Origin of the sequence: Streptomyces sp. NPDC059743 (assembly GCF_042732975.1) — a bacterium.
Taxonomy (GTDB): Bacteria; Actinomycetota; Actinomycetes; order Streptomycetales; family Streptomycetaceae; genus Streptomyces.
Genome location: NZ_JBHWGS010000007.1, coordinates 1 through 57,671, shown reverse-complemented (window position 1 = coordinate 57,671; position 57,671 = coordinate 1). Strand labels below are relative to the sequence as shown.

The 57,671-nt window shown below is 69.6% G+C and carries 43 protein-coding genes, 1 tRNA gene and 3 pseudogenes; 16 read left to right on the top strand and 31 right to left on the bottom strand.

What is annotated here, in order from left to right; translation table 11 throughout:
- Positions 1-20: 20 nt before the first annotated feature.
- Together ACFV6H_RS14840 and ACFV6H_RS14835 are read right to left on the bottom strand one after the other, a co-directional pair.
- Positions 21-1,949, bottom strand: a complete 1,929-nt coding sequence (locus ACFV6H_RS14840) for an IucA/IucC family protein (RefSeq protein WP_385541693.1) — start codon at positions 1,947-1,949, stop codon at positions 21-23.
- Positions 1,950-1,975: 26 nt separating this feature from the next.
- Positions 1,976-3,526 (bottom strand): aminotransferase class III-fold pyridoxal phosphate-dependent enzyme, encoded by a 1,551-nt coding sequence (locus ACFV6H_RS14835; RefSeq protein WP_385541691.1) that lies wholly within the window; start codon positions 3,524-3,526, stop codon positions 1,976-1,978.
- A 303-nt stretch (positions 3,527-3,829) separates the two neighbouring features.
- Between ACFV6H_RS14835 and ACFV6H_RS14830 the strand changes: the two genes are divergently transcribed.
- Positions 3,830-5,056: a trypsin-like serine peptidase gene (locus ACFV6H_RS14830; protein WP_385541689.1), complete on the top strand. Its 1,227-nt coding sequence runs from the start codon at positions 3,830-3,832 to the stop codon at positions 5,054-5,056.
- 131 nt (positions 5,057-5,187) lie between these two features.
- Here ACFV6H_RS14830 and hflX read toward each other — a convergent pair whose 3' ends face one another.
- The 6 genes from hflX to miaA form a co-directional block, all read right to left on the bottom strand.
- Positions 5,188-6,678: a GTPase HflX gene (gene hflX, locus ACFV6H_RS14825; RefSeq protein ID WP_385541687.1), complete on the bottom strand. Its 1,491-nt coding sequence runs from the start codon at positions 6,676-6,678 to the stop codon at positions 5,188-5,190.
- 124 nt (positions 6,679-6,802) lie between these two features.
- Positions 6,803-8,401 carry a M1 family metallopeptidase gene (locus ACFV6H_RS14820; RefSeq protein WP_385541685.1) on the bottom strand — a complete coding sequence of 533 codons (1,599 nt, stop codon included), beginning with the start codon at positions 8,399-8,401 and terminating at the stop codon, positions 6,803-6,805.
- A gap of 210 nt (positions 8,402-8,611) precedes the next feature.
- A complete protein-coding gene (locus ACFV6H_RS14815; protein WP_385541683.1) occupies positions 8,612-10,723 on the bottom strand; it encodes a RelA/SpoT family protein in 2,112 nt (703 codons plus the stop codon).
- 195 nt (positions 10,724-10,918) lie between these two features.
- Positions 10,919-11,863 (bottom strand): diaminopimelate epimerase, encoded by a 945-nt coding sequence (gene dapF, locus ACFV6H_RS14810; protein WP_385541681.1) that lies wholly within the window; start codon positions 11,861-11,863, stop codon positions 10,919-10,921.
- 74 nt (positions 11,864-11,937) lie between these two features.
- Positions 11,938-12,375 carry a hypothetical protein gene (locus ACFV6H_RS14805; protein ID WP_066953317.1) on the bottom strand — a complete coding sequence of 146 codons (438 nt, stop codon included), beginning with the start codon at positions 12,373-12,375 and terminating at the stop codon, positions 11,938-11,940.
- A 125-nt stretch (positions 12,376-12,500) separates the two neighbouring features.
- A complete protein-coding gene (gene miaA, locus ACFV6H_RS14800) occupies positions 12,501-13,439 on the bottom strand; it encodes a tRNA (adenosine(37)-N6)-dimethylallyltransferase MiaA (RefSeq protein ID WP_384790308.1) in 939 nt (312 codons plus the stop codon).
- A 249-nt stretch (positions 13,440-13,688) separates the two neighbouring features.
- Between miaA and ACFV6H_RS14795 the strand changes: the two genes are divergently transcribed.
- Positions 13,689-13,934, top strand: coding sequence for an antitoxin (locus ACFV6H_RS14795; RefSeq protein ID WP_384790305.1), 246 nt, complete (start codon positions 13,689-13,691; stop codon positions 13,932-13,934).
- 112 nt (positions 13,935-14,046) lie between these two features.
- On the opposite strand, the gene ACFV6H_RS14790 is transcribed toward ACFV6H_RS14795, so the two are convergent.
- Entirely contained in the window at positions 14,047-14,799 is a 753-nt protein-coding gene (locus ACFV6H_RS14790) for a class III extradiol dioxygenase subunit B-like domain-containing protein (RefSeq protein WP_385541678.1), read from the bottom strand.
- A gap of 124 nt (positions 14,800-14,923) precedes the next feature.
- The gene (miaB, locus tag ACFV6H_RS14785; RefSeq protein ID WP_385541676.1) at positions 14,924-16,441 is read right to left on the bottom strand and encodes a tRNA (N6-isopentenyl adenosine(37)-C2)-methylthiotransferase MiaB; all 1,518 of its coding nucleotides are present in this window, start codon (positions 16,439-16,441) and stop codon (positions 14,924-14,926) included.
- Positions 16,442-16,604: 163 nt separating this feature from the next.
- Between miaB and ACFV6H_RS14780 the strand changes: the two genes are divergently transcribed.
- Entirely contained in the window at positions 16,605-17,615 is a 1,011-nt protein-coding gene (locus ACFV6H_RS14780) for a TAXI family TRAP transporter solute-binding subunit (protein WP_385541674.1), read from the top strand.
- Positions 17,616-17,655: 40 nt separating this feature from the next.
- Here the strand turns inward: ACFV6H_RS14780 and ACFV6H_RS14775 are convergent, their stop codons facing one another.
- Together ACFV6H_RS14775 and ACFV6H_RS14770 are read right to left on the bottom strand one after the other, a co-directional pair.
- Positions 17,656-19,047: a sensor histidine kinase gene (locus ACFV6H_RS14775; protein WP_385541672.1), complete on the bottom strand. Its 1,392-nt coding sequence runs from the start codon at positions 19,045-19,047 to the stop codon at positions 17,656-17,658.
- Positions 19,048-19,053: 6 nt separating this feature from the next.
- On the bottom strand, positions 19,054-19,767 hold the full coding sequence (locus ACFV6H_RS14770; RefSeq protein ID WP_093591932.1) for a response regulator transcription factor: 714 nt from the start codon (positions 19,765-19,767) through the stop codon (positions 19,054-19,056).
- A gap of 249 nt (positions 19,768-20,016) precedes the next feature.
- On the opposite strand from ACFV6H_RS14770, the gene ACFV6H_RS14765 reads away from it, so the two are divergent.
- The 8 genes from ACFV6H_RS14765 (at position 20,017) to ACFV6H_RS14730 (ending at position 26,434) form a co-directional block, all read left to right on the top strand.
- A complete protein-coding gene (locus ACFV6H_RS14765) occupies positions 20,017-20,802 on the top strand; it encodes an amino acid ABC transporter ATP-binding protein (protein WP_385541669.1) in 786 nt (261 codons plus the stop codon).
- Between the two features lie 121 nt (positions 20,803-20,923).
- Complete coding sequence (locus ACFV6H_RS14760) at positions 20,924-21,757, top strand: glutamate ABC transporter substrate-binding protein (RefSeq protein WP_385541667.1); 834 nt, start codon at positions 20,924-20,926, stop codon at positions 21,755-21,757.
- 83 nt (positions 21,758-21,840) lie between these two features.
- Positions 21,841-22,515, top strand: a complete 675-nt coding sequence (locus tag ACFV6H_RS14755; protein ID WP_384985266.1) for an amino acid ABC transporter permease — start codon at positions 21,841-21,843, stop codon at positions 22,513-22,515.
- The gene (locus tag ACFV6H_RS14750) at positions 22,512-23,417 is read left to right on the top strand and encodes an amino acid ABC transporter permease (protein WP_384985263.1); all 906 of its coding nucleotides are present in this window, start codon (positions 22,512-22,514) and stop codon (positions 23,415-23,417) included. The genes ACFV6H_RS14755 and ACFV6H_RS14750 overlap by 4 nt, the downstream gene beginning before the upstream one ends.
- Before the next feature lie 143 nt (positions 23,418-23,560).
- A complete protein-coding gene (locus tag ACFV6H_RS14745; RefSeq protein ID WP_385541664.1) occupies positions 23,561-25,189 on the top strand; it encodes an FAD-dependent monooxygenase in 1,629 nt (542 codons plus the stop codon).
- 71 nt (positions 25,190-25,260) lie between these two features.
- Positions 25,261-25,308 carry a hypothetical protein gene (locus ACFV6H_RS14740; protein ID WP_309506048.1) on the top strand — a complete coding sequence of 16 codons (48 nt, stop codon included), beginning with the start codon at positions 25,261-25,263 and terminating at the stop codon, positions 25,306-25,308.
- A 74-nt stretch (positions 25,309-25,382) separates the two neighbouring features.
- The gene (locus ACFV6H_RS14735; RefSeq protein WP_384985257.1) at positions 25,383-25,985 is read left to right on the top strand and encodes a cysteine dioxygenase; all 603 of its coding nucleotides are present in this window, start codon (positions 25,383-25,385) and stop codon (positions 25,983-25,985) included.
- 29 nt (positions 25,986-26,014) lie between these two features.
- On the top strand, positions 26,015-26,434 hold the full coding sequence (locus ACFV6H_RS14730; protein WP_385542095.1) for a rhodanese-like domain-containing protein: 420 nt from the start codon (positions 26,015-26,017) through the stop codon (positions 26,432-26,434).
- A gap of 278 nt (positions 26,435-26,712) precedes the next feature.
- On the opposite strand, the pseudogene recX reads toward ACFV6H_RS14730, so the two are convergent.
- The 4 genes and pseudogenes from recX to ACFV6H_RS14710 all read right to left on the bottom strand — a co-directional run.
- Positions 26,713-27,357: pseudogene (gene recX, locus ACFV6H_RS14725) on the bottom strand (recombination regulator RecX); the annotation flags it as partial.
- Positions 27,303-28,448: a recombinase RecA gene (gene recA, locus ACFV6H_RS14720; RefSeq protein ID WP_385541661.1), complete on the bottom strand. Its 1,146-nt coding sequence runs from the start codon at positions 28,446-28,448 to the stop codon at positions 27,303-27,305. The gene recA and the pseudogene recX, both read right to left, overlap by 55 nt.
- A 258-nt stretch (positions 28,449-28,706) precedes the next feature.
- Positions 28,707-29,900 carry an AI-2E family transporter gene (locus tag ACFV6H_RS14715; protein WP_385542093.1) on the bottom strand — a complete coding sequence of 398 codons (1,194 nt, stop codon included), beginning with the start codon at positions 29,898-29,900 and terminating at the stop codon, positions 28,707-28,709.
- Positions 29,901-30,217: 317 nt separating this feature from the next.
- Complete coding sequence (locus tag ACFV6H_RS14710) at positions 30,218-30,412, bottom strand: DUF3046 domain-containing protein (protein ID WP_384790274.1); 195 nt, start codon at positions 30,410-30,412, stop codon at positions 30,218-30,220.
- Positions 30,413-30,491: 79 nt separating this feature from the next.
- Here ACFV6H_RS14710 and ACFV6H_RS14705 point away from each other — a divergent pair, with 79 nt between their 5' ends.
- Positions 30,492-31,463: a hypothetical protein gene (locus tag ACFV6H_RS14705; protein WP_384985248.1), complete on the top strand. Its 972-nt coding sequence runs from the start codon at positions 30,492-30,494 to the stop codon at positions 31,461-31,463.
- A 40-nt stretch (positions 31,464-31,503) separates the two neighbouring features.
- Here the strand turns inward: ACFV6H_RS14705 and ACFV6H_RS14700 are convergent, their stop codons facing one another.
- From ACFV6H_RS14700 to ACFV6H_RS14690, 3 genes are all read right to left on the bottom strand, one after another.
- Positions 31,504-31,812, bottom strand: coding sequence for an AzlD domain-containing protein (locus tag ACFV6H_RS14700; protein ID WP_384790269.1), 309 nt, complete (start codon positions 31,810-31,812; stop codon positions 31,504-31,506).
- Complete coding sequence (locus tag ACFV6H_RS14695) at positions 31,809-32,567, bottom strand: AzlC family ABC transporter permease (RefSeq protein ID WP_385542091.1); 759 nt, start codon at positions 32,565-32,567, stop codon at positions 31,809-31,811. The genes ACFV6H_RS14700 and ACFV6H_RS14695 overlap by 4 nt, the downstream gene beginning before the upstream one ends.
- A gap of 173 nt (positions 32,568-32,740) precedes the next feature.
- Complete coding sequence (locus ACFV6H_RS14690; RefSeq protein WP_385541659.1) at positions 32,741-33,640, bottom strand: AraC family transcriptional regulator; 900 nt, start codon at positions 33,638-33,640, stop codon at positions 32,741-32,743.
- A 79-nt stretch (positions 33,641-33,719) separates the two neighbouring features.
- Here ACFV6H_RS14690 and ACFV6H_RS14685 point away from each other — a divergent pair, with 79 nt between their 5' ends.
- Both ACFV6H_RS14685 and ACFV6H_RS14680 read left to right on the top strand, forming a co-directional pair.
- On the top strand, positions 33,720-38,366 hold the full coding sequence (locus ACFV6H_RS14685; protein WP_385541657.1) for an ATP-dependent helicase: 4,647 nt from the start codon (positions 33,720-33,722) through the stop codon (positions 38,364-38,366).
- A gap of 89 nt (positions 38,367-38,455) precedes the next feature.
- Positions 38,456-39,214, top strand: a complete 759-nt coding sequence (locus ACFV6H_RS14680; RefSeq protein ID WP_385541655.1) for an Fpg/Nei family DNA glycosylase — start codon at positions 38,456-38,458, stop codon at positions 39,212-39,214.
- An 89-nt stretch (positions 39,215-39,303) separates the two neighbouring features.
- On the opposite strand, the gene ACFV6H_RS14675 is transcribed toward ACFV6H_RS14680, so the two are convergent.
- From ACFV6H_RS14675 to ACFV6H_RS14630, 10 genes and pseudogenes are all read right to left on the bottom strand, one after another.
- Positions 39,304-39,552, bottom strand: a complete 249-nt coding sequence (locus ACFV6H_RS14675; protein WP_385541653.1) for a hypothetical protein — start codon at positions 39,550-39,552, stop codon at positions 39,304-39,306.
- 99 nt (positions 39,553-39,651) lie between these two features.
- Entirely contained in the window at positions 39,652-40,122 is a 471-nt protein-coding gene (locus ACFV6H_RS14670) for a Dps family protein (RefSeq protein ID WP_384790255.1), read from the bottom strand.
- 256 nt (positions 40,123-40,378) lie between these two features.
- Entirely contained in the window at positions 40,379-40,762 is a 384-nt protein-coding gene (locus tag ACFV6H_RS14665) for a helix-turn-helix domain-containing protein (protein WP_046497329.1), read from the bottom strand.
- Positions 40,763-40,871: 109 nt separating this feature from the next.
- Positions 40,872-41,384 carry a CinA family protein gene (locus ACFV6H_RS14660; RefSeq protein ID WP_385542089.1) on the bottom strand — a complete coding sequence of 171 codons (513 nt, stop codon included), beginning with the start codon at positions 41,382-41,384 and terminating at the stop codon, positions 40,872-40,874.
- Positions 41,385-41,470: 86 nt separating this feature from the next.
- Positions 41,471-42,163, bottom strand: a complete 693-nt coding sequence (pgsA, locus tag ACFV6H_RS14655) for a CDP-diacylglycerol--glycerol-3-phosphate 3-phosphatidyltransferase (RefSeq protein WP_385541650.1) — start codon at positions 42,161-42,163, stop codon at positions 41,471-41,473.
- The gene (gene rimO / locus ACFV6H_RS14650; RefSeq protein WP_385541648.1) at positions 42,160-43,710 is read right to left on the bottom strand and encodes a 30S ribosomal protein S12 methylthiotransferase RimO; all 1,551 of its coding nucleotides are present in this window, start codon (positions 43,708-43,710) and stop codon (positions 42,160-42,162) included. The genes pgsA and rimO overlap by 4 nt, the downstream gene beginning before the upstream one ends.
- Before the next feature lie 49 nt (positions 43,711-43,759).
- Positions 43,760-44,542, bottom strand: coding sequence for a RodZ domain-containing protein (locus ACFV6H_RS14645; RefSeq protein WP_370747539.1), 783 nt, complete (start codon positions 44,540-44,542; stop codon positions 43,760-43,762).
- A gap of 444 nt (positions 44,543-44,986) precedes the next feature.
- Entirely contained in the window at positions 44,987-47,812 is a 2,826-nt protein-coding gene (locus ACFV6H_RS14640) for a DNA translocase FtsK (protein WP_385541645.1), read from the bottom strand.
- 152 nt (positions 47,813-47,964) lie between these two features.
- On the bottom strand, positions 47,965-48,633 hold the full coding sequence (locus ACFV6H_RS14635; RefSeq protein ID WP_384790244.1) for a two-component system response regulator: 669 nt from the start codon (positions 48,631-48,633) through the stop codon (positions 47,965-47,967).
- A 286-nt stretch (positions 48,634-48,919) separates the two neighbouring features.
- Positions 48,920-50,326, bottom strand: a pseudogene (locus ACFV6H_RS14630) (ATP-binding protein); the annotation flags it as partial.
- Positions 50,327-50,343: 17 nt separating this feature from the next.
- On the opposite strand from ACFV6H_RS14630, the gene ACFV6H_RS14625 reads away from it, so the two are divergent.
- Positions 50,344-50,628 (top strand): CxxxxCH/CxxCH domain-containing protein, encoded by a 285-nt coding sequence (locus ACFV6H_RS14625; RefSeq protein ID WP_384985468.1) that lies wholly within the window; start codon positions 50,344-50,346, stop codon positions 50,626-50,628.
- A 76-nt stretch (positions 50,629-50,704) separates the two neighbouring features.
- Here the strand turns inward: ACFV6H_RS14625 and ACFV6H_RS14620 are convergent.
- Positions 50,705-54,196: pseudogene (locus ACFV6H_RS14620) on the bottom strand (HAMP domain-containing protein); the annotation flags it as partial.
- 524 nt (positions 54,197-54,720) lie between these two features.
- On the opposite strand from ACFV6H_RS14620, the gene ACFV6H_RS14615 reads away from it, so the two are divergent.
- Complete coding sequence (locus tag ACFV6H_RS14615) at positions 54,721-57,372, top strand: SpoIIE family protein phosphatase (RefSeq protein WP_385541643.1); 2,652 nt, start codon at positions 54,721-54,723, stop codon at positions 57,370-57,372.
- Positions 57,373-57,414: 42 nt separating this feature from the next.
- On the opposite strand, the gene ACFV6H_RS14610 is transcribed toward ACFV6H_RS14615, so the two are convergent.
- A tRNA-Thr gene (locus ACFV6H_RS14610) sits at positions 57,415-57,487 on the bottom strand.
- Positions 57,488-57,671: the final 184 nt, after the last annotated feature.

The following is a 57,671-nucleotide window of genomic DNA, read 5'->3' as shown; positions in this document are numbered from 1 at the left end:
TTCGGACGGGTCGTGTTCCTTCACTGGCGAAGGGGATTGGCGATGGTGACATAGACGGACTGGGTGTCCACAGGCCCGACCAGCTCGTCAAGACCGTGCAGCCGGGTGAGCAGATTGGCCTTGCAGCGCAGCGTGGCGGGTTCCAGAAGCCGACCGGGCAGGGACGAGCCGAGCCCTTCGGCTCCGGCGAGGAACTGGCGGAGGGCGGCGATCAGGACGCGCTCGTCGGCGAGCCCCTGTGCGCCGAACGCGCCGATCAGACCGAGGACATTGTTGATGCCGAGGTAGTAGACGAAGCGCTCGTCGGTGACCTCGTCGGAGACGAAGGTGTCGCTGACCGAGCCGATGCCGGGAAGGCGTCGTTCCAGGGAGCGGCGGTGGGATTCACGGAAGTAGTAGCCCTGGTTGTCGCGGTAACGGCCGCCGATGGGCCAGCCGTCGGAGTCGAGGAGCACCAGGGTGTTCTGCTGGTGGGCCTCCAGGGCAATGCCCGCCGTGCCGTCGAGCCAGAGCACCGGGCGTACGACCTGGTCGAGATAGCGCAGAAACCACTCGGCGGACACGGCGGCGCGGGAACGGCCGGTGCGGGCGGCGAGGGCGAGGACGATCTCGGCCAGACGCGAATGGGTGCCGGTGCGGCCGGGATAGGGCCGAGGAGCGGTCAGTCCGGCGATACAGACGGCGTCGTCGCCCGGCGCGAACGGGTTGTGACGCACCATGACATCGAGTCCGCCGACCGCTTCACCGTCCGGAGTGTCGACGGCGAGCCAGGCCGGGTCACGGACGATGTCGAAGCCGGGATGCGCGGCCTGCCACTCCTTGGCGAGTCCGCTGCGGAGCAGCCGGTGCACCTCGACACCGCGGTGGAGCTCCTTGCGGAGGTTCTCACGGCGGGAGTTGGTGATACGCAGGCCCAGCGAGAGCTTGAGCATGGCGGGGACGCCGGACCGGTGGACCGTACGGATCGAGGAGGTGGGATGCCACGGAGCGCCCTGAGGCCCCAGATCGTGCAGAAGGCCCGCGTCGAGCAGTGCGGCGACGGCCGGGCGGTGCCTCAACTCGCGTGCCTGCCAGGGATGGAGAGGCAGCGGGACGGTGTGACCTGGCAGAGGAACGTCGCCGAGGAGTCGGGTGGTGAGCAGCTCGGCGGGCACGATACGGCCCTGCTCGGTCCAGGCCGAGTCGGTGGCCAGTACGGACCGGTCGACGGCCATCCAGTGGAGCGGGAAGGAGCCGCGCAACTCGGGTGAGTAGAGCCGGGCTTCGGCCTCGGAGAGTCCGTCCCGGCTCTTGGGCGTGGGGTGCAGAGGATGGCCGAGGATCAGTGACTGCTCGCCGGTGAGGAAGAGGTCGGCGCCGGCTCCCGCGCCCGGGCGGCGGCGCCGGTCGGCGAGGAATTCAGCCGTGTGGCCGAGGGAGTTGGCGACGCGGCCGACCAGATCGGCTCCCTGGTAGCGGCCCGACTCACGGCCGAGGAGCGCGGCGACGGTGACGGCTTCGGCGGCAGGCGCGTCCTGAGGAGCGTTCTCCAGGAAGGGCATGCCGAAGCGGTGCCAGCCGGTGGCCGACCAGTACCGGACGGGCACGAGAAGGGCGGTGCCGCTGGCTTCGAGCGGGATCCGCAGCACGGAGCCCTCAGGGCGCGGCAGATCGGTCTCCCGGACCCAGCAGCGCAGCAGATTCTCGGTGGCCGCCGCGTCGGCCGCCTTCTGCGGGTCGGGATGGTCGAGCTGGTCGGTCGCCGCCGTGGGACCGGCGAACGGTCGGGCCGCGGTGAGGAGTTGCTCGTCGAAGCCGCCCTCCTGCTGCCGTGGCACGGTCGGGGATCCGACGGTGCCGGCGGCCCGGGCCGGATCGTGTCCTCGTTCGTGCCCTCGGTCATGGCTCACGGAGTGGGCGGTGGAACGGCCGTCGGCCTCGGGCACATCGGGTGAGGGAGTGGGGTTCACGCGGGCTTCCTTGAGGGTGTCCGGGGTCAGTGGGACAGACCGGCTTCGCTCCGGCGGAGCGCGGCTCGCTCCGCGGCGGCCAGGGCATCGGCGAAGCGGTCGACAACCGCACCGGCCTGTTCATCGGTGAGCGTGAGAGGAGGCAGGAGACGTACGACGGCGGACCGGCGTCCGCCGAGTCCGACGATGAGACCGCGGCTCAGGCACTCCCGCTGGACGGCGGCGGCCAGGTCCTGTCCGGTCGGTCTTCGTGGATCAGCCCGGGGCGTCCGGTGCGGTGCATCGCAAGGCGGAGGATTGCCCGTGTACTGGATGTACTCGGGCAACTCCGACAACGCGGCGAGGTGCCGTGCCGGGCGTTCCGGGCCCACGAAGACCGGCCGGACAGGGCCTGGTTCGGGGGCAGGTGGCGCGGGGTCACCGGCCGCCGGGGCGACGAGTTCCACACCGATCATGAGACCACGGCCGCGTACGTCTCCGACACAGTGGTGGCTCGCGGCGAGCCCCTGGAGCCGGCCCAGCATGCGCGCGCCAAGGAGGGCGGCACGATCGGCGAGCTTGTTGCGCCGTACGTACGCGAGGGTGGCCGCGCCCGCCGCCATCGCGAGCTGATTGCCGCGGAAGGTGTCCGTACGGTCTCCGGGCGGCCTGCTTTCGAGGTCCGAGTCGTACACGATCGCGGCCAGTGGAAGGGAGCCGCCGATCGCTTTGGAGAGCACCATCACATCGGGGACGATCCCACTGTGCTCCACCGCCCAGAAGGTGCCGGTCCGCCCTACTCCGGTCTCTATCTCGTCGGCGATGAGCGGAATGGACCGGTCCGCGGTCAGCGCGCGCATCCTGCGCAGCCAGGTGTCGGGCGCGGGAATCACTCCGCCCTCACCCTGGACCGGTTCGAGGATCATTCCGGCGAAGGGCGGCACTCCGCCGTCGAGGTCGTCGGGATCGGCGTCGGCGTCGGCGAGGAGGTTCTCGGTCCAGCGGGCGGCGAGTTCGGCGCCGCGTTCGCCGCCGACACCGAAGGGACAGCGGTAGTCGTACGGATAGGGCAGCCGCGTCACCCGTACGTCCTGGGCAGCGCCGGAGGCGGCGAGGGCGCCGGCCGTCGTCCCGTGGTGCGCGCCGGTGAAGGCGAGCAGACCGTCACGGCCGGTGGCGGTACGGACGAGCTCGACGGCAGCCTCCACGGCGTCGGTGGCCGCGGGACCGCAGAACCGCACCCGTGCGTTCTCGGCGAACCGCCGTGGCAGCGTGGCGAACAGCTCGGTGGTGAAGGCGTCCTGCACGGGCGTGGCGAGATCGGGGACATGCAGCGGCGCGCCGGAGTCGAGAACCTTTCTGATCGCCTCCAGGACGACCGGATGGTTGTGTCCGAGAGCCAGCGCGCCCGCGCCGGAGAGACAGTCCAGATACCGCCGCCCGTCCGCCGCTTCGATCGTCAGCCCTCGCGCGCGCACCGGTACGACGGGCAGCGATCTCGCATAGGTGCGGGCCGCCGATTCACGAAGGGACTGGCGCCGGAGAATACCCTCGTGCACGACGGTGGGCGCCGCCGGAGCGGGTTCGGTCACGGCCACGGCGTTCGGTCCTCCCGCTGTCACGGTCCGGTCGCATGTCAGTACGGCGCCCGCCCGCCGAATGTTCGACGGTGAACGCCTGCCGGGTCCCCCGTACCTACCAACGACGCGGGAAGCCGCGGATCACGGGCTGCCGAAAGATCCTTACGACCTCATGGAACCGGAGCCCTGCCGTGCGCCGTCACCATCGGCACCGGCATAGTGGAGGGTCTTGCCCCGGCCTCAACACCGCGCCCGGGGTTCGTCGTTCGCTTTCCGTACGAACTGTTCCGAACTGTTCCGAAGTCCCAGGGGGATCACGCCATGCGACCCATTCGCCCGACGCTCGCCGCACGCCGTGGAAGGAGCACACGGCGCGGATTCTCCCCCGCCCTGGCCGCGGCCTCGATCGCGGTGGCGCTCGCGCTGACGGCCACCGCCTGCGGCACGGGCGAGGAGAATGCCGCCGCCCAGCCGGGTGACTCCGGCGGTCTGTCGTCCGACGGCAAGATCACGATTCCCGACGATCTCAAGGACCGGCTCAAGGAGCACGGGATCGATCTGGACAAGTGGCGCGGCGGCGAGTGGAAGAACTGGGACAAGGACAAGTGGCTCCGTGAGGCCAGGGACTTCGTCAATCCGATCATCGAGGACCTCTGGGATCCGGACCGTATGCGGGACGCGGAGCAGCCGCCCGAGCGGCCCGTCGAGGAGCAGGACATCTCCGGCGACGAGGGAGTCACCGACCCGACTCCGCAGCCGGTCACCGCGCAGCCGGTGAGCACGCCGTACGGGGACAACGTGCCCGAGGCGGGCAAGCTGTTCTTCGACGGGCCCGAAGGTTCGATGGTCTGCTCGGCGACCGTGGTCCAGGACCCGGCCCACCCCGGCCAGTCCAATATGGTCTGGACGGCGGGCCACTGTGTGCACGCGGGCAAGTCCGGCGGCTGGTACCGCAACCTCGCCTTCGTCCCGTCGTACAACAACGACGGCCTGTCGACGGCCGAACTGGAGAGCGCCGGCGAGGAGAAGGTGGCACCGCACGGAGTGTGGTGGGCCGACTGGGCGCAGACCTCCGAGCAGTGGATAGCCCAGGGCGCCTCGACCGGCGGTCAGGGCGCTCCGTACGACTTCGCGGTGATCCATGTCACGCCGGAGAAGGGCAGTGACGGCAAGTCGCTGGAGGAGACGGTCGGTTCGGCGCTGCCGGTGGACTTCAACGCTCCGGCCACGCCGAACATCGCGAGCATGACGGCGACCGGTTATCCGGCGGCGCCGCCGTTCGACGGCCAGAAGCTCTTCCAGTGCGAGGACAAGCCGGGCCGGCTGTCGCTGAACGCGGAGGATCCGACGATGTACCGCGTCGGCTGCACCATGACGGGCGGCTCGTCCGGCGGCGGCTGGGTCGCGGCCGGCCAGGACGGCAAGCCCGCGCTGGTCTCCAACACCTCCATAGGCCCGGTCACTGCGGGCTGGCTGGCAGGACCGCGCCTCGGCGATGTCGCCAAGGGCATCTACGACGGAGTCAGCGAGAAGTTCGCAGGTCAGTGACGGCCGCGGGCCGGTGGTCATCCGGCCGATGATCATGACGGAGGCCCGTCTCCCTCTGAGCAAGAGGGAGACGGGCCTCCGTCGTATCTACGCCACCGCGTCGGTTCTACGCCACGTCGGCATCCGTACGGTCAGCGGGCGACCGGCACATAGGGAGCGAGCGCCGCGGCCAGCTCCTCATGGACACGCGCCTTGAGCACCGTGCCCTCCGGAGAGTGCTCCTCGGAGAGCACCTCGCCCTCGGCGTGCACCCGCGAGACCAGCCCGCCCTGGGTGTACGGCAGAAGCACCTCGACCTCCACCTCGGGCCTGGGCAGTTCGGCGTCGATCAGCGCGAGCAGCTCAGCGATTCCCGCGCCCGTGCGGGCCGAGACGGCGATCGCGTGCCGCTCCGTACGCAGCAGCCGCTGGAGGACCAGCGGATCGGCGGCATCGGCCTTGTTGATCACCACGACCTCGCGTACATTCACCGCGCCCACATCGCGGATCACCTCGCGCACGGCGGCCAGCTGCTCCTCCGGCACGGGATGCGAGCCGTCCACCACATGCAGGATCAGGTCGGAGTCGCCGACCTCCTCCATCGTGGAACGGAAGGCCTCGACGAGGTGGTGCGGCAGATGCCGGACGAATCCGACCGTGTCGGCCAAGGTGTAGATCCGGCCGCCCGGTGTCTCGGCCCGGCGCACGGTCGGGTCCAGTGTGGCGAACAGCGCGTTCTCCACGAGCACGCCCGCGCCGGTGAGCCGGTTGAGCAGGGAGGACTTGCCCGCGTTGGTGTATCCGGCGATCGCGACCGACGGCACCCTGTTGCGCCGTCGCTCCTGGCGCTTGATCTCACGGCCGGTCTTCATCTCCGCGATCTCCCGGCGCATTTTCGCCATCTTCTCGCGGATCCGTCGCCGGTCCGTCTCGATCTTGGTCTCACCGGGGCCTCGGGTGGCCATACCGCCACTGCCGCCGCCGCCCATCTGCCGGGACAGCGACTGGCCCCAGCCGCGCAGCCTCGGCAGCATGTACTGCATCTGGGCGAGCGCGACCTGTGCCTTGCCCTCCCGGGACTTGGCGTGCTGGGCAAAGATGTCCAGGATCAGGGCCGTACGGTCGACAACCTTGACCTTGACGACATCTTCGAGATGGATGAGCTGGCCGGGGCTCAGCTCACCGTCGCACACGACGGTGTCCGCGCCGCTGTCCAGCACCAGGTCCCGCAGCTCCTGGGCCTTGCCGGAGCCGATGTAGGTGGCCGGATCGGGCTTGTCACGGCGCTGGATCACACCGTCCAGCACCAGCGCGCCCGCCGTCTCGGCGAGGGCCGCGAGCTCCGCGAGGGAGTTCTCGGCATCCTGCACGGTCCCGGAGGTCCATACACCGACCAGTACGACGCGCTCCAGACGGAGCTGTCGGTACTCGACCTCGGTGACGTCCTCCAGCTCGGTGGAGAGGCCCGCCACTCGCCGCAGCGCCGCGCGGTCGGAGCGGTCGAACTGGTCGCCGTCCCGCTCTCCGTCGATCTCGTGGCTCCAGGCGACGTCCTCTTCCATCAGGGCATCGGCTCGAAGGCTGTCCGTGCGGAGGTCCGCGGAATCCCGCGCGTCCTGGGAAGGGGATGAAGAGGAGGTCATTGGATCCTTACGTCGAATGAGAGTCCGTTACAGCAGTCACAACGCGTGACGAACCGGAATGATTCCCGGCCGCGCCGCCGACATGTCGATGGTGACACGGTTCCGCCCGGCCGTCACCCGGGTTTCACGCTCCGTCGCCGGACGGTGCCATGAGGAACGGCGCGGTAACGGATCCCGGGCGGTGCCGCGAGTCCCAGGCGGTGTCACCGGGCGTGGTCTGCCTCGCGGTCTGCTCGGGGACTGCGGACGAGGTGGGGCCCGTCACTCCGGGCGACGGCCGCTGAGCCTTGGGCGGCTCGCTCCGCCAGTCCGGGTGGCCCGGCATCGGCGGAGTCTTCCGCCCGTACAGCCACGCCGTGAAGAAGGCCGACAGATCACGTCCCGCGATCCGCGACGCCAGCGAGACGAAGTCCTCGGTGGTCGCCGTCCCGTCCTGGTGGATCCGTACCCAGTCGCGCTCCAGCCGCCCGAAGGCGCTCCCGCCGATCTCCTGCCGCAGCGCGTAGAGCACCAGGGCGCTGCCGTCGTACACCACCGGCCGGAAGAGGCTGATCTGCTGCCCTGGTGTCGGAGGCTCGGGCGCGGCGGGAGGGCCGCCGGCCGCGCGCCAGGTGTCGGAGCGGAGATACGCGTTCCGCATCCGCGACTCCAGCGACTTCTTGGCGAACTCCTGCGCGTACCGCGCCTCGTACCAGGTGGCGTGCCCTTCGTTGAGCCAGAGATCCGACCAGGTTCGCGGCGAGACGCTGTTGCCGAACCACTGGTGGGCCAGCTCATGGACCATCACCGCGTCGACGTACCACCCCGGGTACTCGGGACGTGTGAACAGCGAGCGTTCGAAGAGCGTGAGCGTCTGTGTCTCCAACTCGAAGCCCGTGTCGGCGCCCGCGATCAGCACGCCGTACGTCTCGAACGGATACGGCCCCACCTGCTGCTCCATCCAGCGGAGTTGGGCCGGTGTCTTCTTCAGCCAGGGCTCCAGCTTCTCGCGGTCGGCGGCCGGCACCACATCCCGTACGGGCAGTCCGTGCGGCCCTTCGCGGTGGACGACGGCCGAGTCGCCGATCGAGACCTGCGCCAGTTCCGTGGCCATGGGATGACGGGTGCGATAGGTCCAGGTCCTGGTCGCGCCCTGGCGGGATGTCGCCTCGGGCAGCCCGTTGGCCACCGCCGTCAGCCGCGCGGGAGCGGTGATACGGAAGGTGAAGTAGGCCTTGTCCGCAGGATGGTCGTTGCTGGGAAAGACACGGCGCGCGGCATCGGCCTGGTTGGCCATCGCCAGTCCGTCGGTGGTACGGACCCAGCCGCCCTCCTTGCCGTCCGTGTCACTGGTGTGATGAACGGTGATCCGCATACGCGCGTCCTCGTCGACGGCCTCGTCCGGTGTGATCACCAGATCCTCACCGGCCGTCGTGAACTCGGCGGGCGCGCCATTGACCTCGACCGAGCGGACCGTGCCCTGGGTGAAGTCGAGATTGATCCGCCTCAGCCGCTGCGTCGTGAGCGCGCTGATTCTGGTGATGGCGTCCAGGGGCTTGGTGTTGTCACCGTGATAGGTGAAGTCGAGGTCGTAGTTCAGTACGTCGTAACCGGGATTGCCGAGGTACGGGAAGAGCGGATCGCCGATACCGAGCGGCTCGGGCGGGGGCAGCGTCGCGGCGACAAGAGTGGCCGAGGCGGCGGCCAGCAGGGCGGCGCGCAGTCGGCGGGAGGTGAACGGCATGGACCACGGCTATCAGCGCCCGACGGACCCGCACCGACGGCGCGCTCCGTACCCACCCGAAAGGGGCAGGTCAGAGCGGTGCAGCCCGCCGGATGCCGGTCTGTCACACGGTTGACGTTCGCGCTGTGCCGCCCTACCGGCCTCTTCTGCTCTGCCCGCCGCCGCTGCTCATGCCACCGCCCTTCACGGCACCGCCCTTCACGCCGCCCTTCACGCCGTCGCCGGATGCTGGGCCCGGCTGACGTCGTACACGCCCGGTACATCGCGCATCGCCCGCATCAGACCGGGCAGTCCCGCCGCGTCGGGCAGTCCCAGCGTGTATGTGTGCCGTACGCGCTGCTCGCTGGGCGGCTCCACGGTGGCCGAGACGATCGCGGCGCCCGCCGTGGCGATGGTCTCCGTGAGATCGGCGAGCAGCCGGGGACGCCCGAAGGACTCCACGTACAGCGTGACCTGGCACTCCGACGCGTCGCCCCAGCTCACCGTGACCGGCTCGCGGTCCAGCGCGCGCATCCGCTCCACCGCCCGGCACTCCTGCCGATGGACCCGGACGACACCGCCGCGGACCGGGAACCCGGTGACGGCGTCGGGCGGTACGGGCGTACAGCAGCCGGCCAGCCGTACGGTCGCTCCCGGCAGATCCACCACGGCGTTGGCGGCGCCGCGCCGGTCCGCGGTGAGCGCGTGGGACGCCCGGGGCGCGGCGTCGGGCGTCCCCACCGCCTCGGGATGCGCCGCCAGCCAGCCGGTGATCGCGATCCTGGCCGCGGCCGTACGGGCATGGTCGAGCCACTCCGGCGAAGGTCCCGAGGCCGCGTCCCGGTCCAGCAGGAGCTGCACCGTGTCGCCGTCGCTCAGCACCGTACTCAGCGGCGCGAGACGGCCGTTGACGCGCGCTCCGAGACAGCCGTGCGCGGCCTCGCCGTACTGCGCGTACGCGGCGTCCACACAGGTCGCTCCGGCCGGCAGCCCGAGCAGCCCGCCCTCGGCGCGGAAGACGGTGATCTCCCGGTCCTGCGCCAGATCCGCGCGGAGCGTCGTCCAGAACGTGTCCGGATCGGGCGCCGCCTGCTGCCACTCCAGCAGCCGGGAGAGCCAGCCGGGCCTGGTCGGATCGGCGCGCTCGCCGTCGTACGGTTCCGCGCCGGCCGTCGGTCCGGCGCCGTCCGCGGCCTCCGCGCCGTCGACCGACGCGTAGGGATTGCCGAGAGCGACGACTCCGGCCTCGGCGACCTTGTGCATCTGATGTGTACGGATGAGGACTTCGGCGACCGCTCCGTCCGGGCCCGCGACGGCCGTGTGGAGCGACTGGTACAGATTGAACTTGGGCGCGGCGATGAAGTCCTTGAACTCGGAGATCACCGGAGTGAAGCAGGTGTGCAACTCGCCCAGGACCGCGTAGCAGTCGGCGTCCTCACCGACCAGCACCAGCAGTCGGCCGAAGTCCGTGCCGCGCAACTCGCCGCGTTTGAGCCGGGACCGGTGTACGGAGACGAAGTGCCTTGGCCGTACGAGCACTTCGGCGGTGATGTCCGCCTCGCGCAGCACCCGTCTGACGTCCTCGGAGATGGCCGCGAGGGCGTCGCCCGCGGTGGCGTTGTCCGCGATCAGGGCCCGGGTGTGGGCGTACTCCTCGGGATGCAGGATCGCGAAGACCAGATCCTCCAGCTCGGTCTTGAGCGCCTGGACGCCCAGGCGTTCGGCGAGCGGGATGAGGACATCACGGGTGACCTTGGCGATACGGGCCTGCTTCTCCGGACGCATCACACCAAGAGTGCGCATATTGTGCAGCCGGTCGGCCAGTTTGATCGACATCACCCTGACATCGTTGCCGGTGGCGACGAGCATCTTGCGGAAGGTCTCGGGCTCGGCGGCGGCGCCGTAGTCGACCTTCTCCAGCTTGGTCACACCGTCGACCAGATAGCAGACCTCGTCGCCGAACTCCGCGCGTACCTGATCGAGCGTCACGTCCGTGTCCTCGACGGTGTCGTGGAGGAGCGAGGCGGTCAAGGTCGTGGTCTCGGCGCCCAGTTCGGCCAGGATCAGGGTCACGGCCAGAGGATGCGTGATGTACGGCTCGCCGCTCTTGCGGAACTGCCCGCGGTGCGAACTCTCCGCGAGGACATAGGCCTTGCGCAGTACGGAGAGGTCGGCGTCCGGATGGTGGGCGCGGTGCGCGTCCGCGACATGGCCCATCGCGTCCGGCAGCCGGTCCCTGGAAGCGGGCCCCAGTAACGCGGCCCTGCCGAGTCTGCGGAGGTCGATCCTGGGAAGGCCGCGTCTCCGACTGTGGGCACCAGGGTTGGTGGCCTCTGCACTCATGGGCACCTCCGGGCAGCTTCGACCGGCGGTACGAAGAACGGGCAACGCCCTCCGGGCCGGTGCTTGATGCTACCGAGCCCACCACGGGCAGCAGTCCCGCCCTAGGCGTGTCTGCCGGACACGGCCTGGCCCCGCGTGAGACGGATCACCCATTCGAGTGAAGCGCCGAGGAAGCTGGCGAAGCGCCGGGGAAACTCAGGACGCGCCCTGGGCCGACGCCGCCTCCAGCCAGGCCCGGTCGATCTGTCCTTCCGCGACGATCACGGCAGGGCCCGTCATCTCGATCCCGCCGTCCGGACGCTCCGTGATGACCAGCCGGCCGCCGGGCAGCTCCACGGTGTAGGTGACGGGAGCGCCGGTCACCGAGGGATCGGCGCCGTCCCTGCGGGCCGCGGCGACGGCCACGGCGCACGCGCCCGTACCGCAGGAGCGGGTCTCGCCCGAGCCGCGCTCATGCACCCGCATCGCGACATGGCGCGGGCCTCGGGAGACGACGAACTCGACATTGACTCCGTCCGGGTAGACGGACGACGGGCTGACACGCGGCTCGGTGAGCAGATTCCCGGCGTGTGCGAGATCGTCGACGAACGCGACCGCGTGCGGATTACCCATGTTGACGTTACGGGCGGGCCAGGCGCGACCGCCGACGGCGACCGTGGCGCTGTCCTCGGGAAGCACGGCGCGCCCCATGTGGACCGTGATGTCGCCGTCGCCCGGATGCTCCACATGGGCGGAGCCCTGGGCCTTCGCGCTCTTGGCGAGATGGACCTTCTTCACTCCGCCGCGGGTGGCCACGGCCAGATCCCCGGCCGTCGCGTGACCGGCACGCTGGAGATAGCGGGCGAAGACCCGTACGCCATTCCCGCACATCTCGGCGACGGATCCGTCGGCATTGCGGTAGTCCATGAACCACTCGGCCTCGGCCGCCATCTCCAGCGCCTCGGGATGCGCGGCGGACCGTACGACATGCAGCAGCCCGTCGCCGCCGATACCGGCCCTGCGGTCGCAGAGGGCGGCCACCGCGCGCGGAGACAGGTCGATGGTGTTGTCCGGGTCGGGGACGATCACGAAGTCGTTCTCGGTCCCATGGCCCTTGAGAAAGGCGAGGGACGCGGTCTGCGAGGTGCTCACGGGACCCATCGTACGAGCAGGGACCGACACCGGCCGCCACTCGACGGCCTCCCGGTCCTCCCGGCCTGCTGGGCGCGCGGCGCTCAACGCAGCCGGGCGACGCGCCAGACGGCGAGAGCGACCAGGGCGGCGCCCACGGTCACATACAGGGCGATGACCCGCCAGTCGGGACGTTCGCCGGAGGTACGGGTCGGCAGCCCGGGCCAGGTGTGGCCGACCTTGCGGGCGGCCATCATGCCCCAGCCCGCCGCGCAGCAACTGATCAGGAGTCCCAGCATGGCGACGACCGCGCCGCCGTCCCCGGTGCCGAAGGCGAGAGGGAAGGCGAACATCAGGGAACCGATCGCCGCGAGTCCCACGATCGGCGCGAGCTGCCAGATACGCAGCCGGCGCTGCGGGCGCAGCTCGACCTCGACCTCCGGGGTCGCGGTCTCCTCCTCCGGTCCGTCGGGACTCAGCCGTGGGGCGTCGTCCCGCGTGTCCGGTACCGCTGGTTCTCTGTCACGAGGGCCGGCCGCCATCGCCACGCGCCCTCCCCATTCGGACTCCACTGGCCGATCGATGCCCGATGGTCGATCGATGCTCGATGATGGCACGCCCGGAGGGACACCAAGGACGAGCGGAGCGTCCCGATGCCATCACGTGATCAGGCTGTGACCGCTCGTTCGACCAACGCCAGCGCCCGGTGCGGCAGTTCCTCCCGCTGCTCCGTTCCGCCGCCCAGCCAGTGCACGCGTGAGTCGCGCCGGAACCATGAGTCCTGGCGGCGCGCGAAGCGTTTGGTGGCGCGTACGGTCTCGGCGCGCGCCTCGTCGTCGGTGCACTCCCCCGCGAGCGCCGCGAGCACCTGCTGATAGCCGAGCGCGCGTGAGGCCGTACGTCCCTGACGCAGTCCCCGGGTCTCCAGCGTGCGCACCTCGTCGACGAGTCCGGCCTCCCACATCCGGTCCACGCGCTGCGCGATCCGGGTGTCCAGCTCGGGCCGGGCGACATCGACGCCGATCTGGAGCGTGTCGTAGACCGCGTCATGGCCGGGCAGATTGGCGGTGAAGGGCTTGCCGGTGATCTCGATGACCTCCAGCGCCCGGACGATACGGCGGCCGTTGCTGGGCAGGATCGCGTGGCCGGCCTGGGGATCGGCGGCGGACAGCCGGGCGTGCAGGGCGCCGGAGCCGCGCAGGCTCAGCTCCGTCTCCAGCCTGGCGCGCACCTCGGGATCGGTGCCCGGGAAGTCGAGGGCGTCGATGGCGCCCCGTACGTACAGCCCCGAGCCGCCCACCAGCACGGGCGTACGGCCCGCCGCCAGCAGCCGGTCGATCTCCGCCCTGGCGAGCTTCTGGTACTCGGCGACACTGGCGGCCTCGGTGACATCCCAGATGTCCAGGAGATGGTGCGGGATACCGGCGCGTTCCTCGGCCGTCAGCTTGGCCGTCCCGATGTCCATTCCGCAGTAGAGCTGCATGGAGTCGGCATTGACGACCTCACCGTCGAGTTGCCGGGCGAGATGGACGCCCAGATCGGACTTGCCGGCCGCGGTGGGACCGACGACGGCGATGACCCGCGGTGCGGTAGCTACGCTTCTCACCGACCCAGTCTTGCAAACTCGCAGGCCCGTACCCGAACGAGTTATGTGACGGCACCCGCTCCGGGCAGCGCGGAATTCCATCTCCACGCGTATCATAAAGAAAACATATGGGTGTTTTTTCACGGTTTCGACGGAAGTCATCGGCCGCGTCCGTGACGTCAACCGACGAGGCGGAGGCCGCCACCGGACGGCCGACCTCGCGACGGCACCCGCACATAGTCTGTTGTCTCCTCCGAGGGAAGGTGGGCCATGGGCTTCATGGATTCGTTGAAGGCCAAGATCGCTCCGGCCAGGGACAAGGTCTCCGACTTCGCGCAGCAGCACGGAGGCAAGATCGAGTCCGGGTTGGACAAGGCCGCCCGCACGGTCGATCAGAAGACCAAGGGCAAATACAGCGACAAGATCGATTCGGGGACGGGCAAGGCGAAGAACGCCCTGGGCCGGCTCGCCCACAAGGACGACGGCACCACTCCCCCGCCACCGCCCGCCTCCTGATCCTCGGCAACGGCTGTGGACGGCCGCGTGGCGCCTTCGAGCGCCGCGCGGCCGTCACGTACGTACGAGGCCGCCCGCCGGGCCCCTCGGCCTTCGGCCCTTCGGACCAGCTCTAGGACCAGGTCGCGACGAGATATCCGACGCCGTACGGCGCGGCGTCGTACAGCAGCTCACCGCGCAGATCCGCTCCCTCGGCCGCGCCCGCGAGCAGCTGCCACGGCGCACGTCCCGCCGCCTTGAGGGCGGACGCCAGCTCCGCGTCCAGTGCCTTCAGCGCCGCCACATCGGCCGCCGCCAGAGCCCGTGCCACGTCCTCGTCGAATCCGGCCGCCCGCTTGTCCAGATAACCCGGCGCCTTCACCGAACGGCACGCACTGGCGTCGCCCATCACCAGCAGCGCCACCCGGTCGGACCGCGTCGCGATCTCCTCTCCGGCTTGAACACAGCGCTCGGCGGCGAGAGGTTCCCCGACACCGAGTCCCGAAACCGGCGAGGCCGACCAGCGGACACGGTCCAGCAGCCAGGCCGCGACCGAGAGCGAGGGCGGCAGCGGGCGCTCGGCTCGCTCCTCCGTGCCCGCGCCCGTGGCGCCCGTGCCCGTAGCGCCCGGGGCCGTTCCGCCGAGTACGACCTCGACGTCCACGCCGAAGCCTTGGAAGGAGCCGGCAGCGCCCTGCGGATATGGCCCACGGCCGTCCCGCTCGGCGGGCCCGACGACGATCAGCAGATCGGGCCGGGCGGCGGCCAGTACGCCGAGGGCGTCCGTGCACGCGGCGCGCAGCGCGTCCAGTTCGGGTGCCGCCGCCGCGGCCACGGCGGGCACGAGCAGCGGCGGACAGGGACAGACGGCAGCGGCGACCAGCATGATCGAACCCTAACGCGGGCGTGACCGCGCGTGACCACGTACGGCCCAGCCCGACGTACAGCCAGACCCAGGAGCCAGGCCCGGCATACAGCCGGCCCGCGCTCTCACCCACCCCGGCGGTCCGTCAGTCGACCGCGCACCCGCCCGTCACGGCCGGCAGCGGCGCGGGCACACCGACCGTGGGCAGTCCCAGCAGCACACCGGCCGGCTTGGCGGCCTCGGCCGCGTTCCGCCGGTCCCAGGCGTCGCCGGCGCGGGTACGGCGTACCTTCCGCGTCGGTCCCTCGGCGAGGAGATGGTGCGGAGCGGCATAGGTGAGCTCGACAGTCACCACATCGCCCGGGCGCACCGCCTCGTCCGGCGCGGTGAAGTGGACGAGCCGGTTGTCGGGAGCGCGTCCCGAGAGCCGGCGGGTCGCGCCGTCCTTGCGGCCCTCGCCCTCGGCGACCATGACCTCCAGCGTTCTGCCCACCTGCTTCTTGTTCTCCTCCCAGGAGATCTCCTCCTGGAGGGCGGACAGCCGCATATAGCGCTCCTGGACGACTTCCTTGGGGATCTGTCCGTCCATCTCGGCGGCCGGTGTGCCGGGACGCTTCGAGTACTGGAAGGTGAAGGCCTGCGCGAAGCGCGCCTCGCGCACCACCCGCATGGTCTGCTCGAAGTCCTCCTCGGTCTCGCCCGGGAAGCCCACGATGATGTCGGTGGAGATGGCGGCGTGCGGGATGGCGGCGCGCACCTTGTCGATGATGCCGAGGTAACGGTCCTGCCGGTACGAGCGGCGCATCGCCTTCAGGACGGTGTCCGAGCCGGACTGGAGCGGCATATGGAGCTGCGGCATCACATTGGGCGTCTCGGCCATCGCCGCGATGACATCGTCGGTGAAGTCGCGCGGATGCGGTGAGGTGAAGCGGACGCGCTCCAGGCCCTCGACGGCGCCGCAGGCCCGCAGAAGCTTGGAGAAGGCCTCGCGGTCGCCGATGTCGGAACCGTACGCGTTGACGTTCTGGCCCAGCAGCGTGATCTCGGAGACGCCCTCGGCGACCAGTGCCTCGATCTCGCTCAGGATGTCGCCGGGACGGCGGTCCTTCTCCTTGCCGCGCAGCGCCGGGACGATACAGAACGTGCAGGTGTTGTTGCAGCCCACGGAGATGGAGACCCACGCGGCATAGGCGGACTCGCGGCGGGTCGGCAGCGTGGAGGGAAACGCCTCCAGCGACTCGGCGATCTCGATCTGGGCCTCCTCCTGGACGCGCGCGCGTTCCAGGAGCACCGGCAGCTTTCCGATGTTGTGCGTACCGAAGACGACATCGACCCAGGGCGCGCGCTTCACGATGGTGTCGCGGTCCTTCTGTGCCAGACAGCCGCCGACGGCGATCTGCATACCGGGCCGCTTCGTCTTCATGGGAGCGAGCCGGCCGAGATTTCCGTACAGCTTGTTGTCGGCGTTCTCCCGTACGGCGCAGGTGTTGAAGACCACGACATCGGCGTCCCCGTCGGCCCCTTCGGGCGCCCGGACGTATCCGGCTCCCTCCAGCAGGCCCGACAATCGCTCGGAGTCGTGGACATTCATCTGACACCCGTAGGTGCGCACCTCGTACGTTCGGTTGTCGCCCACTGTCCGGCTCCGGTCGCTGCTGCTCATGCGACAAGGGTAGGCGGTGCCCGGGAGCCGTCCGTCCTGGATTCCTCCCGGCGGTCCGGCCGACTGTGACGAGGCTCCGGAGAGAGGCTTTGGGAGGGCCCCAGGGAGAGGCCGCGGGAAGCAGCCCTGGTCTTCGCGGGGAGTGAGCTGGCAGGATCGCGGCATGTTCGCGGTTCTGTCCCGTACCGGGCGTGGTAGCAGGCGTGGCCGGCTTCTCCAGGGCGCCGCCGCGGTGGTGGTGCTGCTCGGGCTGCTGGTGTGGTGGCTGCTGCCGATCGGGCCGTCGGCGCCGAGCGGATCCATCACCTTCAGTACGGGAGTGACCAGCGGCGTCTACCAGCGGTACGGATCGCTGCTCAAGGAGGACCTCGGGCGCGATCTGCCGGATGTCTCGATACAGCTCAAGAACAGCGAGGGCTCGCAGCAGAACCTCGCGCGGGTGGCGAGCGGGAAGGCCGACTTCACGGTGGCCACCGCCGATGCCGTCGCCAAGTACCAGGAGGACGGGAAGCCGGGTGCGGACCGGCTGCGCGGATGTGCCCGGCTGTACGACGACTATGTGCAGCTCGTCGTGGCCAAGAACTCGAAAATCCACTCCGTCGCCGATCTGCGCGGCAAGCAGGTGGGAGTGGGACAGGAGGGATCGGGTGTCCGGCTGATAGCGGACCGGCTCATGACAGCCGCCAAGCTCGATCCGAAGCATGACATCACTCCGGTCTCGGCCGGCATCGACACCATGCCGGACCTGCTCGAACACCGCAAGCTGGACGCCTTCTTCTGGTCGGGCGGGCTGCCCACCGGCGCCGTACAGCTCCTGTGGAAGCGCTATGACATACGGCTGGTGCCGCTGGCCCCGGCCCTTGTGGCCGATCTCCATGCCTCGGGCGAGGCCGCTTCCCGCTACTACCGCTCCGCGGTGATACCCGCCGACGCCTACGGTGACGCGCAGAAAGTGCCCGTATCGACGGTCGCGGTGGCGAATCTGCTGGTCACGACCGACCGGATGGACGCCGGTCTCACCGAGGGCTTCACCCGGACCGTGATCGACAGCAGGGACCGCATCGGCAAGCAGGTGCACTCCGCCCAGCTCGTGGATCTGCGGACGGCGATCTATACGGCGCCTCTGCGGCTGCACGAGGGCGCCGAGCGCTACTACCGTTCGGTCAAACCCTAGGTCAAATCAACTCAACTCAGCTCAGCCGAACGCCGGGGATTTACGACGCCGGGGACGATCTCGGGACGGTCAGTGTCACCCGTAGCCCGCGCGGCTCGCCGTGCGCGTAGCTGATCGAGCCGCCGCCCGCCGCCAGCAGCGCCCGCGAGATGGACAGGCCCAGCCCCGATCCCTTGATGTTCTGATGGCGGTTGCTGCGCCAGAACCGGTCGCCGATCCGGGCCATCTCGTCGTCCGTGAGCCCTGGGCCGCCGTCATTGATGGCGATCATGGATGTTTCACCGTTACGGGCGACCGTCACCGTGACCTCTTCACCCGCCGGAGTGAACTTCAGCGCATTGTCGATGACGGCGTCCAGCGCGCTGGAGAGTGCGATCGGATCGGTCCAGGCAGTGACCGCCGCCCGGTGCTCGGTCAGCCGGACGCCCTTCTCCTCGGCGAGCGCCCGCCAGGCCGCGACCCGTTCCGCCGCGAGTTCACCTATGTCGGTGAGCCTCAGATCGGCGGGAGCGTGCTCGGCCAGGGCCAGGTCCAGCAGATCGTCGAGTACCTGGGCGAGACGCTTGCCCTCCGTACGGACGGAGGCGATCTCCTCGTTCCCGTCGGGCAGTTCGAGAGCGAGCAGTTCGATACGGAGCAGCAGAGCGGCGAGCGGATTGCGCAACTGGTGCGAGGCGTCGGCCACAAAGGCGCGCTGCTGCTCCAGCACATCCTCGACGTTGTCGGCCATCTCGTTGAACGAGCTGGCCAGCCGCCGCAGTTCCGGAGGCCCTCCGGCCGCCGCCACCCGGGAGTTCATCCGGCCGGTGGCGATGTCATGGGTCACCGCGTCCAGTACCCGTACCGGCCTGAGCACCCAGCCCGTCAGCCGGATCGCGGCTCCCACGGCGAGCAGCATGGCCGCCACCTCGCCCGCGGCGATCACCAGCCAGCCCTTGAGAATGCGTGAACGCATCTGTCCGGTCGGCGAGTCGGTCACCACGACCGCGACGACATCGCCATCCCGTACCACCGGCGAGTCGACGATGAGCCGGCGGTTCTGCCAGGGCCAGACCTGCTCGGGATCGTCGCTGCGGCGGCCCAGCAGGGCCTCCTGGAAGGACTGGCGGCCCTCGCCCTCCGCGGGCACCGTCCAGTTCCGCGGGGCGCGCGCCATGGCCTCGTCGTCGCGGTAGAAGACGCCGACCTTGATCCCGTACACCTCGTGGTAGCGGGTGAGTTCCTCCTCCAGCAGAGCACGCCGCTCAGCGGTCCCAGGTCTGTCCTCGGCGACGAGCTGAGCGAGCGCCGCGACCCGCGCGGTGTCGTCGATCCGGTCGACGACCACGCGCTGCTGTTGCGCGCCGGCCACACTCACGGCGAGCGGAAAGCCGAGGGCGAGGAGCACGCCCGCCATGAGCACGATGAGCAGCGGCAGAAGTCGGGAACTCACGGGACGTTACGGTCCCTGACGCGGAGCCGGGACGACCAGCCGGTAGCCCACGCCCCGGACGGTCTCGATCAGCGCGGGCATCCCGAGCTTGCCGCGCAGGGACGCCACATGGACTTCGAGCGTACGGCCCGTCCCTTCCCAACTGGTCCGCCACACCTCGCTGATGATCTGCTCACGGCCGAAGACGACGCCGGGCCGCTGGGCCAGCAGAGCCAGCAGATCGAACTCCTTGCGGGTGAGCTGGACCGGCTCGCCGTCGACGCTGACCCGCCGCGTGGGCAGCTCCAGGGTGAGGCGCCCGAGCCGCTGGGCGGTCTCGGCGGCCGGTCCCGGCTCCTCCTCGTTCGCACGGCGCCGGCTCACGGCATGGATACGCGCGAGCAGTTCACCGGTGTCGTACGGTTTGACCACATAGTCGTCGGCACCGAGGTTGAGGCCATGGATCCGCGACCGTACATCGGCCCGCGCGGTCACCATGATCACCGGTGTCGAGGTGATTCTCCGTATCTTTCCGCAGACCTGGTAGCCGTCCTGGTCGGGCAGGCCGAGGTCGAGCAGCACGACCGCGAACGGCTCCTTGCCCGCGTTGGCGGCGGGCAGCAGAGCCTGGAGCGCCTCCTCGCCGCTCCTGGCGTGCACGACCTGGAAGCCGTGCTTGGCGAGAACGGCCGCCAAGGCCGCGGCGACATGATCGTCGTCCTCTACGAGCAGCAGTCTCACGGGCCCCCTTCGAGGTGGTGGTCGCACAACGTATCTGGGCATCCACTCCGATGGTGTCGTGCCAGTCAAGAGTCTTCCCGTTACGCCAAGGTTTCCGTTACCCACCCGGTACTCCCCGCAGTGCCGTCTTCACACGGTGTGTCCGGTTGCGGCCGGATCGTTATGCTCAATTCCAGCTCAGATCTGATGACGCTGGTCGCAGGGCGTGACTAAGGTCCTCCCAACCGAGGAGGACGGAGCAAGAAGCCGATGAGCGGAGTGTCAGTGACCAAGGGCACCGAGGACGCCGTGCCGGCGACGGGCGACCTGGTCGTACTGAGCAACGTGAACAAGCACTTCGGCGCGCTGCATGTGCTCCAGGACATCGATCTGACCATCGCCCGTGGCGAGGTCGTGGTCGTCATCGGGCCCTCCGGGTCCGGCAAGTCCACACTGTGCCGCACCATCAACCGTCTGGAGACCATCGACTCGGGCTCGATCTCGATCGACGGCAAGCCGCTGCCGGAGGAGGGCCGCGAACTCGCCCGGCTGCGCGCCGATGTCGGCATGGTCTTCCAGTCGTTCAACCTCTTCGCACACAAAACGGTGCTGGAGAACGTCACACTGGGCCAGATCAAGGTCCGCAAGGCGGACAAGAAGGACGCGGAGCAGAAGGCGCGTTCACTGCTCGACCGGGTGGGCGTCGGCTCACAGGCCGACAAGTACCCGGCGCAGCTCTCGGGCGGTCAGCAGCAGCGTGTCGCGATCGCGCGGGCGCTGGCGATGGGCCCGAAGGTCATGCTCTTCGACGAGCCCACCTCCGCGCTCGACCCCGAGATGATCAATGAAGTCCTCGAAGTCATGCAGCAACTCGCGCGTGACGGTATGACGATGGTCGTCGTCACCCATGAGATGGGCTTCGCGCGCTCCGCGGCGAACCGGGTCGTCTTCATGGCGGACGGCCGGATCGTCGAAGAGGCCACGCCCGACACGTTCTTCAGCAACCCGCGCAGCGACCGTGCCAAGGACTTCCTGTCGAAGATCCTGCATCACTGATCTCCATCACTGATCTCACTGATCCGGCTCTTCCGTACGGCTCCGGCTCTGTCGAGCCCTGTGGCTCCACCGAGTTCGGCTGAACCTGTTCGTCCACGTCTCACCCGAGGGAAGTTCACGCATGAAGCTTCACAAGGCAAGCGCGGCCGCCGCTGCGGCTCTCGTCCTCTCCCTGACCGCGACCGCGTGCGGCGGTGACAGCAGTGACGACAGCGGGAGCGGCGACAGCGGTGGCGGCAAGATCACCATCGGTATCAAGTTCGACCAGCCCGGACTCGGTCTGAAGAAGCCGGACGGCACCTACGCGGGCTTCGATGTCGACGTCGCCACCTATGTCGCCAAGGAACTGGGCTACGACGCCAAGGACATCGTCTGGAAAGAGTCGCCCAGCGCCGAGCGCGAGAACCTGATCGCCAACGGCGATGTGAAGTTCGTCGTCGCCAGCTACTCGATCAACGACGAGCGCAAGAAGAAGGTCGACTTCGCCGGCCCGTACTTCCTCGCCCACCAGGACCTGCTGGTCCGCACGGACGACAGCTCCATCACCAAGGCCGAGGACCTCAACTCCAAGAAGCTCTGTTCGGTCACGGGCTCCACCTCGGCGCAGAATGTCAAGGAAGAGCTCGCGCCCAAGGCCGACCTCCAGGAGTTCGGCGGCTACTCGGAGTGCCTGACCGGTCTGGAGAACAAGGCCGTTGACGCGCTGACCACCGACGACTCCATTCTCGCCGGTTACGCCTCGCAGCAGGAGCACCAGGGCAAGTTCAAGCTCGCGGGCCTCAAGCTCAGCGACGAGAACTACGGCATCGGCCTCAAGAAGGGCGACACCGAGCTCCTGACGAAGATCAACGACGCCCTCAAGAAGATGGAGTCGGACGGCTCCTGGCAGAAGGCCGTGACGGCCAACTTCGGTCCGTCCGGCTACAAGAACGAGCCCGCCCCCGCGATCAGCTAAGGGATCCGAGACAGGAGTGACGCGCCGCCGGCCCGTCCGGCGGCGCGTACCGACCAGCCAACCAGGGGAGAGCGCGGGGCATCGTGTTCGACTTTCTTGATTCCGGGCAGTACGACCTGCTCGGCGCCTTCTGGGTGACGGTGCAGCTCACCCTCTACTCCGCAGTTGGTTCTCTCATTTGGGGAACGCTGCTGGCCGGGATGCGTGTCAGTCCCGTACCGCTGATGCGTGCCTTCGGAACCGCGTATGTCAATCTGGTCCGCAACACGCCCCTGACCGTGGTCATCGTCGCCTGTTCGCTGGGACTCGGCCAGACTCTCCAGATCACCCTCGGCGGCGACGACTTCAAGACGATGGGCTTCCGGCTCGCCGTACTGGGACTGGTCGCCTACACCGGCACCTTCGTCTGTGAGTCCCTGCGCTCCGGTATCAACACCGTGCCCGTCGGCCAGGCGGAGGCGGCCCGCGCGCTGGGGCTGAGCTTCTTCCAGGTGCTGACGCTGATAGTCCTTCCGCAGGCCTTCCGTTCCGTGGTGGCGCCGCTGGCCAATGTGCTGATCGCGCTGACCAAGAACACCACGGTCGCCTCGGCGATCAGTGTCGCGGAGGCCTCGGCGCTGATGAAGACAATGATCGAGAACGAAAGCAGCGCGCTCTTCGCGGTCTTCGCGGTGTTCGCCTTCGGATTCATCGTTCTCACCCTTCCGACGGGTCTGATCCTGGGCTGGGTCAGCAAGCGAGTGGCGGTGAAGCGATGAGTGCCACGTCCGTTCTGTACGACACTCCTGGTACCCGCGCCAAGCGGCGCAACATCATCTACACGATCGTGTTCCTGGTGGTCTTCGCGCTCGCCGCGTGGTGGGTGCTGGCCGCCATGGCCGACAAGAACCAGCTCGCCTCGGAGAAGTGGAGTCCGTTCGTCACGGACTCCGAGGTGTGGACGACCTATCTGCTGCCGGGACTTGGCGAGACGCTCAGAGCCGCGGCGCTGTCCATCGTGATAGCCCTGCCGTTCGCCGCGCTGCTCGGTATCGGGCGGCTCTCCGACCATGTCTGGGTCCGGGTGCCGGCCGGTGTCGTGGTCGAGTTCTTCCGCTCGATCCCGGTCCTGCTGATGATGGTCTTCGCCAGTCAGCTCTATGTGCAGTTCACCGATGTCTCCTCGGATCTGCGCCCGTTGTACGCCGTCGTCACGGGCCTGGTGCTCTACAACGCCTCGGTAATGGCCGAGATCGTACGGGCGGGCATCCTCTCGCTGCCCAGCGGCCAGATCGACGCGGCGAAGGCCATAGGGATGCGCAAGGGCCAGGCCATGGCGTATGTGCTGCTGCCGCAGGCGGTGACGGTGATGCTGCCCGCCCTGGTCAGCCAGCTCGTGGTGATCGTCAAGGACACCGCGCTCGGCGGCGCGATCCTCGCTCTGCCCGAACTCCTCTCGCAGAACCGCACGATCACCGCGAACTACGGTGCCAACACCATCGCCGCGTTCACCGTGATCGCGCTGATCTACATCGCGCTGAACTTCCTGCTCACCACCTTCGCCGGATGGCTGGAGCAGCGGCTGCGCCGGGGCAGGAAGAGCACGGGCGCCGTGCTCGGTCCCGATGATGTACAACAGGCCAGTGTTCCGGGGCGCGCTCTGGACGGCAGCGGCACCTGAGGCGGACGGGACAGGGGGTGTACGCGCCGCTCAGGCCGTCGCTTGACGCAAGCACCCCCAGTAGGTTGCATACGTTCTGTGATCACGTACCGGGCTCCTACCGCCCTTGACCGCAAGACCGCACGGGCCGGAGGGGTCGCGCCGTGGACCCGGTGATCGTCGCCGGCGCGGGCCCCGTCGGACTCGCGCTCTCCCTGGCCCTCGCCGCGCAGGGAGTCCCGGCCGTCGTCCTCGACGAGGGATCGGGTACGGACGAACAGCGTCCTGCCCGTACGGCCATACTGCGGCCCGACACCACCGCCCTGCTGGCCCGGCTCGGCTGCACCACGCTCGACGAGCAGGGCACCCACTGGACCGGCTGGCGGCTGATGCGGCGCAAGCAGCTCATGCGGGAGCTGCCGCTCGGCGGTGAGGACGGCGCGCCGGCGCCGCTGCACATTCCGCAGCACGCGCTCGCGCGCGGGCTGCGGGACGCCATCGCGGGCCAGGAGCTCGTACGGCTGGTCACCGGCAGCCGGCTCGACTCGCTGGAGCAGGACGACCGCGGAGTCACCGTGCACACGCGCGGGCCCGGCGCGACCTGGTGGCGCGGCAGCCATGTCGTGGGCTGCGACGGCGCCCGGTCCACGGTCCGCAAGCTGCTCAACATCCGCTTTCCGGGACGTACGGCGGTGGAGCGGCACGCCGTCGCGGCGCTCCGCGTCGATCTTCCCTGGCCCGGTGAGGCGCTGCTGCACCGCCAGCCGCCCTGGCCCAGCGGCGGCGAGGAGGTCTCCGCGAGGCCTCTCGCGGACGATGTCTGGCGGCTCGACTGGCTGCTGCCCGCGCGCGGCGAGTTGGTCACGCCCGACGCGCTGGTGACGCGTTTACGGGACACCCTGGCCGGCTGGTGCGGCGCGACACCGCCGTACGACCTGCTCGACACGGGCGTCTACACGCTGCACCACCGGCTGGCCAGGCGCTGGCGGGTGGGACGGGCCTTCCTCGCCGGGGACGCGGCCCATCTGCTGGGTGCGGTGGGCACCCAAGGGCTCGACGAAGGGCTGCGTGACGTCGCCAATCTCGCCTGGAAGCTGGCCGAGGACTGGCACCGCGGGGCCACGGAGGCCCTGCTGGACAGCTATCAGGCCGAGCGGCGCACCGCCGTCGCCTCCCGGCTGCGCGCGGCCGACCAGTCGCTGCCGATACTGCGGGGCGGCGGCGGGCTGCGTACATATATGCCGGGCGCGCGTGGACATGACACGCTGCTCGCCGACGGGCATCTGGGGCACGGGCCATTGGGAGCACCGCCGTCCTATCCGCACTCCCCTCTCGCGCCTCCATACGCCGAGGCGCACACCACCGTGGGCACGCCTCCGGGCGGTCCGGTCGCGGATGTGCTGGTCACGGCGCCGGACGGGACGACCGTACGGCTCGGGGACCGGCTCGGACGGGGACAGCTCCTGGTGGTGCTGGTCGCGCCCGGTACGGGCGTGTGGGACCGGCGGCACTGGCTGACGGCGGGTGTGATGCCCAGGCTCGCGGCGGCGGTGGACGCCCTGCCGGTACGGGCGGAGCTGCTGGTCACCGAGGCGTATCCGGGCGCGTCCGCGCACACCGTGCTGCTGGTACGGCCGGACGGGCATCTCGTCACGGCCTTCGGCGGAGTACGTCCGGCCGAGCTGTACGCGGCGGCCGACGCGGCGCGCGGAGGCGCTCCGTCCGCTCGTTCCGCCGCCCGTTCGGAGCCTTCCGAGCCGGCATCCGCTGACCGCACTGCGAACATCAATTGACCGACGCGGGCGCACATGGTGTACTCCGGAACGTGACTGACACCGATGTGCGCCTGTGGCGGAGGGTCCATATGGACCTGGTCCGCTATGCGGGCTGCGTGTGTCGCCCGTCCTGTTGATTCGCCCTTTCTCTTCACGCGCTCGCCGCGTCCGCGCGGCAGCACACTCTCGCGAACATCTCAGGACGGTCACCATGTCTCTCCCCGTACGTACCTCCGCGCCCGACACCACCGCCTCCACCACGACCGCGACCGCCGGGGCTTCCACCGCGACCTCGCCTTCCACCGCCGTCTCACCGGCCTCCGGCCCGACGCCGGCCGAGCTGCTCGACTTCGTCCGTAGGACGGCCACCGACACCGAGCTGATCTCCTCGCTCCCGCTCGATCCCGAGGGCCGTACCTGGATCCGGCTCGACGGTCCCGCGGGCAGCGAGGCCTGGCTGATCGGCTGGCCGCCCGGCACGGGCACCGGCTGGCACGACCACGGCGGCTCGCACGGCGCGTTCGCCACAGCGGCCGGCGCGCTCAAGGAGGACTCACTGGCGGCGCGGCTGCCCACCGAAGGGTGGAAGACGCTGGAGCTCGCCGAGGGTGTCGACCGTGAGCGGAAGCTGACGGCGGGCGAGGGCCGGGCGTTCGGCAGGCACCATGTGCACGAGGTGCGCAACGAGTCCGGCGCCGAGCACGCCATCTCCGTCCACGCGTACTTTCCGCCGCTGCCGTTGATGCGCCGTTACAGCCGTACGGGCGCCGTGCTCCGTCTTGAGCACGTGGAGCGCCCGGAGGAGTGGCAGTGAGCGTGAGCGAGCGGACGGGAAGCGGAAGCGTGGAGACGGAGCCGGTGGCGACCGAGGTGACCGGGACTGGGCCGGTGGGGATAGACAAGCTGCTGGAACGGGTCCGTGAGGATCTGGACCGGATAGAGCCGCGCGAGGCCTTCGAGGCCGCGGCGGAGGGCGCGCTGCTGGTGGACATCCGGTACGCGGCGCTGCGGGAGCGTGACGGGCTGATACCGGGAGCGCTGGTCGTGGAGCGCAATGAGCTGGAGTGGCGGCTCGATCCACTGGGCAGCCACCGCGCCGCCGAGGCCACCAGCCATGATCTGCGCGTGGTCGTGATCTGCAACGAGGGATACGCGTCGAGCCTGGCCGCTGCGTCCCTGAAGACGCTGGGACTGCACCGCGCGACCGACCTCGTCGGAGGCTTCCAGGCCTGGAAGGCCGAAGGACTGCCGGTCACTCGGTGAGTACGTGACCGCTGCCGGTCCGCCGCCATGCGGGTGGCATTCGCGCGGACATTCCCGGCGGCCGGCCGGCGGCCGGAACCGGTCCTCCGCAGCGGCCCGAGCAGCGAGACCGCGCCCGCGAAACCCACGACGGCTCTCAGGACGAGGGCCTCGCGAGGGAGTGAGCGCGGCGGACTCCCGGGCGTGACCGTATCCAAGCCGATCGCTGCTACCGGTCAACGGCTGGGCGGGAAAGGTGAGTTCGGGCATGCCTGCCGGTTCAGGGAAGGTCCGTAGCCTCAGCAGAGGCTCTCGTCCAGTCCCTCGGTGTCCTCGCCCTCCTCCTCCAGCGCTTGTCTGACCACCCGCAACGCCATGCCCTCCGCATATCCCTTGCGGGCCAGCATCCCCGCGAGTCGGCGCAGCCGCCGGTCGCGCTCCAGACCGCGGGTGGCCCGGAGCTTGCGGGCGACCAGCTCGCGGGCCGTCGCCTCCTCCTGATCCGCGTCCAGTTGCCCGACCGCCTCCTCGATCAGGGCGGCGTCCACTCCCTTCGTACGCAGCTCGCGTGCGAGGGCCCGTCTGGCGAGTCCTCTGCCGTGGTGCCGTGACTCCACCCAGGCGTCCGCGAACGCCGCGTCATCGATCAGTCCCACGTCCTCGAAGCGGGAGAGCACCTCCTCGGCGGCGTCCTCGGGGATGTCCCGCTTCTCCAGCGCGTCGGCCAGTTGCTTACGGGTGCGCGGAGTCCCGGTGAGCAGGCGCAGACAGATCGCCCGCGCCCGCTCCACCGGATCCTGGGGCGACAGCTCCTGCTCGGCCCTCGACGAGTCGAAGCTGTCGCCCGGTCCTTCCGCTCGCCACCTCTTCTCACCAGGCACGGTACGGATCAGCTCTTGGCCGCTGCCGCCTTGGCCGACTTGGCCTTGGAGGCGGTGGCAGTGGCGGGCGCCGACTTCACCGGGTCCTCGGCCGGGGTCGAAGCCGGAGCCGGAGCAGCACCGGCCGCGTCCGCGGCGGGCTCGGCCTTCTTCTCCGGCCTGACACCGATCCCGAGCTTCTCCAGGATCTTCTTCTCGATCTCATTGGCGAGATCGGGATTGTCCTTGAGGAAGTTACGGGCGTTCTCCTTGCCCTGGCCGAGCTGATCGCCCTCGTACGTGTACCAGGCACCGGCCTTCCGCACGAAGCCGTGCTCCACGCCCATGTCGATCAGACCGCCCTCGCGGCTGATGCCATGGCCGTAGAGGATGTCGAACTCGGCCTGCTTGAAGGGCGGCGCGACCTTGTTCTTGACGACCTTGACCCGGGTGCGGTTACCGACGGCGTCGGTGCCGTCCTTCAGCGTCTCGATCCGACGGATGTCAAGACGCACCGAGGCATAGAACTTGAGCGCCCGGCCACCGGTCGTGGTCTCCGGCGAGCCGAACATCACACCGATCTTCTCGCGGAGCTGGTTGATGAAGATCGCGGTGGTCTTCGACTGGTTGAGCGCGCTGGTGATCTTCCGGAGCGCCTGGCTCATCAGGCGCGCCTGGAGACCCACATGCGAGTCGCCCATCTCGCCCTCGATCTCCGCGCGCGGCACCAGGGCGGCGACGGAGTCGATGACGATGAGGTCGAGTGCTCCGGAGCGGACCAGCATGTCCACGATTTCGAGCGCCTGCTCGCCGTTGTCCGGCTGGGACAGGAGGAGATTGTCGATGTCGACGCCGAGCTTCTTCGCGTACTCGGGATCGAGGGCGTGCTCGGCGTCCACGAAGGCCACCGCGCCGCCCGCCCGCTGTGCGTTGGCCACGGCGTGCAGGGTCAGGGTCGTCTTGCCGGAGGACTCGGGACCGTACACCTCCACCACGCGTCCGCGCGGCAGGCCGCCGACGCCCAGGGCGACGTCCAGCGCGGTCGATCCGGTGGGGATGACCTCGATCGGCTCGTTCGGCCGATCGCCGAGGCGCATCACCGCGCCCTTGCCGAATTGCCGTTCAATCTGTGCGAGCGCGGCGTCGAGCGCCTTCTCGCGGTCGGTTCCTGCCATGGGTTCCACCCGATTTGCTTGTGTCGATCGCTTCACGTCGATGACGCTATCCCCTGCCACTGACAACGCGTCCCGACGTCCTCCCGGCCTGTGGACAACTCCGCTGAAACTCCATCGGTGTCCGCGCGCGATCCGCGCGGCCGACCGGACCCCTATAAGAATGGATGTTCGATTTTAGTGTCAAGCGTTTCCCATGGCATGCCGAAGACGGGCCATGCGCAGGGCTCTGCGCGAGCCCATACGCGAGGGCCGTGCCGGCTACGGCTGCCGGTCGTCCTGCCGTGGCCCATCGGCCCGTGGCCCATCGGCCTCCGCCTGGGCCGCCCCGACGGACTCCGGGCCGTCGTCGGTGCGCAGCACGCGCCGTAGCTGCCGCAGGACCGACCGTCCGGGGCGCGGCCTGCCGCCCCGCACTCGCGCGTCGTCCATCACGTCGTACCGCTTCACATACGCGCCGAGGAACGCCTGCAACGTGGCGACCGCCGGGATCGCGATCAGCGCGCCGACCGCACCCAGCAGCGCCGTACCGGCGACGACCGAGCCGAAGGCCACCGCGGGATGGATGTCGACGGTCCTGGCCGTGAGCTTCGGCTGGAGCATGTAGTTCTCGAACTGCTGGTAGATCACCACGAATCCGAGCACCCAGAGCGCGTACCAGGGATCGGTGGTGAAGGCGATCAGCATCGGCAGCGCGCCCGCCAGATACGTACCGATGGTCGGGATGAACTGGGAGACCAGCCCCACCCAGATCGCGAGCGCCGGCGCGTACGGCACGCCCAGGATCTCCAGCACGATGTAGTGCGCGACTCCGGAGATCAGCGCCATCAGTCCACGGGAGTAGAGATAACCGCCGGTCTTGTCGACCGCGATCTCCCAGGCGCGCAGCACCTCCGCCTGCTTGGCGGGCGGGAGTACGGAGCAGAGCGCGCGCCGCAGCCGGGGCCCGTCGGCCGCGAAGTAGAACGAGAACAGGAAGATCGTGAGCAGCCGGAACAGCCCGCCCAGCAAGGTGGTGGAGATGTCGAGGACGCCGGTCGCGCTGTTCTCCACGTACTTCTGGAGCCAGTCGGAGTGCAGCAGGCTGTCCTGGACGGCGACCCGGGACAGCTCCGTGCGGAAGGTCCCGTTGAGCCAGTTGATCACCGAGTCGAGGTACTGCGGAAAGGATTCGACCATGTCGATGATCTGGCTCGCCAGGATCGAGCCGAGCATCACCACAAAGCCGACGCACGCGACCAGCACCGCGAAGAAGACCAGGAATGTGGCGAGTCCACGCCGCATTCCGCGCGCCGCCATCCGGCTCACCGCGGGCTCGACCGCCAGCGCGAGGAAGAAGGCGATCAGCACATTGATCAGCAGTCCGATGAGCTGATGGAACGCCCAGCTTCCGAGCTGGAAGCAGGCGACGAGCGCCAGCGCGAGGATCATGGCGCGTGGCAGCCAGCGCGGCATGGGGACCTGACCGCCGGTCCTGGCGCCCGCCTCCGCGCTGTTCCCTCCGCCGCTGCTCCCGCCTCCCGTACTCCCGCTTCCCGATCCGGCATCGGCACCAGCACCTGCCTCGGTCTCGGCGGCCGAGGCAGGCCGGGGCGCTGGCGCGTCCACGGGAGCGCTCGGTGAGGGAATCGGCGGAGCGCCGGGCGGTCGCCCGCCCGCCGCGTCCAGTGCGGTTTCGTCGGTCTCGTCAGTCGGTGCCACCGGGCCAGTGTCGCCCACCGCCGAGGCATCCGTTCCCTGGTCGCGGCCCTCTCCGGCCACCGGCGTGCCCGTCACCGCTTCTCCGGCGGAACGCCCATGGCGGCGCAGACCGCCCGCCAGACATCCTTCGCCTCCCAGCCCGCGTCGAGCGCCTCATGCACCGTACGGCCGCCCAATTCGGCCATCACATGGTCACGGGCGAAGGAGTCGGCGTAGGCGGCGCCGAAGTGGTCCGCCATCCGCTCCCAGAAAATCGTCAACCGCATGGCACCAGTATCGCGTCCCTGAGAGTGCCGCGGGGCCGGTCTCCGTTGCCTCCGGCACTTTCCGCCCTACGGTCGGAGCATGGCTGGCACAGCGGCAACGACCGCGTCACCTCTCGCCCGCGCGGAGCGCTTCATCTGGCTGACGGCCCGGGTGCTCGAACAGCGGCGGTTCGCCTACCACTTCCTGGACGGCGGGCCGGACCGGACCGGCCGGGACCGCGGCGAGGACGCCGTCGAAACGGCCCTCACGGCGTATCGCGGCGAGGACGGCGGCTATGGCCACGGGCTCGAACCGGATCTGCGCGGTCCGGTCAGCCAGCCGCTCCATACGGCGCACGCGCTGCGCGTCCTCGACTCCATCGGCCGCTGCGACGGACTGCGCGTCGAACGGATCTGCCGCTATCTCACGGCGGTGTCGACGCCCGAGGGCGCGCTGCCCGCGCTCCATCCCTCCCTGCGCGCCTATCCGTTCGCGCCCTTCCTGCCGGTCGTCGACGATCCGCCGGGCGATCTACTGGCGACCGGCCCGGTGGTGGGGCTGCTGCACCGGAACGAGGTGTGGCACGCCTGGCTCTTCCGCGCCACCGACTTCTGCTGGGCGGCCGTCGAGGCGCTGGAGGACTCACCTCCGTACGACTCGCATCCGTACGAGATCGAGGCCGCGGTCGCCTTTCTGGACGGTGTCCCCGACCGGGCGCGGGCCGAGGCGGCGGCGGACCGGCTCGGCCGGCTGGTACGGGCGCGGCGGCTGGCTGTGCTCGATCCGGAGCGCCGGGCGGAGTACCCCGTACCACCGGGGTACGCGCCGGGCGAACAGCACTTTCCGCATGACTACGCGCGCGTGCCGGAGTCGCTGGCCCGCCACTGGTTCACGGACGACGAGATGGCGCGGTCACTCGACTTTCTCGCGGCGCAGCAGCGGGAGGACGGCGGCTGGCCGACCGCGCGGCGCCAGTGGGCGCCGGGGACCGCGCTGGAGTGGCGGCCGATCGTGACCATCGAGGCGCTGCGGACCCTGCGCGCCCACGGCCGCCCGCTCGACGGGCGCTAGCCACCAGGCCTCTGGTGGGTCACCGATCCCGGCCGTCCCGTCAGCCTCCGATCGCCCGTACTCCCGCCGTGACGGCCACCGCCGCAGCGACAACCACCAGGAACGGGGCGCGCAGGACCAGCGCGAGCGCCGCCGCCGCGAGCCCCGCGCCTCGGGCGTCCAGGACGAGCGCGCCGTTCGCGCTGAAGGTCTGTTGCGCGGTCAGCGCGGCGAGCAGGCCGACGGGCAGCAGCGCCGCGAGCCGCTGGACGAGTGGACGTTCCAGCACGCCGACAGGGACCAGCAGCCCGAGCAGCTTGACGAGATAGCAGCCGACGGCGGTCACGCCGATCGCGATCCAGATGTTCAACGGTCCGCTCCCTTCCGGCGGGCCGTACCGGTCCCACGGGCGGCGAGCCGCCGTCCTTCGAGCCAGAGGACAGTGGGCGCGGCCAGGGCCGCGACGAGCACCGGAACTCCTGCGGGCAGCACCGGTAGAAAACCCAGCCCCAGGACGACCGCGAGGCCCGCGACCATCCGCTCGGTGGCGGTACGGAGCATGGGCGCGAGCAGCGCGAGAAAGACGGCGGGCCCGGCCGCGTCCAGCCCCCACGCGGCGGTGTCGCCCAGGGCTTCCGCGCCCAGGGCACCGGCCAGGGTGGTGAGGTTCCACAGCACGTAGAGCGAGAGCCCTGTCACCGTGAAGCCGATCCTCGCGCCGCGCCGCGTCGGCTGGGCAAGGGCGACGGCCGTGGTCTCGTCGATCACCCATTGGGCGGCCAGCGGGCGTACGGGCCCCGGCAGCCGTAGCAACTGGGACAGCCGGAGCCCGTAGAAGGCGTTGCGCACGCCCAGGAAGAACGCGCCCGCCGCCGCGGTGAGCGGATTGCCGCCCGCCGCGAGCGCGCCCACCAGGGCGAACTGCGAGGCGCCGGTGAAGACCAGCAGGCTCAGCGCGCAGGTCTGCAGGACAGAGAGGCCCGCGCCCGCCGAGGTCACACCGAAGGCGAAACCGGACAGTCCCACGGCGACACCGACGCCCAGGGCATCACGTACGACGGCCGAGTCGGGCTTGGGCTCGGGCTTGGGGTCCGGCTCGGAGGCAGACGCGGGCGGCGCGGCCAGGGATTCGGGTATGGATGCGGATGTTGTCTGATCTGACACATCCTGAACGCTACGGGGCCTAGCCCTGACCGGTCTTGTACGTTCTTGCGCTCCGGGCGGAGCGCGTTCTTGACGGACTTCTTGTCCGCGAAGATCGGCGCGGCGGGAGGCACCGCGAGCCCTCGTCGGCGGCATCAGGGTCGCGGGGCTGCGTGGCAAGACCGTGCAGCGGGTGTGCTGAGCCCGGATCCGGCCCGGCCGGCTTGCCCGGCCGCGCCCGCGCGCTCTTTGCGGTACGCGCCGGGCGGCACGCCGACGATCCGGGTGAAGTGCCGGTGGAGATGCGGCTGGTCGGTGAAGCCGACGGTCACGGCCGCCTCCGCCGGTGCCGTACCGGCGTCCAGCAACCGGCAGGCACGCCGTACCCGCGCGTCCGTGAGCCAGGTGTGCGGAGGCAGGCCATAGGTGTCCTTGAAGGCCCGCAGCAGTGCGAAAGGGCTGGTGCCGAGATCGGCCGCGAGCCGCTCCAGGGACGGCGGATCGGCCATCCGCTCCTCCAGCACGGTACGCGCGCGTGCCGCGATTTTCGCTCCGGCCCCGCGTATCGGGCGCTGTGGCAGGGCACCGCCGTTCAGCCGCAGCAGCCTGGTCACCGCGATCCTCAGCAGAGTGTCGGCGGCCAGTGCGTTCCCTTCGTCGGCCGCGCGCAGCACCTGGTGAACGAGGCGCACGGCGTACGGGTCGTCCACCACGGGGGCCATGAATCCGGGAGTGCCGCGGATCTCGGTGGTCTCCGCGGCGATCGAGGCGACGACGTCGACCGCCGGATAGACGGCTCCGTACCGCCAGCCCTCCGGGCCCTGGGCGCGGCCGGTGTGCGGCGTCTCCGGGTTGACCAGCGCGAGCGCGCCGGGGCCCGCGTACCGGTTGGCACCACCGTGGTGGAAGACCTCGACACCGTCCGTGATCGCGGCGATGACAAAGGTCTCGTGGGTGTGCCGGGCGAAGGTCTTGTCGATGTAGCTGGCCCGCAGGAGATCGACACCGGGCAGATCGGGATAGTGCCAGTGCCGTGCCTGCTCCCGTATCGCCATGCACCCATTCTGCCGCCCGTCCACGGGCGGTTTCCCCAGGTCCGGGCGATTGTCAGTGGGTGGGTGCACGATGGGGGACATGGCAAGGACCGCGCTCGACTCCTTCTCCCCCGCGACCCGCGGCTGGTTCACGGGGGCCTTCTCCGCGCCCACCGCGGCGCAGGAGGGAGCCTGGCGCGCCATCGAGCAGGGCTCGGACGTGCTGGTCGTGGCCCCGACCGGCTCCGGCAAGACGCTGGCCGCCTTTCTCGCCGCCCTGGACCGGCTGGCTTCCGTCCCGCCGCCCGCCGAGGCCCGGAAGCGCTGCCGGGTGCTGTACGTATCACCGCTGAAGGCGCTCGCCGTCGATGTGGAGCGCAATCTGCGCAGCCCGCTCACGGGAATCCGGCAGGAGTCCGTACGGCGCGGGCTGCCGGAGCCGGAGGTGCGGGTCGGTATCCGTTCGGGTGACACGCCGGCCGGCGAGCGCCGCTCGATGGCCACGAAACCGCCGGACATCCTGATCACCACACCCGAGTCGCTGTTCCTGATGCTCACGTCCTCGGCGCGGGACGCGCTCGCCGGGATCGAGACGGTGATCGTGGACGAGGTGCATGCCGTCGCCGGGACGAAGCGCGGCGCGCATCTCGCTCTGTCCCTGGAGCGGCTCGACGAGCTGCTGCCGCGCCCCGCGCGCAGGATCGGCCTGTCGGCGACGGTGCGTCCGGTGGAGGAGGTCGCCCGCTATCTGTCGCCGCAGCGGAGGGTGGAGATCGTCCAGCCGCCCTCCGCCAAGGAGTTCGACCTCTCCGTCGTCGTCCCGGTCGAGGATCTCGGCGAGCTGGGCGGCTCGCCCGCCTCGGAGACGGACGGCGCGGACAGACCGTCGATCTGGCCGCATGTGGAGGAGCGGATCGCCGATCTCATCCAGGCGCACCGCTCCACGATCGTCTTCGCCAACTCCCGTCGGCTGGCCGAGCGTCTGTGCAACCGGCTCAACGAGATCGCGTACGAACGGGCCACAGGGACCGTGCTCGATGGCGGCGAGGCCGCCGCGCCGCTGCCCGAGGCGCACTCCCCGGCCCAGGTCATGGCCCAGTCGGGCGCGGCCAGAGGTGCGCCGGCGCTGCTCGCCCGTGCCCACCACGGCTCGGTCTCCAAGGAGCAGCGTGCCCAGGTCGAGGAGGATCTGAAGGCGGGCCGGCTGCCCGCCGTGGTCGCCACGTCCAGTCTGGAGCTGGGCATCGACATGGGAGCGGTGGATCTGGTCGTCCAGGTCGAGTCACCACCCTCGGTCGCCTCGGGGCTCCAGCGGGTCGGCCGCGCGGGCCATCAGGTCGGCGCGGTCTCCACAGGTGTCGTCTTCCCCAAGTACCGCGGTGATCTGGTGCAGGCGGCCGTGGTGACGGAGCGGATGCGCGGCGGGGCCATCGAGGCGCTGCGCATCCCGGCCAATCCGCTGGATGTGCTGGCCCAGCAGCTGGTCGCCATGGTCGCGCTGGATGTCAGACAGGCCGACGATCTGCTGGCCCTCGCCCGCCGTGCCGCGCCGTTCGCCTCACTGCCCGAGTCGGCCTTCACCGCCGTCCTGGACATGCTCGCCGGGCGCTATCCCTCCGACGCCTTCGCGGAGCTGCGTCCGCGCGTGGTGTGGGACCGCGTCGCCGGTACGGTCACGGGCCGCCCGGGCGCCCAGCGCCTCGCCGTCACCTCGGGCGGCACCATCCCGGACCGCGGGCTGTTCGGTGTCTTCCTCGCCGGAGCTGATCCCAAGAAGGGCGGCGGGCGGGTCGGTGAGCTGGACGAGGAGATGGTGTACGAGTCCCGGGTGGGCGATGTCTTCACTCTCGGTACGACCTCCTGGCGGATCGAGGACATCACCCGTGACCAGGTCCTGGTCACTCCCGCTCCCGGCGCCCCGGGCCGGCTGCCCTTCTGGAAGGGCGACCAGCTCGGGCGCCCGCTGGAGCTGGGCCGTGCGGTGGGCGCGTTTCTGCGCGAGGTCGGTTCACTCTCCGAGGAGGATGCCCGGCTGCGGCTGCTGGCGGCGGGGCTGGACGCCTGGGCGGCCGGCAATGTGCTGTCGTATCTGGACGAGCAGCGCCGGGCCTGCGGCCATGTCCCCGACGACCGGACGATCCTGGTCGAGCGGTTCCGCGACGAGCTGGGCGACTGGCGCGTGGTGATCCACTCGCCGTTCGGCGCCCAGGTGCACGCTCCATGGGCGCTGGCGCTGGGCGCCCGGCTCTCCGAGCGGTACGGAATGGACGCGCAGGTCATGCACGCCGACGACGGCATCGTGCTGCGCCTCCCCGACGCCGATCTGCTGGGCATGGACCTGCTGGACGGCGAGCCGGACTCCCTCGGCACGGCCTTCGACAGCGAGCAGGCGCCGGTCGGAGCCTCGGACGTCGCCTTCGAGGCGGGCGACATCCGAGGGATCGTCACCGATCAGGTGGGCGGTTCCGCGCTCTTCGCCTCCCGGTTCCGGGAGTGCGCGGCACGGGCGCTGCTGCTTCCGCGCCGCAGCCCCGGCAAGCGGACCCCGCTGTGGCAGCAGCGTCAGCGCGCCGCGCAACTCCTCCAGGTGGCGAGCGAGTTCGGCTCGTTCCCGATCGTGCTGGAGGCGGTGCGCGAGTGCCTCCAGGATGTCTTCGACGTCCCTGGTCTCACGGAGCTGATGGGCGACATCGAGTCCCGACGGGTCCGGCTGATCGAGGTCACCACGCCCGAGCCCTCGCCCTTCGCCCGCTCCCTGCTCTTCGGCTATGTCGCCCAGTTCCTCTACGAAGGAGACTCGCCTCTCGCGGAGCGGCGGGCCGCCGCGCTGTCCCTGGACTCCCGGCTCCTCGCCGAGCTGCTGGGCCAGGCCGAGCTGCGCGAGCTGCTCGACCCGGATGTGCTCACGGAGCTGGAGCGGGAGCTCCAGTGGCTCACGGAGGACCGCCGTATCAAGGACATCGAGGGCGTCGCCGACGCGCTGCGGGTCCTCGGACCGCTCACCGACGCGGAGTTGGCCGCGCGCGGGGCGGAGCCCGCGTGGGCCGGAGAGCTGGCCAGGACGCGCCGCGCCATCAAGGCCAGGATCGGCGGAGCCGACCACTGGGCGGCCGTCGAGGACGCGGGACGGCTGCGCGACGCCCTGGGCACGGCCCTGCCGGTCGGTGTCCCCGAGGCGTTCACCGAGCCGGTCAAGGATCCGCTGGGTGATCTCCTCGCCCGCTATGCGCGTACGCACGGCCCGTTCACCTCGAACACGGCAGCCGAGCGCTTCGGTCTCGGCCCGGCGGTCACCGATGGCGCACTCCAGCGGCTGGCCGCGGATTCCCGGGTCGTCCAGGGCGAGTTCCATCCCTCCGGCATCGGCCAGGAGTGGTGCGACGCCACGGTGCTGCGCAGGCTGCGCCGCCGCTCCCTGGCCGCGCTGCGCCAGGAGCTGGAGCCGGTGGCGCCCGCCGCGCTCGCCACGTTCCTGCCGCAGTGGCAGCATCTGCACGCCAACAGTCTGCGCGGTATCGACGGACTCGCCCGCGCCGTCGAGCAGTTGCAGGGAGCGCCCGTCCCGGCGTCGGCGCTGGAAAAGCTCGTCCTGCCCTCCAGGATCTCCGGCTACACGCCGGGACTGCTGGACGAACTGACCACCACCGGCGAGGTTCTGTGGGCCGGTGCGGGCGCCCTGCCGGGCAAGGACGGCTGGATCTCGCTCTATCCCGCCGATGCCGCGCCGCTGCTGCTGCCTCCTCCGCATCCGCTGGAGCTGACCGCCCTCCATGAATCGGTCCTGACCGCGCTGTCGGGCGGGTACGGCCTGTTCTTCCGGCAGATCGCCGACCAGATCCGTGCCACCACCCACCCGGACGCGACCGATCCCCAACTCGCCGACGCCCTCTGGGATCTGGCCTGGTCGGGCCGGCTCACCAATGACACCCTGGCGCCGCTGCGCTCCCTGCTCGGCTCGGGACGGACCGCGGGCTCCACGGCCCACCGCGCGCGGCGCCCGGTACCACGCGGGCGGTACGGCACACTCACGGCCGCGGCCAGACCCGCGTCCCGTACGGGCCCGCCGACGGTGAGCGGACGCTGGTCGCTGCTGCCCGCACACGAGCCGGATCCCACGCATCGCGCCCATGCCCTGGCCCGTACGCTGCTCGACCGCCATGGCGTCGTCACCAGAGGCGCCGTCGCGGCCGAGGGAGTGGAGGGCGGCTTCTCCGCCGTCTATCGGGTGCTGTCCGCCTTCGAGGACAGCGGACAGGCCCGCCGTGGCTATGTGGTCGAGGGCCTGGGCGCGGCCCAGTTCGCGATGGACGGCGCGGTCGACCGGCTGCGCGCGGCGGCGACGGCCCGTGATCGCGCCGAGGCGCATCCCTCGCCCCGTGCCGTGGTCCTGGCCGCCGCCGATCCCGCCAACGCCTATGGAGCCGCGCTCCCTTGGCCCGAGCCTCCGGACGGCGCCGGTCATAAACCGGGCAGGAAGGCCGGCTCGCTGGTCGTCCTCGTGGACGGCGAGCTGACGCTGTACATGGAGCGCGGCGGAAAGACGCTGCTGGCCTGGCCCATGGATCCGGAGGATCCCGCGCTCCGGGCCGCCGCCGAGGCCCTGGCGGGCGCGGCCCGCGCGGGCGCCCTCGGTACGGTCACGGTGGAGCGGACCAATGGCGTCTCCGCGCTGACCTCGCCCTTGGGCCGCGCCCTGGAGGTGGCGGGCTTCCACGCCACTCCCAGAGGCCTGCGTCTGCGCGCCTGAGTCGCGCGCGCCGGCCCGGGCCCGTACGCGGGGCCAGGCCCCCGTACACACCACGCTTTGGCTCCACCGCGTCGCGCATCATGGAAGACATGCCCGAAGGAGACACCGTCTGGCAGACCGCCCGACATCTGCACACCGCGCTCGTCGGCCGGCCGCTCGTCCGGTCCGATCTCCGGGTGCCCAGATTCGCGACCGCCGATCTCACCGGGCGGACCGTCCTGAACGTCACACCGCGCGGAAAGCATCTCCTCACCCGTATCGAAGGCGGGCTCACCCTCCACTCACATCTCGGCATGGAAGGCGCCTGGAAGGTGTACGCCCAAGGTGAGCGCTGGCGCGGCGGTCCCACACACCAGATCCGGGCGATCCTCGGCACCGAGGAACGGACCGCGGTCGGCTACCGGCTCCCGGTCCTGGAGCTGCTGCGCACCCGTGAGGAGGAACGGGTGGTCGGCCATCTCGGGCCCGATCTGCTCGGGCCCGACTGGGATCCCGCCACGGCGCTGCGCAATCTCCTCGCCGATCCGACCCGTCCAGTCGGAGAGGCACTGCTCGATCAGCGCAATCTCGCCGGAGTCGGCAACATCTTCAAGTCCGAGACTTGTTTTCTGGTCCGCGCGACTCCCTGGCTGCCCATCGGACAAGTCCCGTCCCCTGAGCGCCTGGTGACAGCGGCGAAGAAGCTGCTTGAAGCCAACCGGAACCGTCCGGGCGGCAGTCGGCGGCTCTCCGTGTACGGCCGCGCGGGCCGGCCCTGCCCTCGCTGCGGCACTCCCATCCGTAAGGCCGACCAGGACGACCGTCCCGCCTACTGGTGCCCTCTGTGTCAGCCCGGGCCCACAAGTTGACGGAGCGTCAACACACCGGCGTCAAGAGGCCGCCCCTCACGAGACCGCCCCTCACGCACAGTTGCCGCAGCCGCATTGCCGCAGCCGCGTCAACTGCCCTGACCGTCGGCCGTGATGACATCACTCCGGCCGGATGCCTTGCCCTGCCGACGGCTGCCCGGCCGGCGCCGCCGCGCGGTCGTGACATGAACGGGCAACAGGCTCAGCCCCCAACTGCCCGCCGCCACCGCTCCCTCCACCAGACCACTGTGCTCGGGCGCCAGCGCGAGCCGCAGTACGGCCCACCACCACAGCCCGCCGAGGGCGAGCGCCGGCAGAAGGATCCATCGCCTTGCCATGGCTGCCTCCTCCGGCCGAGGCTAGACGCGAACGATCAACCGCCGGGAGGGCGCATCGGTGCACTCCCCGGCGCGCGAAGACTTCACATGGAATCTCCGTTACATGTTCTCCGCCTGGAACATCCAGGAATGCTTCTCAAGACCCGCCGTCACCTTGATCAGTACGTCCTGGGTGACCGGGTCCGGCACGGCCGTCACCTCGACGCGCTCCCGCATCTGCCTGATCACCGAAGCAAGCCCGTCGACCATGATCCGTACGGCGTCCGTGTCCTTGATCCACCCATTGGGAACCGCGCCGAACGCGCTCGTCGCCGCGACCGTCGCGGCCCGCCCGTCCGGTGTCACCCCGATCGCGGCGGCCCTCTCGGCGACCGTGTCCGAATGCTTCCGGGCCATGGATACGACCTTGTCGAGCTGGAGATGTATGGAGCGGAAGCGCGGCCCGACGATATTCCAGTGGATCTGTTTCGCGACCAGCGCGATATCCACCAGGTCCACAAGCGCGCCCTGAAGCGTCTCGGCGACGAGCTTCAGATCCTCCTCGGGCAAGGGGCTCTTCACGATAGCCATGCGTGGCCTCCAGTTCCGTTCATGGTTCCTTCGCCCTTGTCTCCATCGCAAAGGCACTTTCCACCATGGCACATATGACACAAAACGGTCATTTCAATGAACTCCGCAAGAGGCTCTGCACACGACAGAAGCCCCGACCAGTCCTCAGGACCGATCGGGGCTTCCGTCAAGCACTGTGCAGCCGACGTCATGTGAACGACATCAAATGACCAACTCTGGGTAACGAGCTCTGTGCAACGCTACGGAACACTCACCGTCAGGCGGCGACGACGTCCACCGCCTCCGTAGGCGCCTTGATCGTCACCCGCTCCGTCGGTACTCCCGCCACCGACGTCACAGAGACGGAATTGAGCATTGGGCGTACTGGCGCGGGCACCGGCTCACTGGCCGCCGCCGACGCCGCCAGCTCTGCCAGCGACAGTTCGTCGCTCACTTCCCGCATGAGCTCTGACATCCGTACGTCAAGCGCGTCGCAGATCGCGGAGAGCAGCTCGGAGGATGCCTCCTTCTGCCCCCGCTCCACCTCGGAGAGATAGCCGAGCGAGACTCGGGCGGACGAGGAGACTTCGCGCAGAGTACGGCCCTGGCGTTGGCGCTGCCGACGCAGCACGTCACCAAGCAGGCGACGGAGCAGAATCATCGGTGGCTCCCTCCTCGGACCGCGTAGCCGCATCCTTCACGCCCCACCGTACCGCCTCGCGCCGCGGCCGTGCGGGGAGCGATGTCGTGTTCACTCAGGGCTGCAAACATCAATTCCCCCCGTTCTGTTCCGTATCCTGTGCCCGCCCGTTCCATGAGAGTTCGCTGAGGAGCAGCGCGAGCACGCTGCGTACACTCTCTTTACGGATGTCCGCACGGTCGCCGTTCAACCGCAAAGCGGTCACTTTCCCCACGCCTTCCGGTCCCACGACGGCCACATAGACCGTTCCCACGGGCTGTCCGTCCTGTGGATCGGGGCCCGCGACACCGGTGGTCGCCGCGCCCCAGTCGGCGCCCAGCACACGCCGTACTCCGGCCGCCATCTGCCGCGCGACCTCGGGATCGACCGCACCGCGCTCCGCCAGCAGGACTCCGTCGACACCCAGTACGTCCCGCTTGAGGGCCGTCGCATAGGCCGTGACGGACCCGCGGAAGGTCCGGGAGGCGCCGGGGACCGATGTGAGCTCCGCGGCCACCAGACCGCCGGTGAGGGACTCCGCGACCGCCAGCGTCCCGCCGAGCCTCTCCAGGGCCTCCAGCACCCGCGCGGCGCACTCCCGCACCGGCGCGATACCGGCCTCGGCCCCGGTCCCGGCCGCCTCGGCCCCGGTCCCGGCCGCCTCGGTCCCGGCCCCGGGCGCTCCCGCGGTCACCGCGCGGACTCGCCCTCGCCGGAAGCACCGGAGGCACCGGGCTCCGCGGACCGGGCCGCCGCGCGCTCCGCCGCGAGTCCCTGCCGCCGCAGCACGACCGCCTGCCGCACATAGTCCAGCCCGGTGACCACCGTCAGCACGACGGCCACCATCATCACCCAGAAGCGGAGCGTGGCCAGCGGGCCGGTCAGCGCCAGCACATACATCCCCGCCGCCGTGCCCTGCGCCAGAGTCTTCATCTTGCCGCCACGGCTGGCCGGAATAACTCCGTGTCTGATCACCCAGAACCGCATCAGCGTGATCCCGAGCTCACGGAAGAGAATGACTCCGGTGACCCACCACGGCAGATCGCCCAGCGCGGAGAGACAGACCAGCGCCGCTCCCATGATCGCCTTGTCCGCGATCGGGTCGGCGATCTTCCCGAAGTCGGTGACCAGGTTGTACGTACGGGCGAGATGGCCGTCGAAGATGTCCGTGATCATGGCGACGGCGAAGGCGGCCCATGCCCAGGCGCGCCAGACCGGGTCGTATCCGCCCTCCTGGAGCAGCAGCACCACAAAGGCCGGCACCAGCACCAGTCGCACCATGGTGAGGATATTGGCGATGTTCCACAGACTTGCCTGATCGACCACCACCGCCACCCGCTTCGCGCCGGTACCCCCGGCCGCGGACGCCGGGACTCCGGTCATCTGGCCGCCTCCTCGCCCGGTGTCCTCGCATCGTCCCCGGGACGCCCCGAAAGCCCCTGAAGCTCGTAGCACTCGGCCACCAGATCCACGCCCTGGGTACCGATCACCTTCGCCTCGACCATGAGGCCGAGCCGCAGTCCCTCGCCCGAAGTGAAGATCACCTGGCCGTCGGTCTCGGGCGCCTGGTGCGCCGCCCGGCCGACCGCCGCCTCCCCGTAACCGCCCTCTTCGCCGTCGGTCTCTCCGCCGACCGATTCGACAAGCACCTCAAGGCTCTCGCCGAGCCGCTCCTCGGCCCGCTGCGCGGTCAGTTCCTCGGCCAGCCGCGACAGATGGGCCAGCCGCTCGGCGACGACGTCCGGGTCCAGCTTGTTCTCGTACGTCGCCGCCTCGGTGCCGTCCTCGTCCGAGTAGCCGAAGACACCGATGGCGTCGAGCCGCGCGCCCGTGAGGAAACGCTCCAGCTCCGCGAAGTCCGCCTCGCTCTCGCCCGGGAAGCCGACGATGAAGTTGGAGCGCACTCCGGCCTGCGGCGCCTTGCCCCGGATGGTCTCCAGAAGCTCCAGGAAGCGGTCGGTGTCCCCGAAGCGCCGCATCGCACGCAGCACATCGGGCGCCGAGTGCTGGAAGGAGAGATCGAAGTACGGCGCGACCTTGGGCGTCGACGTCAGAACATCGATCAGCCCCGGCCGCATCTCGGCGGGCTGGAGATAGCTGACCCGTACCCGCTCGATCCCGTCGACCGCCGCCAGCTCCGGCAGCAGGGTCTCCAGCAGCCGGATGTCGCCGAGGTCCTTGCCGTACGAGGTGTTGTTCTCGGAGACGAGCATGACCTCCTTGACGCCCTGCTCGGCGAGCCAGCGCGTCTCGCCCAGCACATCGGAGGGCCGCCGGGAGATGAAGGATCCGCGGAACGACGGGATGGCGCAGAAGGAGCAGCGCCGGTCACAGCCGGAGGCGAGCTTGACGGAGGCGACCGGGCTGCGGTCCAGGCGCCGCCGCAAGGGCGCACGCGGCCCGGAGGCCGGAGCGAGCCCTTCGGGTAGATCCTCGGGCGCCGGAACCACCTCGGCCGCCGTCTGCCCGTGACCGGGCAGCGCGACCTCGGCGCCCTGCCGCTCGACCGGGCTGAGCGGCAGCAGCTTGCGCCGGTCACGAGGCGTGTGCGAGGCGTGCACACCGCCGCTCAGGATGGTCTGAAGCCGGTCGGAGATATCGGCGTAGTCGTCAAAACCGAGGACACCGTCCGCCTCCGGCAGGGCCTCGGCGAGCTCCTTGCCGTACCGCTCGGCCATGCAGCCGACGGCGACGACGGCCTGGGTCCTGCCGTGCTCCTTGAGATCGTTGGCTTCCAGCAGGGCGTCAACGGAGTCCTTCTTGGCGGCCTCGACGAATCCGCAGGTGTTGACGACGGCGACATCCGCGTCCGAGGCGTCCTGGACGAGCTCCCAGCCGTCCGCTGCCAAGCGGCCTGCAAGCTCCTCCGAGTCCACCTCGTTACGGGCGCAGCCGAGTGTGACAAGGGCGACGGTACGGCGTTCGGGCATGGGCTCAAGACTACTTTGTCCTGGCCCTGCCCCTGGCGTGCAGGGTTGCTCAGCCGGCCTCGGGGTCGCCCTGCGTGTATGTGAGTCGCTCGACCTGTCCCGGCTCGAACTCGTCCTCGACCTTCTTGCCGTTCACGAACAGCTCGATCGCTCCGGCGTTCCCGAGAATGAGATCGATCTGCTCGTCGTCCTGGAAGGTCTTGGAGTCGCCCTTGTTGAGGAGTCCGTCGAAGAGCAGCTTGCCGTCGTGCGCCTTGGCCGAGATCCAGCTCTTGTCCTCTATGGCCGACAGCCGCACCGTGACCTTGTCGAGCGGCGCCGCCGCGATGGCGCTGTCCGACGGCTCGGGCTTGGGAGCCGGCTTGCTGGGCGTGGGTTTGACGTTGCTCTTCTGAGGCTTGGGACCTTCGGCGGCCTGCTTGGCCTTGCCGGCGTCCTCCTCCCCGCCGAACGCCGTGAAGCCGACAAAGCCCACCACGGCGACGATCGCCGCGACCATGGCGGCGGTCCAGTTGGGACGGGGCCGCTCGGGCCGGATCCGCTCCGCCTCGAACATCGGCGCCGCGGGCGTGGGTACGGGACGGCCGCCGTGCTCGGCGTCGAACTGCTCGACCAGGGCTTCGGGATCGATCCCCACCGCGCGGGCGAGCATACGGATATGGCCACGGGCATAGACATCGCCGCCGCAGCGGGAGAAGTCGTCCTGCTCGATCGCCTGCACGATGGGGACGCGCACGCGGGTGGAGCCGCTGACATCGTCGACGCTCAGCCCGGCGGCGATACGCGCCTGCTGAAGGGTCTGGCCGATCGAGGGCCGATCATCTTCGATCAACGGCTGATCGTATAGAGATGAGTTCCGGTCGTCCTCAAGGAAGTTCTCTTCTTCTTCCAGGGAGTTCCGGTCGTCTTCGGGAGGATTCCGGTCGTCTTCCGGGGAGTTGCCGTCGGGGGCACTGCCGTCGGGGGATTTGCCGATGGACACGGGGGCGCCTTTCGAGCGTGTAGCCACCTGCTGGACGTTCAGTCTATGGGTGGTACGAAAGGGTGGGGCAACCGGGCGGATGCACTTTGTACGCCATCGGAATGACCGGACGGCGTGGCAGAGGGACATGATGCTCTCCCTCCCCAACTTGACGTTTACCCAAGGGAAACGGTTGCCTTCGGATTCGCCCGGGTTCTGTCAGGGTCTACGGAAGCCGGGCGGACTCGACAGAAGTCGGTCAAGCTCGGTCGGACTCGCGCCGCTTCGCTCGGGCTCGCTCGGGATTCCGTTTTCCTACGGTTGAGGCTCCCCGCGAATCACGGAGAGCACTCCATCCACTTCGTCCGCCTTCACCAGAACGTCGCGCGCCTTGGAGCCCTCGCTCGGCCCGACGATGTTCCTCGACTCCATCAGATCCATCAGCCGGCCCGCCTTGGCGAAACCGACGCGCAGCTTCCGCTGGAGCATCGAGGTCGAGCCGAACTGAGTGGTGACCACCAGCTCGACGGCCTGGCAGAGCAGATCCAGATCGTCGCCGATGTCCTCGTCGATGTCCTTCTTCTTCGCCGTCCCGACCACGACATCGTCGCGGAAGACCGGCGCCATCTGATCCTTGCAGTGCTGGACGACCGCCGCGACTTCGTCCTCGGTCACAAAGGCGCCCTGCATACGGACCGGTTTGTTCGCGCCCATCGGCAGGAACAGCCCGTCGCCCTTGCCGATCAGCTTCTCCGCGCCCGGCTGGTCGAGGATGACCCGGCTGTCGGCCAGCGAGGAGGTGGCGAAGGCGAGCCGCGAGGGCACATTCGCCTTGATCAGGCCGGTGACGACATCGACCGAAGGCCGCTGGGTGGCGAGCACGAGATGGATTCCGGCGGCACGGGCCAACTGGGTGATACGGACGATGGCGTCCTCGACATCACGCGGCGCGACCATCATCAGATCGGCCAGCTCGTCCACGACGACCAGCAGATACGGATAGGGCGACAGCTCGCGCTCGCTGCCTTCCGGCGTCTTGGCCTTCCCGTCGCGCACGGCCTGGTTGAAGTCGTCGATGTGCCGGTAGCCGTAGGCGGCGAGGTCGTCGTAGCGCAGATCCATCTCGCGTACGACCCACTGGAGCGCCTCGGCGGCGCGCTTGGGATTGGTGATGATCGGTGTGATCAGATGCGGGATGCCCTCGTACGCGGTCAGCTCGACGCGCTTGGGATCGACCAGGACCATCCGGACGTCCTCCGGCGTCGCCCGGACCATCACCGAGGTGATCAGACAGTTGATGCAGGACGACTTGCCGGAGCCGGTCGCGCCCGCGACCAGCATGTGCGGCATCTTCGCCAGATTGGCCATCACATAGCCGCCCTCGACGTCCTTGCCGAGCGCGACCAGCATCGGATGGTCGTCCTCGGCGGCGTCCGCGAGACGCAGCACATCGCCGAGATTGACCATCTCTCGGTCGGTGTTGGGGATCTCGATACCGACCGCGGACTTGCCGGGGATCGGGGAGATGATCCGGACGTCGGGGCTGGCCACGGCGTACGCGATGTTCTTGGTGAGCGCGATGATCCGCTCGACCTTCACCGCCGGGCCCAGCTCGACCTCGTACCGGGTGACGGTCGGGCCCCGGGTGAAGCCGGTGACGGCCGCGTCGACCTTGAACTCCATGAACACATTGGTGAGCGAGGCGACGACGGCGTCATTGGCGGCGCTGCGCGTCTTGCCGGGACCGCCGCGCTCCAGCAGGTCCAGCGAGGGCAGCGCGTAGGTGATGTCACCGCGGAGCTGGAGCTGTTCGGCGCGCGGAGGCAGCGGTTTGTCGATCGGAGGCGCGGGCTTGGTGAGATCCGCGACGGCGGCGCCCGCGGGCCGCTTCTCGGGCTCCCGGGCGGTCGGTACGGACGTCGGTACGGGCGCAGGGCGCTCCGGCCGTTCCTGGCGCTCCTCGGGCCCGTCGAGGCCCTTGCGCATACGGTCCACGGAGACGCCCTGGGTGAGGTCCGCGACGACCGGCGAGGGCGGCATCCCGTTGAGCACCGCGCCGTCCAGCGCCGCCGCAGCCGCCGCGGCCACATCCACCGCGTCCAGCGGACGTTCGACGGCCGGCTGTACGGAGGACCGGCGCGGCCTGCGCCGTCTGGAGAGCGCCTCCGCCTCCGCCTGGTCCGGGTCGTACTCACCGGACGGTCCGCTCCGGCGCCCGGAGGTACGGCGCGCGCCGGCGGGCAGTCCTTCGCGCCACTGGTCGTCATAGCGATCGTCGTCCCCGTACCGCTCGTACCGATCGTCGTCGTCCGTACGCTCCGGCGCCTCGGCCGAGGAGAGGATGCCCAAACGGGTGCCCAGCAGCCGCAGCCGCTGCGGAATGGCGTTGACGGGAGTGGCGGTGACGACCAGCAGACCGAACAGGGTGAGCAGCAGGAGCAGCGGTACGGCGAGAACCTCGCTCATGGTGAAGATCAGCGGCCTGGAGGCGGCCCAGCCGATCAGCCCGCCCGCGTCCTGGATCGCCTCGGTGCCCTCACCGCGCCCGGGAGCACCACAGGCGATATGGACCAGTCCGAGCACTCCGACGACCAGCGCGGAGAGCCCGATGACGATCCGTCCGTTTGCCTCGGGCCGCTCGGGATAGAGGATCAGCCGTACGGCGATGGCGCCCAGCAGCACCGGCACCAGCAGATCGAGCCGGCCGAAGGTGCCAGTGATGAGCATCTCGATCAGATCGCCCACCGGACCGCGCAGATTCGACCAGGTGCCGGCCGCGACGACCAGGGCGAGGCCGAGCAGCAGCAGGGCCAGACCGTCCTTGCGATGGGCCGGATCGAGTCCCTTGGCACCACGCCCTATGCCACGGAACATCGCGCCGACGCCATGGGCCATACCGAGCCACAGCGCGCGTACGAGCCGGTACACGCCTCCGGTGGGGGACGGCGCGGCTTTGGGCGCCGCGGCGGCCTTCTTGGCGGGCGCCTTCTTGGCCGGTGGTCTTTTCGCGGGCGATGCCGCCTTCTTCGCCGCCGCCTTCTTGGCGGGAGCCGCCTTCGCGGCGCCGGTCGTACGGCCGGCCCGCGGCTTTGCGGTGCCCGCCGTGCCCTGGGAACCCTTGCCGGACGTACGTGAGGCCATGGTGGTGAGGTTACCGGTGTGCACGGCCGTCGACACGTGTGCCTACCGCTTCACCCGTACGTGTCGCCACAAGTCCGTGGAAAACTGACGCCGTTCACCGGATCACGCCCAGGCACGGCCTCTACCGCTCTCAGTTCCGTGAAGGCCGACTCTCAGCTCTGTGAGGGCAGTGTGGGCGTACCGCTTCCCGTGCCCGGCCCCAGCGCGTCCAGCGCCCGCCGCAGACCGGTGAGTTTGCGCTCCAGATGGGCGGCGGTGGCCACGGCGGAGGCATCCGCCGAATCGTCGTCCAGCTGCTTGGAGAGCGCTTCGGCCTGCTCCTCAACTGCCGCGAGCCGGCCCGAGAGTTCGGCGAGCAGACCGGCCGGCTCCCTGCTGTCGCCCGCACCCGCCAGCTGGAGTCTGAGCAGCTCGGCCTGTTCCTTGAGCTGGCAGTTCTTCATGTAGAGGTCGACGAAGACCGAGACCTTGGCGCGCAGCACCCAGGGATCGAACGGCTTCGAGATGTAGTCGACCGCACCCGCCGCGTAACCCCGGAAGGTGTGGTGCGGGCCGTGGTTGATGGCTGTGAGAAAGATGATCGGGATGTCGCGCGTCCGCTCACGCCGCTTGATGTGCGCGGCCGTCTCGAACCCGTCCATGCCGGGCATCTGGACATCCAGCAGAATGACCGCGAAGTCGTCCGTCAGCAGCGCTTTGAGCGCTTCCTCCCCGGACGATGCCCGCACCAGCGTCTGATCGAGCGCGGAGAGGATCGCCTCCAGCGCCAGCAGATTCTCCGGCCTGTCATCGACCAGGAGGATCTTGGCCTTCTGCACCATGGCCGCCCGCCCTCCTCGCCCCGGCATGGGACGTCCCCCGCTCACGGTGCCCCGCGTGATGCCGGGCGCCGCCCCAGGGGACGACTCCCTTACGCCGTCCGTCCTTGTGCCGGTCATGGTAGCCGCACCCCGCCTGTCGCCACACCCTGTCACCGTGATGTCACTGTGCACAAAGCAGAAACGTAGCGCGAGACCAGAAGGTTCCCCGAATATCCCCGCCTCACACGCCGTCCGGCACAGTCCGTCGGTACATTCCGATAATTGGGCCCTGCCCGGCGGCGGCCGGTCACCTGTGGCGCATCCAGTCTTCCATCACCGTCAGCAGATGGTCGGGGTCAACCGGCTTTGTCACATAGTCGGATGCGCCCGATTCGAGAGCCTTCTCCCGGTCGCCCTTCATCGCCTTCGCGGTGAGCGCGATGATCGGCAGCCCGGCGAACTGCGGCATCCTCCGGATCGCCGTCGTCGTGGCGTATCCGTCCATCTCGGGCATCATGATGTCCATCAGAACGACCGTCACATCGTCGTGCTGCTCCAGGACTTCGATGCCCTCACGGCCGTTCTCCGCGTACAGCACGGACAGTCCGTGCTGCTCCAGCACGCTGGTGAGCGCGAAAACATTGCGGATGTCGTCGTCCACGATCAGCACCTTCTCGCCGGCGAAGCTGAACGTACGGCTCTCGCGCGGCGCGTCCTGACGGCCCGTACCGCCCGTGCGGGAGCTCCAGGACTCCTGGCGGCCCGAGGAGCCCGCGCCTCCTGACCGCGAGGCCTGTGCGCCCTGTCCCGACGGCCCGGAGCCCTGCCCGGCGCCCGGGCTCCTGCGACGGCGCCGGAAGAGCGCGGCGGGACCCGCGGGCTCGATCTCCAGAGAGGCGGCCTCCGCCTGCTGGCCCACCGTCTCTCCCGTACCGTCCTCCAGCGGGCGTCCCGCCGGCCGCACACCCGCCGGCGTCAACTGCACACCAGCGGGCGTCAACTGCGGATAACCCTGTGGCGGCAGCTCGCTGGGATGCAGCGGCAGATAGAGCGTGAAGGTCGAGCCGCGTCCCGGCTCGCTCGCCGCATGGATCTCACCGCCGAGCAGCCGGGCGATCTCCCGGCTGATGGACAGGCCCAGACCCGTGCCGCCGTACTTCCGGCTGGTCGTGCCGTCCGCCTGCTTGAACGCCTCGAAGATCACCCGCATCTTGCTCGCGGCGATACCGATCCCGGTGTCGGTGACCGAGAAGGCGATCAGATCGCCGTCGGCGTCCCGCAGCGAACCCGCCTCCAGCAGCTGCTCCCTGATGGCGTGCGGCACATCCGCGCCCGCCGGACGGATCACCAGCTCCACCGCGCCGGAGTCGGTGAACTTCACTGCGTTGGAGAGCAGATTCCGCAGCACCTGCAACAGACGCTGTTCATCGGTGTGCAGCGTCGCGGGCAGCTCCGGCGAGACCCGCACGGAGAAGTCGAGTCCCTTCTCCGCCGTGAGCGGCCGGAACGTCGCCTCCACATAGTCGACGAGCTGGACCAGCGCGATCCTGGTCGGGCTGACATCCATCTTGCCCGCCTCGACCTTCGACAGATCGAGGATGTCGTTGATGAGCTGGAGCAGATCGGAGCCCGCGCCGTGGATCGTCTCCGCGAACTCCACCTGCTTAGGCGAGAGATTCGATTCAGCGTTGTCCGCGAGCAGCTTGGCGAGGATGAGCAGCGAGTTGAGCGGTGTGCGCAGCTCGTGCGACATGTTCGCCAGGAACTCCGACTTGTAGCGCATCGAGACGGCGAGCTGCTCGGCCCGCTCCTCCAGCACCTGCCTGGCCTCTTCGATCTCGGTGTTCTTCACCTCGATGTCACGGTTCTGCTGCGCCAGCAGCTCCGCCTTCTCCTCCAGCTCCGCGTTGGACTCCTGAAGGGCCTTCTGCCGGTTCTCCAGCTCGGCCGAACGCTCACGGAGCTGCTCGGTCAGCTCCTGCGACTGCTTCAGCAGCACCTCCGTCTTGGAGTTGACGCTGATGGTGTTGACGCTCGTCGCGATCATCTCGGCGATCTGGTTGAGGAAGTCCTTCTGGATATGCGTGAACGGCTGGAACGACGCCAGCTCGATCACTCCGAGGACCTTGCCCTCGAAGAGCACCGGCAGCACGATCACATGCGCCGGCGACGCCTCTCCGAGTCCGGACGAGATCTTGAGATAGCCCGGCGGCACATTGAGCTGGATGGTGCGCTTCTCCTCGGCGGCCGTGCCGATGAGCGTCTCACCGGGCCGGAAGACCGTCGGCATCGAACCGGCCGAGTAGCCGTAACTGCCGCGCATGCACAGCTCGTACGAGCCGTCCCTGCCGCCGTCCGTACCGACCTGGGGCACATTGCCGGTCTGCATCGCCAGGAAGAACGCGCCGTGCTGCGCGGAGACCACCGGAGTCAGCTCGCTCATGATCAGCGAGGCCACGTCGTCGAGATCGCGGCGGCCCTGCATCAGACCGGAGATACGGGCGAGGTTGCCCTTCAGCCAGTCCTGCTCCTCGTTGGCGAGGGTGGTGTCCCGCAGATTGGCGATCATCGTGTTGATGTTGTCCTGGAGGACCTGGATCTCGCCCGCCGCGTCGACATCGATCTTCAGATTGAGATCGCCACGTGTCACCGCGGTGGCCACTGCGGCGATCGCGCGCACCTGACGCGTCAGATTGCCGGCCATCTCGTTCACCGACTCGGTGAGGTCGCGCCAGGTGCCGTCCACGTCCCGCACCCGCGCCTGGCCGCCGAGCTGGCCGTCCGTACCCACCTCGCGGGCCACCCGGGTCACCTCCTCGGCGAAGGAGGAGAGCTGGTCGACCATGGTGTTGATGGTGTTCTTCAGCTCCTGGATCTCACCGCGCGCGTCGATGTCGATCTTCTTGGTGAGATCGCCCTTCGCGATGGCCGTCGTGACGGTGGCGATCTGGCGCACCTGGCCGGTCAGATTGGACGCCATCGAGTTCACGGACTCGGTGAGGTCCTTCCAGGTGCCCGACACACCGGGCACCCTGGCCTGGCCGCCCAGTTCGCCCTCGGTGCCCACCTCACGGGCGACCCGTGTCACCTCGTCGGCGAACGACGACAGTGTCGTCACCATCGTGTTGACGGTGTCGGCGAGCTCCGCGACCTCGCCGCGCGCCTCCACCGTCACCTTCTTCGTCAGATCGCCGTTGGCGACCGCGGCCGAGACGCGGGAGATGTTCCGCACCTGACTGGTCAGGTTGTTGGCCATCGTGTTGACGTTGTCGCTGAGGTCCTTCCAGATGCCGGTGACACCCCGGACCCTGGCCTGGCCGCCGAGGATGCCCTCCGTACCCACCTCACGGGCGACACGCGTGACCTCGTCCGCGAAGTTCAGGAGCTGGTCGACCATCGTGTTGACGGTCGTGACGAGGTCGAGGATCTCGCCCTTGGCGTCGACCGTGATCTTCTTCGACAGATCGCCCTTGGCGACCGCCGTGGTGACCTCGGCGATATTGCGGACCTGCGAGGTCAAGTTGTTCGCCATGAAGTTGACGGACTGGGTCAGGTCCTTCCAGGTACCGGAGACACCCTGGACCTCGGCCTGGCCGCCCAGCATGCCCTCGGTGCCCACCTCGCGCGCCACCCGGGTGACCTGCTCGGCGAAGTTGGAGAGCTGGTCCACCATCGTGTTGAGGGTGTTCTTGAGCTCCAGGATCTCGCCGCGCGCGTCCACGTCGATCTTCTGCGAGAGGTCGCCACGCGCCACCGCCGTCGCGACACCCGCGATATTGCGGACCTGATCGGTGAGGTTCCCGGCCATGCCGTTGACGGAATCCGTCAGATCCCGCCAGACACCGGCCACGCCCGGCACCTTCGCCTGACCGCCGAGCCGTCCGTCCGTACCCACCTCACGCGCGACCCTGGTCACCTGGTCGGCGAAGGCCGAGAGCTGATCGACCATCGTATTGATGGTGTTCTTGAGCTCCAGGATCTCGCCCCGGGCGTCCACATCGATCTTCTGCGACAGGTCACCTCGCGCCACCGCCGTGGTCACCTGTGCGATCTGACGCACCTGATCGGTGAGATTTCCCGCCATGAAGTTGACGGAGTCGGTGAGTTCCTTCCATGTACCGCTGACGCCGTCCACCCGCGCCTGGCCGCCGAGCCGGCCCTCCGTGCCCACGTCCCGGGCCATCACGGTGACCTGGTCGGCGAAGGAGGAGAGCTGCGCCACCATCGTGTTGACGGTGTTCTTCAGTTCCAGCATCTCGCCCGCGACATCCACGGTGACCTTCTGGGTCAGATCACCGTTGGCGACCGCCGTCGTCACCTGCGCGATGTCCCGCACCTGGCCGGTGAGGTTGCGGAAGGCCGTGTTCACCGAATCGGTGAGGTCCTTCCACGTACCCGCCGCGCCCGGCACCTCGGCCTGGCCGCCGAGCCGGCCCTCGACACCGACCTCCCGCGCGACCCGGGTGACCTCGGATCCGAATGACTGGAGCTGGTCCACCATCGTGTTGACGGTGTTCTTCAGCTCCAGCATCTCGCCGGCCACATCGACAGTGACCTTCTGCGACAGATCGCCGTTCGCGACCGCCGTCGTCACCTGCGCGATGTCCCGCACCTGAGTCGTCAGATTGCGGAAGACGGTGTTGACCGAGTCCGTGAGGTCCTTCCACGTCCCGGCGGCGCCCGGCACCTGCGCCTGGCCACCGAGCAGACCTTCCGCGCCGACCTCGCTCGCCACGCGGGTCACTTCGTCCGCGAAGGTACGGAGCGTCTCCGTCATCTGGTTGATCGTCTCGGCGAGCTGCGCCACCTCGCCGCGCGCGCTCACCGTCACCTTCTGCGACAGATCACCGTTGGCGACGGCCGTCGTGACCTCCGCGATACCGCGCACCTGACTGGTCAGGTTCCCGGCCATCGTGTTCACCGAGTCGGTCAGGTCCTTCCAGACCCCGGCCACCTCCGGCACGGTCGCCTGACCGCCCAGCTCGCCCTCCGTACCGACCTCCCGGGCCACGCGCGTGACCTCGGAGGAGAACGACGAGAGCTGGTCCACCATGGTGTTCACGGTGTTCTTGAGCTGGAGCATCTCGCCGGCCACATGGACCGTGACCTTGCGCGACAGATCGCCCTTGGCCACGGCCGTCGTAACGAGAGCAATATCACGTACCTGAGCGGTCAGCCGGTACGCCATCGTGTTGACCGAATCCGTGAGGTCCTTCCACGATCCGGACATACCGCGCACCTTGGCCTGGCCGCCGAGCTTGCCCTCGGTACCGACCTCCAGCGCCACCCGCGTCACCTCGTCGGTGAACGCCGACAGCTGGTCGACCAGGTTGTTGACCGTACGGGCCACCTTCAGGAACTCGCCCCGCAGCGGCCTCTCCGCACCGTCCGGAGACTGCGAGCGCAGCTCCATCCGCTGCTCCAGATCGCCCTCGGCGACCGCGGAGAGCACCCGCCCGACCTCGGACACGGGCCGCGCCAGATCGTCCACCAGCGCGTTCGACGCGTCGATGGCGGCGGCCCAGGAGCCCTCACAGGCGCCTGTCTCCAGCCGCTCCGTGAGCTTCCCCTCCCGCCCGACCATCCGGCGCACCCGGGCCAGCTCGCCCGTGAGATGGAGATTGCGGTCGGCGACCTCGTTGAAGACAGCGGCGATCTCCGCCATCACGTCGTCACCGGCGACGGTCAGCCGTTTACGGAAATTGCCGTCCCGCATCGACACCAAGGCGGCCAGCAGTCTCTGCAACTCTGCCGTGTCCACCTCGGAGGTCCCATTGCTCCGGGACCGTCCGCCTTTCGCGCGCGTACTCGTGCCACGCGCCGCCGTGCCAGACTCCACCGTGTCCCTCCCGCAGGGGTTGACCGTACCGCCGGGCTTTCTCCGGAAGCCTGCCCAGTGTTTCACCACGTCCGAACCAGGCCATAACAGTTCGGCAGCTTCGCTTAGCGTCCCCGCCCCCGGAGGGCGGAAACAGCGGCGACCGGCATCCGCCCGGACAGCGAAGGTAAGTAACCTGGCATCCGGCTGTCCAACCACCCCGGTCCGCCCGGCAGGGGGCGGTGTGGCGAAGGTACTACCACCGGGCACCAGGAGGGGCGGAGCCGATCATGGCGGAGCCGGGCGTCGAAACGCGTACGAGGAGTTCTGTGGTCACCGCGCGGGCGGCTGCCACCTTCGACCCGGTCGGACGGTCGGTGGCCACAGCCCGCGCCTTTGTCCGCGACACGCTCCAGGGATGGGGCTACGCCGATGTCGTCGACGACGCCGTGGTCCTCACCAGCGAACTCGTCACCAACGCTGTCATCCACGCCGGCACCTCCGCCGATGTGCTCTGCCTCCGTACCGAGGACGGCGTCCGCGTCGAGGTCGCCGACCGCTACCCGGAGCGCGAGATCCCGATCCAGGGAGCCGGACGGACCTTCGCCAACGCCGACCGCGAGAACGGCAGAGGACTGCTTCTCTGCGCCGCCATGGCCTCACGCTGGGGCGTCGAGTACACCTCCACGTACAAGCAGGTCTGGTTCCAGCTCGACCTGCCCCAGCGTCCTGTCGGCACCCGCTCGGCCGGACCCGTCCTGCCCACCGGTCTGCTTCCCGTCGCCGACGAACGCGTACGGGTCGCCGTCATCCAGATCGACCGAAGCGCCGCCATCGTCAACTGGAACGAGGACGCCGAGCACATCTTCGGATACGCGGCCGATCAGGTCATCGGCAAGCCGCTGCCCGACATCGCTGCCTGGCCGCACACACCGGGTCTCGGCACCGGCATCGTCGAAGCGCTCCAACTCTCCCGCTGGGAGGGCAGTTACGGAATCCGCGCCTCCGACGGCCGCGTCATCCCCGTCTACGCCTCCCATCTCAGGGTGCGCGACACGCGCGGCGAGCCGTCCACCGTCTGCCTTCTCGTACGCGACTACGAGCGCGCCGTCATCCAGACACCGCTGCGCGGCCCGAGCGAGGCGGGTGCCGAGAGCCGCGCCGCGGATCCCTTCGAGGTCTTCATCGGCTCCCCGGCCCCCGACGATCTCGACGGACTCCTCCAGCGCACGGTGGAGCGCGCCCGCGACATGCTCGACGGTGACTCGGCCTTTCTGCTGCTCGCCACGGACGACGAGACGGAGCTGGAGGTACGGGCCTCCACCGGGCTCCCGTCCGCCCGTCAGCGCTTCGCACGCGTCCCCGTGGAGGCCGGTACCGGACGGTACGGCTCCGCACGCATGCCCACCGTCCACGAGGACCTGACGGCCGTTCCGGGCGCCGTCCCCCTGCTCGACCACACCGGGATGCGCTCCGTCGTGACCGTCCCGCTCAAGGTCGAGGGCCGGCTCACCGGCTCCCTGGGCGTCGCCGCAGAAAGCGCCGGCCGCTACTCCAACGAGGAGGCCCTGCGCCTCCAGTTCGCCGCGGACCGTATCGCCCTGGCCGTCGAATCCGCCCGCCTCGGTGAACTCGAACGTCTACGCCGCGGCTCACTCTCCTTCCTCGTCGAAGCCTCCGACCTGCTCGCCGGAACGCTCGACCGCGACCAGACACTGGCCCTCATGGCCCAGATGACCGTCCCCACCCTCGCCACCTGGTGCGCCGTCTACACGATCGCCGACCAGGCGTCCGACCCGTACCTCTCGTATGTGCTGCACGAGGACGAGGAGCGCATCGACGGCCTCAAGGCCCTCCTCTCCAAGATCAACCCACCGGACCCGGTCCCCACGCCGGGCGCCCGTATCTGGCACGCTCCCGCGGAAGCCGCCCACCAGGCGGCACTGCGCACCTCCATGCGCGAGCTGGGCGGCAGCTCCTCCCCGCTCTCCTCCGGCGTGGGCACCACACTGGCAACAGCCGCGGCGGTCGGCGGCGAGACCGTCGTACTGCCGCTGGTGGCCCGCAACCGCGTCATCGGCATGCTGACTCTCGGCAAGCCCTCGGACGACCACTTCCGCCAGGAGATCCTGGAACTCGCCGAAGACCTCTCACGCCGGGCGGCACTCGCACTCGACAACGCGCGCCTCTACTCCGAGCGCACCGCCATCAGCCAGGCACTCCAGCGCAGCCTGCTGCCGCCAGGGCTGCCCGAGGTGCCGGGCGTCGAGGTCGATGTCATCTACCGCGCCGCGGGCGAAGGCAATGAAGTAGGCGGCGACTTCTACGATCTGTTCCCCATCCGGGACGGCGCCTACGGCTTCGCCATCGGCGATGTCTGCGGTACGGGCCCGGAAGCCGCGGCCGTCACCGGCCTGGCCCGGCACGCGCTCCGGCTGCTGGCCCGCGAGGGCTTCGGCGGGCCCGCGGTCCTCGAACGACTGAACGCGGCGATCCTCGACGAGGGCGCCCGCAGCCGCTTTCTCACACTGCTGTACGGCGAGTTGTGGCCACAGGAGGACGGCAGCGCGATCCTCAAGATGGTCTGCGCCGGCCATCCGCTCCCGCTGCGCCTGCGTCAGGACGGCACGGTCGAACCGGCCGCCGAACCGCAGCCGCTCCTCGGTGTGATGGAGGACCTGGAGCTGTACGAGCAGACGATCACCCTGGACCCGGGCGACGTCCTGCTGTGTGTCACCGACGGCGTCACCGAACGCCGCGAAGGCACACGCATGTTGGGCGACGACGGCCTGGCCGATGTTCTGACGAGCTGTACGGGACTGACGGCGGGCGCGGTCGCCTCCCGTGTAATGCGCGCGGTGGAGCGCTTCGCCGCCGAGCCGGCCTCCGACGACATGGCCATCCTCACGATGCGGGTGCCGGAGCACCTCCCCGGCACATGAAGAAGGCCCTCGCCGAGTGGCGAGGGCCTTGCTTCTACGCGGAGCCCCAATACGGAATCGAACCGTAGACCTTCTCCTTACCATGGAGACGCTCTACCGACTGAGCTATTGGGGCGCAGCAACGAGGAAAAGCATACCTGATGCTGAGCCGTGGTCAGAACCTCGCTCTTGAACAGGACTTGAATGGGCTATGAACGGTCCCGGAACGCAGAAATGCCCTGTACCAGATACCTGGCACAGGGCATTCCCGTCAAAGATTGTTCGGCGGCGTCCTACTCTCCCACAGGGTCCCCCCTGCA

What these genes read in the sequence shown, in the direction of transcription:
- ACFV6H_RS14830 (WP_385541689.1), top strand. Translation starts at nt 3,830, where the DNA reads ATGCGACCCATTCGCCCGACGCTCGCCGCACGCCGTGGAAGGAGCACA.
- hflX (WP_385541687.1), bottom strand. Translation starts at nt 6,678, where the DNA reads ATGACCTCCTCTTCATCCCCTTCCCAGGACGCGCGGGATTCCGCGGAC.
- ACFV6H_RS14820 (WP_385541685.1), bottom strand. Translation starts at nt 8,401, where the DNA reads ATGCCGTTCACCTCCCGCCGACTGCGCGCCGCCCTGCTGGCCGCCGCC.
- ACFV6H_RS14815 (WP_385541683.1), bottom strand. Translation starts at nt 10,723, where the DNA reads ATGAGTGCAGAGGCCACCAACCCTGGTGCCCACAGTCGGAGACGCGGC.
- dapF (WP_385541681.1), bottom strand. Translation starts at nt 11,863, where the DNA reads ATGGGTCCCGTGAGCACCTCGCAGACCGCGTCCCTCGCCTTTCTCAAG.
- ACFV6H_RS14805 (WP_066953317.1), bottom strand. Translation starts at nt 12,375, where the DNA reads ATGGCGGCCGGCCCTCGTGACAGAGAACCAGCGGTACCGGACACGCGG.
- ACFV6H_RS14795 (WP_384790305.1), top strand. Translation starts at nt 13,689, where the DNA reads ATGGGCTTCATGGATTCGTTGAAGGCCAAGATCGCTCCGGCCAGGGAC.
- ACFV6H_RS14790 (WP_385541678.1), bottom strand. Translation starts at nt 14,799, where the DNA reads ATGCTGGTCGCCGCTGCCGTCTGTCCCTGTCCGCCGCTGCTCGTGCCC.
- miaB (WP_385541676.1), bottom strand. Translation starts at nt 16,441, where the DNA reads ATGAGCAGCAGCGACCGGAGCCGGACAGTGGGCGACAACCGAACGTAC.
- ACFV6H_RS14780 (WP_385541674.1), top strand. Translation starts at nt 16,605, where the DNA reads ATGTTCGCGGTTCTGTCCCGTACCGGGCGTGGTAGCAGGCGTGGCCGG.
- ACFV6H_RS14765 (WP_385541669.1), top strand. Translation starts at nt 20,017, where the DNA reads ATGAGCGGAGTGTCAGTGACCAAGGGCACCGAGGACGCCGTGCCGGCG.
- ACFV6H_RS14760 (WP_385541667.1), top strand. Translation starts at nt 20,924, where the DNA reads ATGAAGCTTCACAAGGCAAGCGCGGCCGCCGCTGCGGCTCTCGTCCTC.
- ACFV6H_RS14750 (WP_384985263.1), top strand. Translation starts at nt 22,512, where the DNA reads ATGAGTGCCACGTCCGTTCTGTACGACACTCCTGGTACCCGCGCCAAG.
- ACFV6H_RS14735 (WP_384985257.1), top strand. Translation starts at nt 25,383, where the DNA reads ATGTCTCTCCCCGTACGTACCTCCGCGCCCGACACCACCGCCTCCACC.
- recA (WP_385541661.1), bottom strand. Translation starts at nt 28,448, where the DNA reads ATGGCAGGAACCGACCGCGAGAAGGCGCTCGACGCCGCGCTCGCACAG.
- ACFV6H_RS14715 (WP_385542093.1), bottom strand. Translation starts at nt 29,900, where the DNA reads ATGCCGCGCTGGCTGCCACGCGCCATGATCCTCGCGCTGGCGCTCGTC.
- ACFV6H_RS14710 (WP_384790274.1), bottom strand. Translation starts at nt 30,412, where the DNA reads ATGCGGTTGACGATTTTCTGGGAGCGGATGGCGGACCACTTCGGCGCC.
- ACFV6H_RS14705 (WP_384985248.1), top strand. Translation starts at nt 30,492, where the DNA reads ATGGCTGGCACAGCGGCAACGACCGCGTCACCTCTCGCCCGCGCGGAG.
- ACFV6H_RS14690 (WP_385541659.1), bottom strand. Translation starts at nt 33,640, where the DNA reads ATGGCGATACGGGAGCAGGCACGGCACTGGCACTATCCCGATCTGCCC.
- ACFV6H_RS14685 (WP_385541657.1), top strand. Translation starts at nt 33,720, where the DNA reads ATGGCAAGGACCGCGCTCGACTCCTTCTCCCCCGCGACCCGCGGCTGG.
- ACFV6H_RS14680 (WP_385541655.1), top strand. Translation starts at nt 38,456, where the DNA reads ATGCCCGAAGGAGACACCGTCTGGCAGACCGCCCGACATCTGCACACC.
- ACFV6H_RS14675 (WP_385541653.1), bottom strand. Translation starts at nt 39,552, where the DNA reads ATGGCAAGGCGATGGATCCTTCTGCCGGCGCTCGCCCTCGGCGGGCTG.
- ACFV6H_RS14670 (WP_384790255.1), bottom strand. Translation starts at nt 40,122, where the DNA reads ATGGCTATCGTGAAGAGCCCCTTGCCCGAGGAGGATCTGAAGCTCGTC.
- ACFV6H_RS14665 (WP_046497329.1), bottom strand. Translation starts at nt 40,762, where the DNA reads ATGATTCTGCTCCGTCGCCTGCTTGGTGACGTGCTGCGTCGGCAGCGC.
- pgsA (WP_385541650.1), bottom strand. Translation starts at nt 42,163, where the DNA reads ATGACCGGAGTCCCGGCGTCCGCGGCCGGGGGTACCGGCGCGAAGCGG.
- rimO (WP_385541648.1), bottom strand. Translation starts at nt 43,710, where the DNA reads ATGCCCGAACGCCGTACCGTCGCCCTTGTCACACTCGGCTGCGCCCGT.
- ACFV6H_RS14640 (WP_385541645.1), bottom strand. Translation starts at nt 47,812, where the DNA reads ATGGCCTCACGTACGTCCGGCAAGGGTTCCCAGGGCACGGCGGGCACC.
- ACFV6H_RS14635 (WP_384790244.1), bottom strand. Translation starts at nt 48,633, where the DNA reads ATGGTGCAGAAGGCCAAGATCCTCCTGGTCGATGACAGGCCGGAGAAT.
- ACFV6H_RS14615 (WP_385541643.1), top strand. Translation starts at nt 54,721, where the DNA reads ATGGCGGAGCCGGGCGTCGAAACGCGTACGAGGAGTTCTGTGGTCACC.